The following is a 55,706-nucleotide window of genomic DNA, read 5'->3' on the forward strand; positions in this document are numbered from 1 at the left end:
CTGCACCTGCACCTGCACCTGCACCTGCACCTGCACCTGAACCTGCACCGGAAGCCGCTGCTGCGGCTGGCGCCGAGCCGCCTGCAGATGAGTCCGAACCTGAGCCCGAAGCCGCTCAGTCCGTCACGCCTGAGCCTGAGCCGGAAGCGGCGCAGGAGAAGCCCGACCCGGTCAGCCACCCGATCAGCTCGACCACGCCGATCAAGCCGCCGCAGGACGAGCCGCCCGCTGACTGGATGGACGGCCCGCCGCCGGATGACAGCGGTATGGGTGAGCGCGATGAAGATGAACTGGACGTCGCCCAATATATCGACGACTGGCAACTGCCGGATGCCGAAGAGCAGGCCGCTGCCGAGGAAGCACAAGACGCCATCAGCGACTTGCCACCGGCCAGTGGCCTGGCGGCCGAATGGCTGGCGCTGTTCGAACGCCTGGGGCTGACCGGCCTGACCCAGAGTATTGCCGCGCACTGTCAGCTGGTCGGCCGCGAGCAGGGCAACTGGACCTTGCATCTGGATCCGGGGCACAGCGCCCTGTACAACGAGAACCATCGCAAGCGTCTGGAGCAGGCCATTAGCACTGTGCAGGAGCAGCCGGTGCAGCTGCTGGTTGAGGTGGCCGCGCCCACCCAGGAAACACCGGCCGTGGCTGCGGCCAGACGCAAGGCGGCCCGGCAGCGCGCTGCCGAGCAAAGCATCGTCGCCGATACCCTGGTGCGACGCTTGCAAAGCGACTTTGCCGCCCATATCTGTGAAGGAAGTATCCGTCCATTGGATGCACCCGCCAACTGAACTACGAGGATAGCGTCATGATGAAAGGTGGCATGGCAGGCCTGATGAAGCAGGCCCAGCAAATGCAGGAAAAGATGGCCAAGATGCAGGAAGAACTGGCCAACATGGAAATCACCGGCCAGTCTGGCGCGGGTCTGGTCTCCGTGCTGATGACCGGTCGCCACGATGTGCGTCGTGTCAGCATTGATGACAGCCTGATGCAGGAAGACAAGGAAGTGCTCGAAGACCTGATTGCTGCCGCCATCAACGATGCGGTACGCAAGCTTGAGCAGACCAATCAGGAAAAGATGGCCGGCTTCACCGGGGGCATGAACCTCCCCGACGGCTTCAAGATGCCGTTTTGATCCATGGCCTTCAGTCCGCTTATCCGGCAGATGGTCGACGCCCTGCGCGGCCTGCCGGGGGTTGGCCCCAAGACCGCCCAGCGCATGGCGTTGCACTTGCTGGAGCGCGATCGCCCGGCGGCTGCCCACTTGGCGCAGGCGCTGCAGGCGGCCATTGACGGGGTGGGCTACTGCACGCGCTGTCGGACTCTGAGTGAGACCGAAATCTGCTCACTGTGCAGTGATCCGCGCCGCGACGACAGTCTGCTCTGCGTACTGCAGAGCCCGGCCGATGTGTGGGCGGTGGAGCAGGCTGGCGGCTATCAGGGCCGCTACTTTGTGCTCAAGGGTCACCTGTCGCCGCTCGATGGTATGGGCCCGGAAGAGATTGGTGTGCCAGCGCTGCTCGATTGCCTGGAAGGGCGCGCCGTGACTGAAGTCATTCTGGCGACCAACCCGACCGTAGAGGGCGAGGCTACCGCGCATTACATCGCCGGCTTGCTGCGCCCCCGTGGTATCAAGGTATCTCGCATTGCGCATGGCGTGCCGCTGGGCGGCGAACTCGAATATATCGACGGCGGTACACTGGCCCACGCGCTCGCGGGCCGTACTCAGATTCTCTGAGGTGCGCACTCAGTCGGTGAGCTGGCCTAGCTGGTAGTCGCGCACGGCCTGTCTTATCTCCGCTTCGGTATTCATGACGAACGGGCCGTATTGCACTACCGGCTCGCCGATTGGTCGCGCCGCCATCAGCAGCAGCCGCGTACCGGCTGCCTGCCCGGTCAAACTTACTTTCTCGCCATTGCTCAGCAGGCCAAGCTGGCCGCGGGTGAGCGTGGCTGGGCCTTTCTCGTTGTTAGCCTCGTCGCCAACCGAGACCGCCCCTTCGTACACGTACAGCAGGGCGGTGTGGCCGGTGGGCGTTGGCAGTTGCACCTGCTCATCAGCGCCCAGGTGCAGGTCGACGTACAGCGGTTGGGTACTGCCGCCGTGGATGGGCCCTTGTACTGTCTGATCCTCCAGTGCCAGGCTGCCGGCGATCAGCTTGAGCTGGCCGCCGCCTGACAACGACAGCGTTGGCATCGCCTCGGGTGGCAGGTCCTGGTAGTGGGCCGGCTGCATTTTTTCGGCCGCCGGCAAATTCAGCCAGAGCTGGAAGCCACGCATGGTGCCGTGGTCCTGCTGGGGCATTTCGGAATGGATGATCCCGCGTCCGGCGGTCATCCATTGCACGCCGCCGGGGCCTAGCAGGCCACGGTTGCCCAGGTGATCTTCGTGCAGCATGCGACCTTCCAGCATGTAGGTCACTGTTTCAAAGCCGCGGTGCGGGTGCGATGGAAAGCCGCCAATGTAGTCGGCTGCCTCGTCGGAGCCAAACTCATCAAGCATCAGAAAGGGGTCAAGCTGGCGGGCGTCTGCGCCGCCGAATACGCGGGTCAGGCGCACACCGTCACCGTCGGCGGCGGGTTGGCCGACACGGCTATCCAGCAGGGTACGATAGGTGGTCATGGCGCATCTCCTCAATCAGGTTATGCGCCATTCTATAAGCAGATAATTTGATTGAATAACGCAAAATATGCGTTATTCGTATCGAATTTATTGATTTTCTTGCGCAGCTTTTGCGGCGGCGTCTTCAGCGTTCAGCTCGTCGATGATGCGCTGATAGCCCTGGCAGGAGTCGTAACGGCCGTTGGCCGGGTCTTGCTCTTGCAGCGCCTTGAGGCGGGCGTTCAGTTCTTCGGCCTTGCCGGGCTGGTCCTTGGTTCGGTCATAGATCAACTGTGCAAGGTGCTCGCCCTTGGCGATGGCCTCTTCTGGGGTACAGGCCAGTGCCGAGATACTGCTCAGGCCAAGCAGGCCGCCCAGGGCCCAGGTTGCAAACGTTTTCATTATTACCTCACTCGACCGCACGGAAAGAGACTTATGTTAGCCCCTGCGGCGTCAGCCTCCAAGCACTGGCGGCATCGAGGGGTGGCTTCTGCGCTGATATGTCACAGTTCGGCATCGCGCAGCATGTCGGCTGGAATGCTGTGGCGGTGCGCCAGGCTGACGTCTCCGGTGTCCGGGTGGAAGACGATCAGCACCTCGCCTTTTTCCAGCATGCGGCGCACCTGAGCTACCCGGCGTTCAAGGCTGTCGTCAAAGCCGTTGTCGGTGCCGTCACGGGTTACAAAGTCCTCAAGCAGAGCGTCGAGGGTGGCAGGTTCCAGCATCTGGTAGGGGATCAACATACGTCTGATTCTCGGCTGACGTCGGGTGGTCAATGGTACACTCGGCGCCTTTGTCAGCCTATTGTTGTGCCATGATTACCGATCCGTTTTTCTATCTCTGCGCTATTCCTGCCGTGTTGTTGTATGGCATCGCCAAGGGCGGATTTGGCGGTAACATCGCGATTGTCTCGGTGCCGCTGATGGCGCTGGTGGTGGCGCCGCAGCAGGCTGCCGCCATCCTGCTGCCCATTCTGTGCCTGATGGACCTGGTTGCCTTGCGCACCTTTCGCGGTCGTTGGGATCGAACCAATCTGCGCATCATTTTGCCGGCGGCTATTGTCGGCGTACTGATCGGCGCGCTCACCTTTCGCTTGATGAATGAACAGCACATCCGGCTGTTGATCGGGGTGATTGCGGTCAGCTTTGTGATCAATGCCTGGTGGCGTCGCGATCAGCAGCAGGCGCGCCCGGCCAGTGCCTGGCGCGGGCGCTTCTGGGGTGTGCTGTCTGGCTTTACCAGCTTTGGCATCCACGCTGGCGGGCCGCCGATCAATGTGTACATGCTGCCCCAGCGGTTGGAGAAAACCTTGCTGATGGGGACGCTGGCGGTGTTCTTCACCCTGGTCAACTGGGTGAAAGTGCCGGCGTATCTCTACCTTGGCCAGTTTTCCAGCGAGAACCTGCTGTCCTCGCTGGTGTTGATGCCCCTGGCGCCGATCGGTGTGCGCTGTGGCTACTGGTTGTTGCAGCGCAGCAACGAGAAGCTCATTTACCAGCTGTGTTACATCTTCCTGCTACTGACTGGCGGCAAGTTGCTGGTCGAGGGTGTTATGGGCTTGTTGGCCTGATCAGGCGGCGCAGGCAGGCGAATAGCTGCTCGTTCTCGACGGGCTTGGCCAGGTAGTCATCCATGCCGGCGGCCATGCCCTCCAGCCTGTGGCTGTCGAGTACGTGGGCGGTGAGCGCGACAACCGGAATGCGCTCCAGATGCTCACGCTGCTCGTGAGCGCGAATGCGCCTTGTGGCCTCAAAGCCGTCTACCACCGGCATTTCACAGTCCATCAGAATCAGGCTGTAGCTTGCTGGTGCATCGCGGTAGCGCTGCAGCGCTTCTGCGCCGTTCTCGGCGATCTCTACGCTGTAGCCTGCCTTCTCCAGCAGGCTGCGAACCACTAGTTGATTGACCGGGTTGTCTTCGGCAACCAGAAGATGGCCTCTGGCAACCGGTTGCAGGTCGCCGCTGGCTAACTGCTTGTCGCCGGGCGGCGGCGGGGCAAGCAGCTGGCGTAATAGCTCGCGCAGCTGGGCTGGCAGCAACGGTGTTGTCTGCTCCAGCAGTGCACCCTTGCCCGGTAGCAGGGGGCGGTGATCGTCTGCTGCTCGCAGCAGCAAAATGGGTGCATGCCCGGCACTTATCAGTGGTTGCAGTTGATCAACGGCAATGCCCTGGCAGTCGATCAGTAGCAGCTCGTAGTTATCGGCTTCGCTGTCCGGCTGGCTGATGACCCGGTAGCCAAGGCGTTCAAGCTGCTGCCGATAGCTCAGCTGCGCGTCGTTCTGACGTGCAATCAGCGCGGCGACCGGTGGGTTATCAGCGCGCGGCGCTTGCGGTTCGGCTGCTCTGAGCGGCACCTGAACCCGAATGCTGGTGCCTTCATCCTGGGTGCTCTGCAAGGTGATGTCGCCTTGCATCAGGCGCACCAGCTCCTGGCTGATAGCGAGGCCCAGACCGGTGCCGCCGTAGCGGCGCGTGGTGCTGCTGTCGGCCTGGGTAAAGGAGTTGAACAGCTGGCTCTGGGCCTGTTCCGCAATGCCGATGCCGGTATCGCTCACCGTGCACTCCAGTAGCCAGAGGCCAGGCTCGCCGCCGGTGGGGCGGCCGTCCAGATGCAGGCTGACGTGCCCCTGCTCGGTAAACTTGAAGGCGTTGCTCAGCAGGTTCATGAGGATCTGCTTGAGGCGCGTCGGGTCGCCCTGTAGTTGTTGGGGCAGGTGAGGGGCAACGCTGCAATACAGTGCCAGGCGTTGTCCAGCGCCTGGGCGGTGAATAGCCCGGTTACATCGGAGGCGAGTTCTTCCGGGTCGAAGGGGAGCTGTTCCAGTTCCACTTTGCCTGACTCCAGGCGAGCAAAGTCGAGGATGTCGTTGATGACGGTCAGCAGCGTCTGGCCTGATTTACTGATGGTGTCCAGGTAAAAGCGCTGACGATTGTCCAGGCGGGTATCCCCGAGCAGTTGCAGCATGCCCAGCACGCCGTTCATCGGGGTGCGAATTTCGTGGCTCATGCGGGCCAGAAAACGGCCCTGGGCGCGGGTTTCCAGACGGGCCTGACGCGCTGACTCATCGGCGTGAAAACGCGCCTCCTTCAACGCATTGATGCGGTCGGCCAGGCCAAGCGAGAGCAGGATCATCTCCGCGCACGTGCCGATCTTGACCCACTGCGTCCCGTACGGAATGCCTGGCAGCTCGTAGCCCAGTGAGCCGGTCGTCGACAGCACCAGGGAGATCAGCAGCAGGCTCCAGGCGAGGGTGTAGTAGGAGCCGTAGCGAAACCCCCTGCGCCATACATACAGCCCACTCAGTAGCAGTACGATGGAGCTGACCAGTACAAACAGGCTGGCCATATTGTTGTACAGGTCAACGCTGATCAGCGGCAGGCTCAGCATGGCCAGCAGCACCAGCAGGATCTTGCTGCGCAGCAGCAGGTCCAGCTGCGGGAACTGCTCGCGGGTATGCAGGAAATAGCGGCTGAACTGGGTGGAAACTGCGCAGTGCAGGAACATCAGGGTGTAGATGGTCAGCGTTTGCACCGGCACGCTGGCATTGATCCACTTCCAAGCCAGGCCATCAAAGGCCGCCATGAACAGCACCATGTTCAGCAGGTAGAGCAGGTACCAGAAATAGGCTTTTTCCCGCAGCGAGCTGAGCAGAAAGAGGTTGTAGGCCAATAGTCCCAGCAGCACGCCATAGAACAGGCCGTGCAGCAGCATGCTGGTTTCCAGCTGGGCGCTGCTGGCGGGCCAGCTGGCGTAATGCAGCGGTATGAAAACGGTACTGCTGCTGTCGACGCGCAGCATGAAGCGATGGACGCCCGGGGTGAGTTGCAGGGTAAACCAGTGTTTGCTGACGCCCACCGGGCGTTCGTCGAACGGCTGATGGTCGCCTCCGACTTGCTCAAACAGGGTGCCGTCCGGGGTTTGCTGGTACAGGTTCAACGTATCAAGCAGCGCGTAATCGACTTGCAGAACACCTTGTACCGGCGCGTCACTGGTGTTGTGCAGGGCAAACTGCAGCCACCAGACCGACTGGTTTTTGCCTTCGTTGACAAAACGGGTGTGCACCTGGCGCCAGGGCAGATGCTGATCGCCTTGCAGCAAGCGGTTGGCGGTCAGGGTGCCGGCGGGGTCTTCCAGCAACAGGAGATGGCTGGTGAGGTTGATGCGTGGGCTGTCGCGGGTAATCTCAAGCGGCGCCAATGCCTGCGTGGCGGTCGGCTCGGGCGGCGCTGCGAAGAGGCTGCCGGACAGGGCCCAGAGCAGCAGAAGTAGACAGCATTGACGCATGAATGTGGTATCCGTACGGCTGCCGCTCTGTTGTGTTTTTGCTTTGCGGCAGTGCTGTTTCTGATGCTAGCACATGGCCCTTTCAGTCAGCAGCCTGGCGTTGGCGTTTCGGACGGTCGGTGGCGTTGCGGCGTATCAGTTGGCGGAGCAAAAATCGCGATGGGTGCACGGCCTCGGCCAGCTCACGCGGCAAGGGCAGCGGCTCGTTATTGATCCAGGCCGCCAGCAGTTCACCGCTTAGCGGGCCGCTGATCAGGCCACGAGAACCGTGGGCCACATTCACATAGAGGCCCGGGTGCCAAGGGGCAGGGCAGTCGGGTTGCAGGCTGGCATCGTTGCCTAGCGCAGTGTAGCTATCGGCGAAGGCGGTGGCATCAACTACCGGACCAATCAGCGGCAGATAGTCGGGGGCGGTGCAGCGCAGGCCGACCCGAGCACCGCTGGGGGCGGTGTGCTGCAGTGACTGGTGCAGTGCCGGCGACAGCGCCTGCAGCAGTTGCAGGTTGTGTGCGTTTTCCTCCTCGCTGGGCTGCAGGTCCAGCCGGTCAAAGCGAAAGCTCGCGCCAAGGTGATGACTGCCCTGACGGCTGGGCGAAATATAGCCGTCGGCGCAGAGCACGGTCCGCAGCTCTGCGCTTTGCGTATTGGCCGGCAAATGGGTGAGCTGGCCGCGAATAGCCTTGAGCGGCAAGTGGGCTGTTTGCTCGAAGGTGCTGGTTTCATGGGCGCAGCAAAGGATGACCCGGGGCGCCTCGGCCAGCAATTGGCCCTGCGCATCCAGCACCTGCCACTGTGTTGCAGTGCGCTGCAATGCGATGGCGTGGCGATAGGTCTGCACGCTTATCAAAGGATGCTGCAGCAGCGCTTCGCACAGACGCGGTGGGCTGACCCAGCCGCCACCGGCAAAGAAAACGCCGGGCTGCTCGATGGGCGCGCTGGCCAGTGCGCTGGCCTGCTCGGCAGTCATGGCCTGCAGAAAACTGTCCGGATAGCCTTGGGCGGCCAGTCCCTGCTGGCGTTTTTGCTCGCGTTCGTCGGCGGCGAGCTGAAGCACGCCACATTGCTGCCAGGTCTCCTCGTTTTGTGGCAGCGTCCGCGTCAGCAGGCGCAAGCTGTATTGATAGCTACTTTGAATAAAGCGCGACAGCGGCGGATGGTGCGGGGACAGCTTGCAGTACAGGATGCCCTGCGGGTTGCCCGATGCGCCCTGGGCGACCGCTGCTTCGCGCTCCAGCAGTGTTACCTGCCAGCCGCGCCTTGCCAGTGCGTGAGCGCTGCAGGCGCCGGCCAGCCCGCCGCCGATGACAACTGCACAGCGCTCGCCGGGGGCGTCAGGGCGAGCAAACCAGGGTGCCTGCCAGCCTGCCTCAGGCGGCTGTTCCAGTTGGCCGCAAAGCATCTCGCGCTTGTGCCCAAAGCCTTTGACCTTGCGCATGGCAAAGCCGGCGGCCTGCAGGCCTCGGCGTACGTCACCCACGCTGGTGAAGGTGGCAACGGTTGCGCCCGGGCGCGACAACTCGGCCATGCGCTGGTAGAGCGCGGGTTGCCACATGTCGGGGTTGCGGGCGGGGGCAAAGCCATCGAGAAACCAGGCATCCACCCCGGCGTCGAGTTGCGGCAGGGTGTCAAACAGGTCGCCGATAAGCAGGGTCAGGGTGACGCGCCCATTGGCCAGGGAGAAGTGCTGCCAGCCGGCGGTCAGGTCCCGATACTGGGCCAGCAGCTCGCTGGCGTAGGGCTCCAGCTCGGGCCAGATCGCCAGCGCGCGTTGCATGTCTGTCTGGCTGAGCGGGTATTTCTCGGTGCTGACAAAGTGCAGGCAGGCATCTTGCGGTGCACAGGTGTCCCACAGCTGCCAGGCAGCCAGAAAGTTGAGGCCGGTGCCAAAGCCGGTTTCGGCAATGCAAAAGTGCGAACCTGCCTCCAGCGCCGCCCAGCGCTCGGCCAGTTGGTTGTGCAGCAGAAAGACATGGCGCGTTTCGTCCAGGCCGCTGTCGCGCGAGAAATAGACATCGTCAAAGCGGGTGGAGAACGGCTGGTCGCCATCCATCCAGGTCAGGTCGGCAGATTCGACAGGGGTGTGGCTCACAATGGCTCCGGGCTGCTGGGCGTGGACGCCATTGTATCCGGGCGTCAGCCCATATTGGGCAAAATCAGCAACAGCCAGGTTGCGAGCACGACCAGGGCCACAGTGGACCACTTGGCCTTATAAAACGGTTTCATGGCATACGCCTTCTTGTTTTTATTGGGTGGGCGCCTTGTGGGCGCCTTGATGTGCGTGCTCCTGGTTGGAGTTGGCACCTTGGGTGGAGGTTGTGGCCTCCACCCAGTGTTCTTTATAGCACGCTGCAGCGAGCCGTCGATGTCAGGGATGTGACGGTGTTAGATAAATTGGCTACAAGAACAGAAACGAGTACAGCCCTACGCGATGAGCTGGCGCTGGTTACTGGTACAGACGTTCGGTCCGCGCCGCCATGATCAGGTCATTCAGGTGCACGCCGCCGGCATCGTGGCTCCACCACCTGACGGTGACCTTGCCCCATTCCAGCAGCAGGGCCGGGTGGTGGTTCTGCTCCTCGGCCAGTGCGCCAACCTGATTGACAAAGGCCAGGGCTTTGGCAAAGTCGGCGAAGCGGTAGGCCCGCTGGATGCGTGGCACGTCGCTCTGGGTTGTCAGCGACCAGTCGGGCAGGGCGGTCAGCTGTTGGTGGATCTCTGCCTCGTTGAGTACTGGCTGGCCCTGGACCAGTGTGCGGTCTGCGAGGTCGGTCATAGTGGCTCTCCTTTTGGCAAATGAGCTGCCAGCATAGCAGTCAGCGTCTTGAATGACAGGCCACTGGGGGCGGTCTCAGGTATCATGACCGCTGACAGTGATAGGGAGAGGGCGTGCGGGTGATTCGGGTGCGGTGGTTGCGCAGGGGGTTGCGCTTTCTAGGCTGGCGGCCGGACAGCACCAGTCACCGGGAAAAGCTGGTGTCCGCGCTCGGGACGACGCTCGCGCTGATTCTGCTCTATGGCGTTACCCATCTGGTCATGGCCGAGGCCGCGTTGTGGGTCACCGGTTCCATGGGCGCCAGTGCCGTGCTGGTGTTTGCCATGCCGCACGGTACGCTATCGCAGCCCTGGTCGGTGATTGGTGGGCACGTGTTGTCAGCCGCCTTTGGCGTGGCCTGCGTGCAGTGGCTGCCGCCCGGATTCTGGCTGGCCGCGCTGGCAGTAGGCGGCAGCGTTGTCATCATGATGTACGCCCGCTGCCTGCATCCGCCGGGCAGCGCGACCGCCATGATTGTGGTACTGGGTGGGCCGCAGATCACCGAGGCTGGTTTTGCCTTCGTGGTCTATCCGATCCTGCTCGACGTGCTGGTAATCGTGCTCTTTGCCGTGGCGTTCAATGCGCTGTTTGACGGGCGGCGCTACCCTCTGCCGCTGGTCCGCCACCAGGTCTCGCGTGCGCCGGGCATCGCTCCTGAAGACTTTGAACACGCCCTCAAACAGATGAACGCCTACATGGACATCGAGTTTGATGACCTGCTGCGTCTGGTCGAGTTGGCCAACAACAACGCTCAGAGCAAGGGTGTGGCTGCGGCAGACCTGGTCACCGGTGCCTACTACAGCAACGGCCTCCCCGGGCGTAACTGGTCCGTGCGTGAAGTACAGCAGGTGGTTAACCGGCCGGGCCGGGCCGGCCGGGTGCGCTACCGCATCGTCAAGGGCGCAGGCGAGGGAGGCAATGGTATCTGCCGGGTCAGCGAGTTTGTGCGCTGGGCACGTTACCGGGTCGAGCCCGATGAGCAGCGGCGGCTCTGGCACAGGGTAACCGGCGAGGAAGAGGCCAGCTGACCGGTACAGTTGCCGGTGCAAACTGTCTCTGTCGGCAACTGCTGCGCCTTTCTACAATGGTGTCTTCTTCCCCCTTCCTTGAGTTATCCCCATGCACGTGTCTTCCGGGCGCTGGCTTTACGGTTTTCTGTTGGCGCTGACCACCACCCTGTTGTGGGGCGTACTGCCGATCATGCTCAAGCAGGTGCTGCAGGTCATGGACCCCTACACCGTGACCTGGTATCGCCTGCTCAGTGCCGGCCTGGTACTGTTCTGCTGGCTGGCTGCCAAGCGTCGCCTGCCATCTGTAATGGCCCTGTCCGGGCGTAATCGCGGGTTGCTGGTGGTTGCCATTCTGGGGCTGGCCTTTAACTACGTGCTGTACCTGATGGCGCTGAATCGGCTGTCGGCCGGCACCATGCAGCTGATTATCCAGACCGCGCCGGTGATGCTTATGCTGGGCAGCATGCTGGTATTTCGCGAGCGCTTTGGCCTGGGGCAGGTGCTGGGGCTGTTGGTGCTGCTGCCGGGCTTTGTGCTGTTCTTCAATCAGCGCCTGGCCGAGCTGCTTTCACAGATGAGCAGCTACACGCTGGGCATTTTGATCGCGCTGGCGTCGGCTTTCAGCTGGGCGCTCTATGGCCTGGCGCAGAAGCAACTGCTGACGGTCTGGTCGTCGGTCACCGTGATGATGGTCATTTACCTGTCCTGTGCTCTGCTGATCTGGCCGCTGGCAAGCCCGGCCCAGGTCTTTGAACTGTCCAGCCTGCAGGCCTGGCTGTTGGTGGGCTGCTGCCTGAACACCCTGGTGGCCTACGGCGCCTTTGCCGAGGCGCTGGCACACTGGGAGGCGTCGCGGGTCAGCGCAACGGTGACCACTACGCCGCTGTTCACCTTTTCCATGGTGGCGCTGGGCGCGATGCTCTGGCCGGGTCTGATCGAGCCTGAAGTGCTCAACAACCTGGCTTACGTCGGCGCGCTGCTGGTGGTGTTGGGCTCGGCGCTGATCGCACTGGCCCCTAGTCTGATCCAGAATTTGCGCCAACGCCGTCTGCGCCGCCTGAGCGTGACGCCACCACCGGCCGGCTAGTGAGTTAGACTAGCGGGCCGCGAAACCGCCACAGGAGACAGCCATGTCCGCGACCCAGGAAGCCCTGCATCAAGCGCTGCAGGCGCTGCAGCCCAGTCATCTGGAACTGATCAACGAAAGCTACATGCACAGCGTACCGCCGGGTTCGGAATCGCACTTCAAGGCGGTCATCGTCAGCGAGGACTTTGCCGGGCTGAACGCCGTGAAACGACACCAGGCGGTCTATCGCGCCCTGGGCGAGCTGATGCAGCGTATTCATGCGCTGGCGCTGCATACCTACACGGCGGAAGAATGGCAGCAACGCCAGCAGGCGCCGGACTCGCCCAATTGTCTGGGTGGCAGCAAGCACGTTTGATTGACGCTCCGTTGATTTGCAGCAGCCTGTTTTTATCAAGCCAGCTTTTCGCCTTTACAGTGAGCTAAGGAGCTGCTGGCGTCACCCCTCAGGAGGATGCGGAGCGTGGGAATGATCAGCGATGGTCGAGCGTGCACGGAATCCAGTCCCGTTTACGCGGGCGAGTAGCGCAGGACTGACGGGAAAAAGAGTCATAGGATGTCTGAGGAGCGAAGCGACGAGTTTTATGACTACCTCGCCGGCCACCCCCGTCCAACCGAGCAACGCAGCGTACCTGAAGGGCCGCGTAGCCGGGTGCCCCGGGGGATCACTAAGGGGGGCTGGGCAAGCAGCCCCCCTTGGCTCGCCGTAAAGGCGAAAGGCTGACCAGGCGAATGGCACAATCGTCAGGTCTAGCTGAGCATGCTTGTGGGAACGTCCAGCCAGTGGGCTTCTTTCCTTGCCTCCACAACGCCCCCATTTCTCGAAACCCCCCATTTTTTGCTAGAATCGCCGCCCCCAACGGTACGCCCTTTACGCGGGCGCCCACTGAAGAAGAGGTATGCATGTCTGCAATTGTTGTTGTGGCACTCTACAAGTTCGTCCGTCTAGATGACTATCAAGCCCTGCGCCAGCCCCTGCTGGATGTAATGACCGCCAATGGTGTCAAAGGCACGCTGCTACTGGCCGAAGAAGGCATCAACGGCACTGTCGCCGGCCCCCAGGCGGGCATGGCTGCGGTACTGGATTGGCTGCGCAGTGACGCCCGTCTGGCCGATCTGGAATACAAGGAATCCTTTTGCGACGAGATTCCCTTCTACCGCACCAAGGTCAAATTGAAGAAAGAAATTGTCACCCTGGGTGTAGAGGGCGTTTCGCCCACGCGCAAGGTGGGCACCTATGTTGACCCAAAGGACTGGAACGCGTTGATCAGCGACCCCGAGGTACTGCTGATCGACACCCGCAACGACTACGAGGTATCGATTGGCACCTTTGAGGGCGCCATCGACCCGCAAACCAAGACCTTTCGTGAATTCCCCGAGTACGTGCGCGAGCACTTTGACCCAAAACGTCACAAAAAGGTGGCAATGTTTTGTACCGGTGGTATTCGTTGCGAGAAGGCGTCCAGCTACATGCTCGAGGAAGGCTTTGGTGAGGTGTTTCACCTCAAGGGCGGCATTCTGAAGTATTTCGAGGAGGTACCGGCCGAAGAGTCGATGTGGAATGGCGAGTGTTTTGTGTTCGATAACCGCGTGACCGTGCGTCACGACCTAGCACCGGGTTCCTTCGATCAGTGCCACGCCTGCCGCCACCCGGTATCGGCTGAGGATAAGGCGTCCAGCCAGTACGCCGAGGGCATCAGCTGTCCGCATTGCTACGACAGCCTGCCGGAGAAAACACGCCAGCGTGCCGAGGAGCGTCAGCGTCAGATTGAACTGGCCAAACGGCGCAACGAGCCGCATCCTATTGGCAAGCCTGCAACCCTCGCCTCACCTAACGCCAACAGGGGCAACTAACCCCTACAGGAGATTCACCGATGCAGCAGCGCCTTATCCATGTGATGGACCCCATGTGTTCCTGGTGTTGGGGGATGGCGCCGCTGCTTGATCGTATCCGCCAGCGCTGGCCGGATCTGCCCCTGCATCTGATGCCAGCCAGCCTGCGCGCGAATCATGGCGCGCCGTTGGATCAGCACTCGCGTCAGGCACTCGCTGCGCACTGGCAGGCGGTTGCCAGCTTAAGCGGCCAACCCTTTGGCGATCCGCAAGCGCTACCCACCACCCTGGTTTACGACACCCGCCCCGCCAGCCGTGCGCTGATTGTGGCGCGCGAGCTTGACCCGGCGCTCAGCTGGGCCTTTGCCCGGTCGTTGCAAGAGGCGTTTTATGTGGCAGGGCAGGATGTGACGCAAACGGCGGTGTTGGTGGCAGTAGCCGAGGCGGCCGGATACGACGCAGCGTTGTTTTCCGAGCGCTTTGATGCGCCGGCCAGCGCCGAGCAGCTGGAGCAGGATTTGCAGTGGGTGGAGGGCCTGGGGTTGGCAGAGTTGCCGATTCTGTTTGGCGAGCGTGACGGTCAGCTGGCGCTGCTGAGTACCGGGTATCGTCCGGAGACGGATGTTCTGGCGTTGCTGGAGCGCTGGCTGGCGGCCGGGGAGGGCCGCCAGTCGGTCGCCTGACTTGCTTAGCGGCGCTTGGTGATCAGCGCCGGCTTCTGCTTCTCTTCTGGCGCGTTGAACAGCAGGAACAGCTGGGTCAGCACCTGGGGAATGTGCTCAGCCATGTCCTCGACCATGTCTTCGTCTTCATGGATTTCGGCAAACTCGGGCTGATCGGCAAACAGGCCTGAGGCGACCATGATCGGTAGCAGCAACTCGCTGACCAGCTCTTCGTCATTGCTGAACCAGGCTTCCTCACGCAGGAACACGCCTTCCATAAAACCAATGCACCAGCTGCGCAGGTCGGAGTAATCCGGCTCATCACCCAGCGTCAGCTCGCAGGGCAGTTCCAGATCTTCGTCGCTGGCCAGTTCGCGGGCGATGCGCGCCTTGAGCTCCAGCAGGGTGCCTTCGATCAGTGCTTGCTGCTCGGCGTCCTGATAGTCCGGGGTCTCGGCAAACAGTTCTGCCAGCAGTTCGGCGTCCTCCACTACCTCCGGGCTTATCGCCAGAGCGGTCAGGTAGCCGCAGGCGGCCATGTAGTCCAGCGCTTCATCGTGCAGGTCGTCGGCGTCCAGAAATGCTTGCAGGTGCTGGAGCTGGTCGGAAAAGGACATGGGGACACCTCTCTATCAATGGTCCCGGCATTTTACGCATGCCCCGGGCAATTGCCAAAGGCGTTATACTCTGCGACCGCTGATTCATCCACGCGCTACCCGTGCACGAGCAAAGGAGACCCATGCGCGAGCAAGCTCTGCAACAACTGCGAGACGTGTTTGGCTACGGTGAATTCCGTGGTCAGCAGGCCGATATCATTGATCAGGTTGCCTGTGGTGGCGATGCCCTGGTGCTGATGCCCACCGGCGGCGGCAAATCGCTGTGCTATCAGGTGCCGGGGTTGCTGCGTCAGGGGTTGACCGTTGTGGTGTCACCGCTGATTGCGTTGATGGATGATCAGGTTGCCACGCTCAACGAACTGGGCCTGCGCGCCGCCGCGCTCAACTCCACACTCAGTGAAGACGCCCAGCGCGAGATCGCCCGGCAGATGCGCGCCGGTGAGCTGGAGTTTCTCTATCTCGCGCCCGAGCGCCTGCTCAAGCCGCGCACCATCGCCTTTCTACAATCGCTGGAAATCGCCCTGTTTGCCATTGATGAGGCGCATTGTGTCTCCCAGTGGGGGCATGATTTCCGCCCGGAATACCTGCAATTGGGCCAGTTGGCCGAGCAGTTTCCGGGCGTGCCGCGCATGGCGCTGACCGCCACCGCTGATGAGCGTACCCGTGGCGAAATGATGCAGCGCCTGAAGCTGGAACACGCGGCCTGCTTTGTCTCCGGCTTTGATCGCCCGAATATCTTCTATCGCATTGTGCCCAAGGACAAACCACGTCAGCAGTTGCAGGGCTTTTTGCGTGAGCACCGGGGCAACGCCGGTATCGTTTATTGTCTGTCGCGCCGCAAGGTGGAAGACACGGCCGCCTGGCTGTGCGACCAGGGCTGGCCGGCGCTGCCTTACCATGCCGGTCTGCCGGCGGAGCTGCGGGCAACGCACCAGAAGCGCTTTCTCAACGAGGAAGGGCTGATCATGGTCGCGACCATTGCCTTTGGCATGGGCATCGACAAGTCCAACGTGCGTTTTGTCGCCCACCTTGATCTGCCCAAGAGCGTCGAGGCCTATTACCAGGAGACCGGCCGGGCAGGGCGCGACGGTCTGCCCGCCGATGCCTGGATGGCCTACGGCCTGCAAGACGTGCTGATGCTCAATCAGATCATGGCCGGCTCTGAGGGCGATGAGCGCCACAAGCGTATCGAGCGGCACAAGCTCGATGCCATGCTGGCGCTGTGCGAGCTGACCAGCTGTCGCCGGCAGACGCTGCTGGGCTACTTTGGCGAGACGCTGGCTGAGCCCTGCGGTAACTGCGATAACTGTGTGGAGCCGGTCGATACCTGGGACGGCAGTGAGGCTGCGCGTATGGCGCTGTCTACCATCTACCGCAGCGGCCAGCGCTATGGTGTCGGCCACCTGATCGACATTCTGCTGGGGCGCGATAACGAGAAAATCCGTAACGCCGGGCACCAGCATTTGTCCACCTGGGGGATCGGCAAGAGTCTTGGCGAAAACGAGTGGCGCTCGGTGTTCCGTCAACTGATTGCCAGAGCGCTGGTAGAGATCGATCTGGATGGCTATGGCAGCCTGCGCCTGGCCGAAAGCTGCCGCGCCTTGCTGCGTGGCGAGCAAAGCCTGCAGCTGCGTCGTGATGTCAGCAAGCCAACCAGCAGCGGCACGCGCAGTAGTAACAAGCCGGTGATTGCCGACGCCGATCGCGAGCTATGGGAGGCGCTGCGGGCGCGGCGCAAGCAGCTGGCAGATGCCCATGGCGTGCCGCCCTATGTGATTTTCCCGGACAGCACCCTGGTCGACATGCTGCGTCAGCGGCCGACCACCCTGCAGGACATGTCGCTGGTCAGCGGTGTGGGCTCGCACAAACTGGAGCGGTACGGCGCAGACTTTCTGCAGGTCTTGGGGGCGGAGGGCGCCCAGGCCGACAACGAGGCGCGCGAATCTCACGAAGCGCTGGCGCTGGTACTCGCCGGCATGACCGCGGAGCAGGCAGCGGCCCAGCTCGGCCAGCCGCTGCGCAAGGTCTATGGCCAATTGGCGCAGGGCATCAGCACGGGCAATCTGTCACTGGAGCAGGCCATTGATATTGGCCCGGCGCAGCTTGAGCGCATCCAGGACCAGTTCCTTAATCACGATGGCGATGAATTGCCGGGCGTGCGCACGGTGGCCCGTGAGCTGGATGAGCCGGTCGAGGAGGGTGTACTGCACTGCATCCGCGCGGCGCTGGTGCAGGAGATCAGCGGCTAGCTGATCTCCCGGTCGCCGTCAGGCACCTCAGAAGGTTTGCCCCAGCTTCATATACAGGGCCTCATGGCCCTCTTCGTTGGCGCCCAGACCAAAGAACAGTGGGCCAACCAGCGTATCCATCCCCAGTAGCAGGCTGCCGCCCCCGAAGTAGCCGGTGTCAAAGTCGGTGTCGTCGCGGTTGTAAACGCGCCCGTATTCCAGGCTGGCACCCAGGTACAGCGGCAGGCTGACGGCGTTGAAGTAGCTCGGCGTCAGGCGGCGATAGTAGACCAGCCGGCCGAGCTGATAGTTCTGGCCAGCCAGAGCGTCCTGACGGAAGCCGGAGAACCAGCCGGGGCCACCCAGCACAAAGCTGCTCTGCGCCACGTTCACATCGCTGTCGGTCCGGCCGATGAAACCGCCAACCTGCCAGCTGTTCGGACCAAAACCGAAGGCCTTGTTGGCCTTGAATTCGATTTGCTGATAGCGCTCGTCGGCGCCCAGTGCCGGCTCGGACTGCCGCCAGCTGAACTTGGCTTCGTCTCCGGAGCGCGGGAAGTTGACGTTATCCAGGGTGTCGCGGTCGACCTCGATCGAGTAAAACGCCTCGTCAAAGTCGACATCCGGCAGGTCCGGATCGCCGATGCGCACGCGCGAGTTGCCGCGGTAGCGTGACAGCCCGAAGCGGACCTCACCGTTGTTGGCAATCTGGCGGCCGATATTGATCCCGGCGCCGTAGCGCTTCTGGCGATAAGCCACGATGGGGTCGTTGTCGTCGATCACTTCGAGGTTGCGCGCCTCGGCGTCAATGAAAGGGGCGACGAAGTAGCGCGAGCCGTAGTCCAGCGGCTGATAGAACTCGGTGTAGAGCTCCTGATCAGAGCCAACCTGCAAGCGGGTCAGCCATTCGGCGCCCAGCGGGTTGAGGCCATTGACGCGGAAGCTGGCACCCAGGTTGTACTGACTGTCGCCCTCAAAGTCATCGACCAGATTCAGCCCCAGGCGCAGGTAGTCGGTGCCGGTTCGGCGGCCGGCGGTGTGTACCAGCAGGGTATTGTGGCCCTGATCGTGTACCACCTCGTAGGTGACGCGGCTAAAGTAGTCGGTACCGTAAATGGTGCCCATGTCGGTTTGCAGGCGGACCAGATTGAGCGGTTCTCCGACCTCCTGACGAATCATGCTGAGCACCACTTCGTCGGCCACCTTGCCGCTGTTGTCCACCTCGACCGCATGGATGATGGCCTGGCGTTGTGGCCGGCTGCTGGCCAGGTTGCCGCCGGCATCACTGCCGGGCGGTGCAACAAAGGCCAGTACGCCCTGGGCCTCGCTCAGGCTCTGGGCGCCGGCGTCGATGGCTTGCTGGGTTTCGGCAAAGCTGCTGAAGCCCATATCACCCAGCGCGGGCTGCAGCAGCAGGTCGGCGTCGGTCAGGGTGGCCAGTTGGCGCTCGGTGTTGGTGCGGGTGAGCAGGGTGGTGGTCTGGTCCATGATGTCCAGGACCGAATTCAGCTCGCTGGCCGACTTCAGCGGCGTGCCGATATCCACCACGATGACCCGGTCCACGCCCATGGCGCGGGCAACGTCGATGGGTACGTTCTTGCTCAGTACGCCGTCCACCAGCAGCCGGCCATCCACCTCGACCGGGGCAAAGAAGCCGGGCAGGGCCAGGCTGGCGCGAATCGCCAGCGGCAGGTGCCCGTGGTCGAACACCACGGCCTCGCCGGTCGCAATGTCCGTCGCCACTGCGCGGAAGGGGATGGGCAGGCGATCAAAATCGTCGATCTCGTTGGTGTGCACCAGCAGGCTTTCCAGTACCACGCCCATGTTCTGACCCTGTAGCAGGCCGAGTGGGAAGCTCAGCGCGCCATCCTTGAAGGTCAGCCGCTGCTTGACCAGAAAGTCGCGGTCGTCCTGCTTGCGGCGGTAGGGGATGTCCTCGCGCAGCGGTGTGTCGCTGAGGGTCGCCTGCCAATCCAGATCTAGAGCAATCTGCTTCAGCTCGTCGGCGCTGTAGCCTGCGGCATAGAGCCCGCCAATCACCGCGCCCATGCTGGTGCCGGCGATGGCATCAATGGGGATGTTCATTTCTTCCAGCTGCTTGAGCACCCCGATGTGCGCAAGCCCCCGGGCACCCCCGCCCGACAGTACCAGGCCGGTACGCAGCGGCTCGGCCAGGGTCCAGGTGGAAAGAAAAAGCAACAGCAACGGCAGCAGGCGTTTCAGCATGACGCGGGTCCGGGCAGCGGGTGGCATGGTGGAAAAGCCGCCATTGTATATGAACCCGCGTGGGCCTGCGGGTCGATCCTGTTGTCATGTTCAGGTCATGTTTCCGACATATGTCAGTCACTGCGCGGCGATAAGGTGCTTTTAACTTCCCAAGGAGGACAGCCGCATGAATACCGCCGTGTCTTTACCCAAGGCGCAAAAGCAGCGCGTCAGAACCCTGTGGATCTCGGACCTGCACCTCGGCACCCGTGGCTGCCAGGCCGACAAGCTGGCAACCTTCCTCAAGTCCTACGACTGTGACCAGCTTTACCTGGTTGGTGACATCATCGACGGCTGGCGCCTGCGCAAGGGCATCTACTGGCCGCAGGCCCATACCAACGTGCTGCGCCGCGTGCTGACCATGAGCAAGCGTGGCACCCGGGTGGTGTACGTAACCGGTAACCACGACGAGTTTCTGCGCCGCTACTCGACCCTGCTGCTGGGCAATATCGAGCTGGTCGATGAGGCGGTGCACCAGTGTCAGGACGGGCGTCGACTGCTGGTCATTCACGGCGATCAGTTTGATGTGATTACCCGTTGCCACCGCTGGCTGGCGTTTCTGGGTGATCACGCCTACGAGTTCAGCCTAGTGCTCAACCGCTGGCTCAACCACTGGCGTACCCGCTTTGGCTTCGGCTACTGGTCGCTGTCAGCCTATCTCAAGCACCGGGTGAAAAAGGCGGTCAACTTCATCAGCGAGTTTGAGGAGGCGCTGGCCCACGAGTGTGTTCAGCGCGGCTACGAAGGCGTGGTGTGCGGTCACATTCACCACGCGGAGATTCGCCAGGTAAACGGCATTGACTATCTCAACTGTGGTGACTGGGTCGAGTCCTGCACGGCGCTGATCGAGCATCAGGACGGGCGTATCGAGCTGTACCGCTGGGATGAGAGCCAGGCTGCGGCGCTGGAGCCGGTAGCCGATGCGCTGGAGGGCAGCGCGGCCTGAGTGGGGTAGTCGCTGTTGCGATGGTTGCATCGTAACAGCGGCGTTGTCAGACGATCACCTTGTCTCGCAGTTTGCGCGCTGCCTGTTCCAGCGCCTTGATGATGTCTTCCTTGTCGTAGTTGCGCACGTGGTTGGTGTCCAGATACATCGAGAACCCGGACAGCTCGCGCTCAAGGAAGGTGGGTGCCGCGCCCAGTTCGCGCCGCAGGCCCACCACCTGATAGATCTGGACCGGTCGGGCAAAGCCCTTCACGCTGATCTGGCCCTTGTCGTAGCACATGATCAGATCCTTCACCATGGAGTAGGTCTCGTGGGAAATGAGGATCTCGCCAGCGTCGGCGGCGCTTTCCAGACGGCTGGCCAGGTTCACTTCGCGGCCGATGATGGTGTAGTCCATGCGTGTTGCCGCGCCAAAATTACCCACAGTGCAGTAGCCGGTACTCAGGCCCATACGAATTTCCAGCGGCTTGGTGATGCCGCGGCTGCGCCACTGCTGGCGTAGCACCTTCATGTGCTTGCGCATGGCGATGGCCATGGAAACGGCAGCTTCGGCATCCTGCTTGGCGCCCTGGGTTTTCGGGTCGCCAAAAAACACCATGACGCAATCGCCGACAAACTTGTCGATGGTGCCGCCGTATTGCAGGGCAATGCGCGACATTTCATCCAGATAGTTGTTCAGCAGGTCGGTCAGTGCCTCGGCTTCCAGTTCTTCGGCCAGCTCGGTAAAGCCGCGGATATCGGAGAAGAACACGGTCAGCTTCTTGCGTCGGGTTTCCAGCTGGACGCTGCGCTTGCCGGAAAAGATCGACTCCCAGACCTGGGGCGACAGGTACTTCGACAGGTTGGCTGCCAGTCTGGTGGTCTTTTCCTGTTCGCGTTGGACCTGCTGCTGGGCTTCTTCCAGGTGCCGCCCCTGCCGGTGGACGAAGGCGGCCATCACCAGAATAAAAAAGCCGCCGCTGATCAGGCTGACCAGAGTGACCAGAGTGCTGCTGTGCAGGCTGACCTCCGGTGTAAAGACCGCGGCCCCCAGCAACGTACCCGCCAGCGCGAGCAGCCAACCAGCGGCCAGGTAGGCAGGCCCGCCCGCAATCAGGCATGACAGGCCAAGCAACACCACAAACATGATGCTGGGCACATAGTTGAAGCCCAGCAGGGCAATAAAGACACCTGTGTGCAGCGCGTCCAGCGCCAGCAAGCTGAGGCGCTGGGGCAGGTGGGGCAGACGCGGCAGACGGGTCGGCAGGTACTGCGCCAGCTGGGGATACGCCAGGGAATACAAAATGGCAACGAGGTAGCACAGGCGGTGACCGTTTTCGATCAGCAGGGCACTGAAGGTCAGGGCTGCGCACAGATAGGCGATGATGCGAGAGTAGTAGCCGTCAAGCGGTGGTTTGACGGGCGCAATGCGGGTGTCGATCGTCATGTTCAGTCAATTCCGTGGCCGAGACGGCGGTAGCGGGCAGGCACCCGGCTACGTCGCATGACTGAGCATCATAGGGCCTGGGATCAGACGGGACAATTGCCTGTCCATCCAATGGCCAAATTCGCCGACGGATGTCATGGTCCAGCGCAGGCGCCGCTGATGGGGCAAAGCGCCTGTGCTGGCTGGTGCCGGAGTTACTCCATCTTGTAGATGCTGTTGCGCGGTTTCTCGAAGACGCGTCGCAGCATGGGCTCGAAAAACGCCAGCGACTCGCTTTCATAGTCCGGATCAAAGGCCGGTGCATCGTACTTGGCACAGAACTCGGCGGTGTACTGATACAGCGGGTGATCCTTGAACTGGTCACGCAGGTGACGATCCATGCCCAGGTGATGGAAGAAGTAGTAGCCCTGGAAAATACCGTGCTTCTCGACCATCCACAGGTTCTCGGCGCTGACGAAGGGCTTGAGAATCGCCGCAGCAATGTCCGGGTGGTTGTAGCTGCCCAGGGTGTCGCCAATGTCATGCAGCAGGGCGCAGATCACGTACTCCTCATCACGGCCATCGCGGTGCGCGCGGGTCGCGGTTTGCAGCGAGTGCTCAAGGCGGTCAATCGGAAAGCCGCCAAAATCGCCATCCAGCAGTTGCAGGTGCTTGATGATGCGGTCTGGCAGTTCCTTGGCGAAGGGGCGGAAGTGGCTGGAGATGATCCCCCAGTCTTCGGCGGTACCTTCCTGCATGGCGCGAAATTGTGCGCGTTGCTCACCCATGGTGGCGTCCTCTTGTTATGTTTGTGTTCAGGCTGCGGAGACTGCGCCAGGTTGCCCGCCGGGTTGCAAGGCAGGGGCTGGATCAGTGCTACCTCGAGGCATCATAGAGAAGGGGGTAGGGGCTGACTGTCACTCTGCTGACAGTCAGCCGATTTGCCGATGTCCGGTGCTCAGAAACGGATGCGTCCGGTCATGGCGTCGCGCAGCATGACCCAGTCGCCCATCAGGCTGTAGAGCGGATAGCGGAAGGTGGCGGGTTTGTTGTGCTCGAAAAAGAAATGGCCCACCCAGGCAAAGCCGTAGCCTGCCAGCGGCACGGCCAGCAGCCACAGCCAGTTCTGGCTGAACAGAACGTAGAGCAGCAGGAGGATAACCAGGCTGGTGCCGGCGTAATGCAGACGGCGACAGGCATCGTCCTGGTGCTCGCTCAGGTAATAGGGGTAAAACTCGGCGAAGGTGCTGAATGACGGTGACTCGGTGGTACGGGTCATGGCGAACTCCTCGGTGCGCGGGTTTTTGCTTCAAGCCTACTTTAGTCTATGATCGGGCGCCGGACACAATGGAAGCGCCTGCCCGTCACCCGTGAGTTGATCCGGGCTGTCGGGCTGGGCGGCCGATCCAATCGAATAACACAAAGGAACAGGGTGCAGAACAGCATGTTGCAAGCTCAACGGACCACCTCGTCAGGCTGGGCCTCGGCCATTGGGCATGCATTGGCTATTGAAGGGCTGGATATTGTCGAGCTGTTCGCCCATGCCGGTCTGGACCCGGAGCTGCTGACTGACCCGGACGCACGCATCGCGCAAGATGGCATGACCCGAGTCTGGCAACTGGCTGTCGAGCGCAGCGGCAACCCGGCAATCGGCTTGCACATGGCCCACGTGGTTCGCCCGGCGCACTTCAGCGTGGTGGGTTACTCGCTGATGAGCAGTCGTTCCTTGCTCGAAGGCTTCAACCGGGTGGTGCGCTATCAGCGCCTGATCGGCGAGTCCGCTGATCTGATGCTGCAGCTCGAGCCGGGCCAGTGCCGCATCCAGTTTGCCATTCATGGTGATCGCCTGCCGGCCGCCCAACAGAGTGTCGAAGCGGCGATGGCCTATGCCTTGGCGTTTTGCCGCTGGATGACAGCGGAGCCGGTAACGCCTTTGAGTGCTACCTTTGCGCGCCCGGCACCGAGCGATCCTGCGCCCTATGCCGCGCTGTTTCAGTGCCCGATTGCCTTTGATGCGCCTAGTCACAGCCTGACCTTTTCCCGGCAATTGATGGAGACGCCGCTGGCCACGGCCAACGAGCACCTGGCCAAACTGCACGACCGCTTTGCCGGCGAGTTTCTGGCCCGCTTTGAGTCCGACCCGGTGACCCACCAGACCCGTCAGGTGCTCTGCCGCCTGCTGCGCCAGGGCGAGCCCAAGCGTCAGGCGGTTGCTGCGGCAATGAATATGAGTACACGTACCCTGCAGCGTCGCCTGCAGGAAGAGGGCGTCAGCTTTCAACAACTGCTGGAGCGCACCCGGCGGGAACTGGCGCTGCAGTATCTGGGTCAACCGCAACTCACCTTGTTCGAGATCGCCTGCATGCTCGGATTTGCCGACCCGAGCAACTTCTTTCGGGCCTTCAAGCGCTGGTTTGGCTTGCCGCCCGGGCAGTATCGAGAGCAGGTGCTCAATGGCGATGACGTCGATATCAAGGAGTAATGCGTTCCGTGGATGCCCTGACCGCCCTGCATGAGCGGGTTTCTGTCCCCCGGTTGACCGGCCCGGCCCCAACGCCTGAACAGCAACAGGCCCTGTTTCGTGCGGCCCTGCGGGCGCCGGATCATGCCTATTTGCGGCCCTGGCGCTTTCTGGTGATTGAAGGCGAGGGGCTGGAGGCGCTGGGCGAGGTCTTTGGTCGAGCAGCGCTGACTGATACGCCGGATCTTTCAGCCGACACTCTGGCGCGCTATCAGGGGCTGCCGCTGCGTGCGCCGCTGATGATCGTGGCCATCAGCCGTCATCAGGACCACCCCAAGGTGCCAGCCATCGAGCAGGATCTGGCTTGTGGTGCGGCGGTTAACAACATGCTGCTGGCCGCTCACGCCATGGGGCTCGGCGCGGTTTGGCGCACCGGTGTGCTGGCCTATCACCCACAGGTGCATGCAGAGTTGGGTCTGGCCAGCAACGAGCAGATTCTGGCGTTTCTCTATGTGGGCCACCCGGCCGGCGAGCGCAAGAGCGTGCCGGCGCTGGCGGTGGAGTCTTACTTCTCTTCTTGGCCTGCGGCCTGAGATACCCCGCGCTGACGCTCGGTCACGCGCCGGTTTTCGAACCTGGCAATACCACCGTGGCACGCAGCCCACCGCTGTCGTTACGGGTGAAGGTCAGCTTGCCGCCATGGCGCGCAACGGCGCGCTGGGCGATGGTCAGCCCGAGCCCGTAACCGCTATCGGCAGATTGTCCGGGCACCCGCACAAAGGGTTCGCTGAGGCGGTTTAACCACTCATCCGGAACGCCCGGCCCCTGATCGTCGATGATGATCTGCGCGCCTTGGCCGGTTGCCGCCAAAGCAACCTGAATTACCCCGTTCGGTGGGCTGAAGCGCACCGCATTGCGTAACAGGTTGTCGAGCGCGGCCTGCAGCTGGTCGGGCCAGCCGGTCAGGTTGAGGTCACTCTGTCCTTGCAGTGCCAGCGTGAGGTCTGCTGCGGCAAAGCGGCTGTCGTCCACCACCTGGCGTACCAGCGGGTCCAGGGCAAAGCGCGTGGGCGGCTCGCGTTGGCTGTCCAGCCGGCTGAGGGTCAGGATGCCGTCGATCAGGCGGTCAAGGCGATCGCATTCGCGGTCCAGGCGCTGCCATAGCGGATCGTCCGCGCCGAGGTCGCGCTGGCTGCCCAGGGCCAGCCCCACGCGCAGGCGGGCGAGCGGCGAGCGCAGCTCGTGGGATACGTCGCGCAGCAGCTGTTGCTGGCTGTCCAGTAGCGATTGCACCTGCTCGGCCATGCTCTCAAAGCGCCGGGCCAGTTCGCCGATCTCATCGCGTCGCTCGCTGGTTTGTTGCAGGCTGCCAGCGCTGAAGCGGCCTTTGGCCAGCGCCTGGGCTGCGCTGCCCAACTGCCGCAGTGGACGCGTCAGATAGCGGCTGAGCACCAGACTCAGCAACGCCAGCACGGCCATCGCCAGGATAACGTTGAGGATCAGTGTCACCGGTGCGCGCTGGCCTTCCCAGAGCGCTGGCGCCGGCACGTAGAGGGTCACGAAATAGCTGGTCTGCTCGCTGTCCCAGGCCAGCTGGAACAGGCGTCCACGCCCGGGGCCGTCGCCGTGACGCGGTGGCTCTGGCGGCGGCCCCGGAGCAAAGCGCGGGTTTGGCGGCAAGGTGCCGGGCAGCAGCGGGCTGCCGGAATCGTCAAACAGGTGGGCGCGCAGGCGGTCTTCGCGGCGTTGGGTTTCCAGCCACTGCTGGGCGGCCTGCGGCCCCTGCTGTTCGTAGATGTCGACCAGCTGCGCGGCAAAGTCGCGCAGCTGAGGATTGAGCTGCAGCAGAAGCCAATCCTGCTGCAGGGTACGGCTAACCAGAAAGCCCGAACCGCCGACCAGCAAGGTTGCCAGCCAGAGTACTGCAAAGACCTTCCAGAATAGCCGCATGGGGTGTGTTTCCTGTCAGAGGGTTACTCGCAGTCGCCACGCGGTGCGCGATGCTCGCGGTGTTCGCGACGTTCTTCCATGCGCTCACGACGCTGTTCGTGCATTTCTTCCATCTTCTGACGCTGTTCTGCGGTCAGCACGGCGTCAAAACGTGCCTTGCTTTCTTCACGCAGGGTTTTGAACTTCTCGCTTTCTTCCTCGCGAATTTGCTGCAGCTGAGTCTTTTGCTCATCGGTCAGTTGCAGCTCTTCTGCCATACGCTCGAAGCCGCGCTCGCGTGGCGGTGCATCATTGCCGGGTGCGGCCATGAGGATACCGGACAGGCCGGTGGTCAGCAGCAGGGTAGTGGCAAGCAGTGTCTTTTTCATGGGTCATTCTCCGTTGGTGTCTGACCGGGGAATCCGCTCATTGCCTGCAGAGTCTAGAGATCGCTATGTCAGCGGTGGCATGGGGTTGGTAAAGGTTATGTAAATAACCCGAATGCCTTGCTTACGGTTCAATGACCAAGCAGATAGCCACGTCCGCGGATGGACTGAATGCGCGGCCGCCCCTCCGGGTGCGGGCCGAGTTTGCGCCGCAGGTTGCTGATATGCATGTCGAGGCTGCGATCATAGCTGCCAAGCGGTTTGCCGAGTGCCTCGCGTGACAGCGTCTGGCGGTCGACAACCTGCCCGGGTCGAGTCATCAGCGCACGCAGAATCAGCGCTTCACTTTGCGTCAATTGCAGGGGCTCATCATCCTGCCAGGCCATCAGGTTGCCGGTGTCCAGGCGCAGGTTACCGAGGCTCAGCTCTTCGCTGCCGGTATCTGCACTGGGTTGGCTGCGGCGCAGCAGGGCACGCAGGCGGGCGACCAATTCGCGCGGATCGCACGGCTTGGCCAGGTAGTCATCGGCGCCCAGCTCCAGGCCAAGAATGCGGTCGACCGGCTCGCCCCGGGCGCTGAGCATCAGCAGCGGGGTTTGGCAGCTCTGGCGCAATTCGCGCAGGATCTCCAGGCCGTTCATGCCGGGCAGCATGACGTCGAGAATGATGGCGGCATAGCTGTTGGCGCGTGCCGCAGCCAGCCCGCTGGGCCCGTCGTGGGCGGCGGTGAGCTCAAAGCGTTCGGTCGCCAGCCAGTCACGCAGCAGCTCGCAGAGCTCCTGGTCGTCGTCGATGATCAGAACCGGCGTCAGTTCAGCCATTCGCGGCGCTTCTGACGGCCCATGCGGGCAAGGACAAAGCCCATCAGGGTACTGGCGGCAACGCTCAGACCACCGATCAGAAACCAGCGCTGCTGCTGCTTGATCAGGCGCGCCTGGGCGTCCAGTCGCGCAGCCTGGTTGTCGTTACGCAGTTGCTGATTCTCGGTTTGCAGTTGCTCGACACGCTCACCCTGTGCGCCGCCATCGAGCTGGTCGGCAAGGCGTTGGCGCTCGGCTTCTACGCGGGCCAGTTCAGCCTGCAGTGTGCCGATGTCCTGGGCCTGGAAGCTGTCATCGGCTTGCGCCGTGTTGTCAGCGGGTTCCTGGGCGAGGGCGGGCAGGGTCAGCAAGATGCTGCTAAGCACAGCGCTACAGATAAGCGAACGAAACATGGTGCCTCCTTGCTCAGGCCGGGAATACACGCTTGAAGGGTTTGATGGTGACCTGCTCATATACGCCGGCTGCCACGTAGGGGTCGGCGTCGGCCCACTGGCGGGCATCGTCCAGCGACGCGAATTCGGCAACCACCAGGCTGCCGGTGAAGCCGGCACTGCCCGGGTCTGCGCTGTCGACTGCCGGGTGCGGGCCGGCCAACACAAGGCGCCCCTGATCCTGCAGCTGTTGCAGGCGGGCCAGGTGGTCGGGGCGGGCAGCGAGGCGGTCGTTCAGGCTGTCTGGCTTGTCGGTGGCCATGATGGCGTAGAGCATGGAGGTTCCTTGCGGCGTGACTGTCAAGTGACGCAGTGATTGGCGATCGCCGGGAGCAGAATCCCGGCATGGGCTTGAGGCGGTTCAGGCGGCATAATAGGCGAAAGTCCCGCCGCCGCGTCAAGGCGCGCGTTGCCTGCCTTGTTATTGCGGCATGTCGTTATCTGTTCCGGGAGAACACCCTTGATTGTTGACCTGCATATGCACAGTACCGCCTCCGATGGCAGCCTGGCACCCGCCGAGCTGATGCGACGTGTGGCCGAGGCAGGCGTGGGCATGGTCGCCCTGACTGATCATGACTGTATTGATGGCCTGCCCGAAGCAGCCGAGACCGCACGCAGCCTGGGCGTGCACTGGGTGAGTGGTGTCGAGATGTCGGCGCAGTGGTTTGGGCATACCCTGCATATCCTTGGTTACGGCTTTGACCCCGAGGCGACGGTGCTGACCGATGCGCTGGCGGCAGTACGCGATGGGCGTTGGCGGCGGGCCGAGCAGATTGGCGAGCGGCTGGCCGGCAAGCGGATGCCCGGTGCCTATGAGGGCGCTGTGGCAGCGCAGCAGGCTGCCGGCGGCGATGTGTCGCTGCCGCCGGGGCGTCCGCATTTTGCCGAGTGGATGGTACAGGCCGGCCATGTGCGCGATCATGGCGAAGCCTTTCGTAAGTGGCTGGGCGCGGGCAAGCTGGGCGATATACGCCAGCACTGGCCGACGCTGGAAGAGGTGGTTGGCCAACTGCGCGCTGCCGGCGGCATGGCAGTGGTAGCCCACCCCTGGCACTACGGCCTGACACGCAGCAAGTTGCGGGCCTTATTACGCCAGTTTGCGGCAGCGGGCGGGCGTGGCATCGAGGTGGCCAACGGCAAGCAGCCGGTTGATCAGGTCGCCTATCTCGGCAAGCTGGCGGTCGAGTTCGGCTTTCTCGCCAGTTGCGGCAGCGATTTTCACAACCCCGCTTCACCCTGGACGGCGCTGGGCAGCATGACGGCATTGCCACCCGACTGCACGCCGGTGTGGGAGAGCAGCCTGTTCAGTGCGTGACGCCTGACTATCCGCCGAGATTGCCCGCGTTTTCACGTATCCGAGTAGTCACTCCCTGCTAAACTTCAAGAAAACACGGATAGAGTTCGATGAGCCAGTTCTTCCAGATTCACCCGCAAAACCCGCAGGCACGTCTGATTCGTCAGGCCGCCGACATTATTCGCCAGGGCGGCGTGGTGGCGTACCCCACCGACTCTGCCTACGCGCTGGGCTGTCAGCTCGGCAACAAGAACGCGCTGGAGCGCATTCGTCGCCTGCGCCAACTCGATGACAAGCACAACTTCACGCTGGTGTGCCGTGACCTGTCCGAGCTGGGTGTCTATGCCAAGGTCGACAACACCACCTTTCGCCTGCTGAAGGCGACCACCCCCGGCCCCTACACCTTTATCCTCAATGCCACCACCGAGGTGCCGCGGCTGCTGCTGCACCCCAAGCGCCGCACCATTGGCTTGCGCGTGCCGGATCACCAGATCACCCTGGACCTGCTCGAAGCGCTGGGCGAGCCGCTGCTGAGCGTGACCTTGATGTTGCCTGGCGACAACCTGCCGCTGACCGACCCCGAGCAAATCCGCGACCGCCTGGGCAAGCAGATCGAGCTGATTATCGACGGCGGTGCCTGCATGGTGGAGCCCACCACGGTGATCAGCCTGCTCGATGGTGAGGTCGAAGTGCTGCGCGAAGGGCGCGGTGATCCAGAGCCCTTTGGCGTCAGCCGCAGCGAGTTGCATGACTGATCCGGCTTTATCGGTATAATCGCCGCAGTTCGCCTATTACAACTGATCTTTTCAGGAGTCCCCCTTGAGTTCTGTCGATTCGCAGCGCCGGGTTCTGTCAGGTATGCGCCCTACCGGCCGTCTGCACCTGGGTCACTATCACGGTGTGTTGAAAAACTGGGTCAAGCTGCAGCACGAGTACGAGTGCTTTTTCTTCGCCGCCGACTGGCACGCCCTGACCACCCATTACGAAGACCCGCAGAGTATTGAGCAGAACGTCTGGGACATGCTGATCGACTGGCTGGCCGCCGGTGTCAGCGGAACCTCGTCCACCATGTTCATTCAGTCTCAGGTGCCCGAGCACGCAGAGCTGCATCTGCTGATGTCGATGGTTACCCCGGTCAGCTGGCTGGAGCGCGTGCCGACCTACAAGGATCAGCAGGAAAAGCTCAAGGATCGCGACCTGGCGACCTACGGTTTTCTTGGCTACCCGCTGCTGCAGAGCGCCGACATCCTGATCTACCGCGCCGGCCAGGTGCCGGTGGGTGCTGACCAGGTAGCGCACGTTGAAATCACCCGCGAGGTCGCGCGTCGTTTCAACCACCTGTACGGCAAAGAGCCGGGTTTTGAGGACAAGGCCGAGGCTGCCATCAAGAAAATGGGCAAAAAGGCCGCCAAGCTGTATTCCAGCCTGCGCAAGGCCTACCAGGAGCAGGGCGACGCCGATGCTCTGGAAACCGCCCGCGCGCTGCTCAAGGAGCAACAGAACATCACCCTGGGTGACCAGGAGCGTCTGTTTGGCTACCTCGAGGGTGGCGGCAAGGTCATCCTGCCTGAGCCGCAGGCGCTGCTGACGCCGGACTCCAAGATGCCGGGGCTGGATGGGCAGAAGATGTCCAAGTCCTACGGCAACACCATTACCCTGCGCGACACCACCGACGAAGTCTCGGAAAAGGTGCGCCGCATGCCGACCGACCCGGCGCGGGTGCGCCGCACCGATCCGGGTAACCCGGACAAGTGCCCGGTATACCAGCTGCATCAGGTTTATACCGACAAACCGATCCACGACTGGGTGCAGGAAGGCTGCCGCAGCGCCGGCATCGGTTGCATCGACTGCAAGAAGCCGATCATCGATGCCATCAGCGCAGAACTCGCGCCCATGCAGCAGCGCGCTGCCGAGTATGAGGCCAACCCGGACGCGGTCCGCGTGATCCTCAACGAGGGCACCGAGCGCGCCCGCGAAGCGGCGCGTGACACGCTGATCGAAGTGCGCCAGGCCATGGGCCTGCAGTACCGGCAGTAACCGATGGCTGACCCGACAGACGATGCCGCGGTCAGCCCCGAGACCGACGCCGCGATAGACCGATCGCGCGGCGTCGGCCGGCAGCAGGAGCTGCCCCTTGCCGTTGTCTACGGCGAGGCCTATACCGAGGTCCCGCAGGACCTGTATATCCCCCCCGAAGCACTGGAAGTCTTTCTTGAGGCCTTTGAAGGCCCGCTCGACTTGCTGCTGTATCTGATCCGCAAACAGAACATCGACATCCTCGACATCCCGGTCGCAGAAATTACCCGTCAGTACATGACCTACGTCGAGCTGATGAAGGCGGTGCGTCTGGAGCTGGCGGCCGAGTATCTGGTGATGGCGGCCATGCTGGCGGAGATCAAGTCACGCTTGCTGCTGCCGCGCCCGGAAGAGCTGGACGATGACGAGGGTGACCCGCGCGCCGAGCTGATCCGCCGCCTGCAGGAGTACGAGCGCTTTAAAAAGGCCGCCGAAGACATCGACGCTCTGCCGCGCATGGGGCGCGAGACCTGGGCGGCACGGGTCGAGGTTGGCGAGTTACCAAGCCGCCGCGCGCACCCCGAGGTCAGCATGCAGGAGCTGCTGTTGTCGCTGTCGGAAGTGTTGCGCCGGGCCGAGATGTTCGAAAGCCACCAGGTAACCCGCGAGGCGCTCTCCACCCGCGAGCGTATGGCCGAGGTGCTGGACCGCCTCAAGGCCGGCCAGTTTGTACCCTTTGTCAGCCTGTTCAATGCCAGCGAGGGCAAGCTCGGGGTGGTGGTAACCTTTATGGCCGTGCTGGAGCTGGTCAAGGAACAACTGGTTGATCTGGTGCAGAGCGAAGCCTTTGCCCCCATTCACGTCAAGGCACGAGGTGAGCATGAGCCAGCCGCCGATTGAACACATTGTCGAGGCCGCGTTGCTGGCAGCGGGCCGGCCGCTGTCGGTGGAAAAGCTGCGTGAGCTGTTTGATGAAGATGTGCTGCCGGGCTTTGAGGATATTCGCAAGGCGCTGGAGAAGCTGGCAGCCAGTTATCAGGGGCGTGCTATCGAGCTGCGCGAGGTAGCCAGTGGCTGGCGACTGCAGGTGCGTGAGCAGTATGGCCCCTGGGTGGCGCGGTTGTGGGAAGAGCGGCCGCAGCGCTACTCCCGTGCCTTGCTGGAAACCCTGTCGCTGATTGCCTACCGCCAACCCATCACCCGTGGCGAAATTGAGGACATCCGTGGCGTTGCGGTCAGCACGCAGATCGTCAAGACCTTGCTGGACCGTGAGTGGGTCAGGGTGGTGGGCCATCGCGACGTACCGGGGCGCCCGGCCATGTACGCCACCACGCGGCAGTTTCTCGACTACTTCAACCTGCGTAGCCTTAACGAGCTGCCGCCGCTGGCGGCGGTGCGTGATCTGGATGAGCTGGATATGGCGCCGGAGCTGGCGCTGCAGTCGCCGGAGGAGGCCGATGCTCGGGCGCGCGACGGCGAAGCCGCAGGTGATGCGCCCTGGTTGCCGGTGGAGCCGCTCAAACCGCTGGATTCCGAAGAAGGGCAGAGCGGCTTTCGCAACCTGCTGGACGAGCTCAACGCCATGGAAGCCAACCTCAAGAGTGACTTTGATGACATGCCGGTCTCGGACGAACCTGCATCAGAAACCCCGTCCCTTGACGATCAGTCCGCCGTTGATGATTCCGATGAAGGGCAGCGCAGCTGATCTGGCTGACGCCTGTGGTCGGTGGTATCCTGCACGGCTTTTCTCTGCATCACACCGGGAGGTGCTCCAATGACTGACGATATCGACGTAAACGACAACCCCGCCGCGCCGGCGCCAGGCGAAAAACTGCAAAAGGTGCTGGCCCGCATGGGGCTGGGCTCTCGCCGCGAGGTTGAAGGCTGGATTGCCGCCGGCCGCGTCAGCGTCAACGGACAGCCCGCCGAGCTCGGCTGCCGGGTCGACAGCATGGATCAGATCAGCGTGGACGACCGTCCGATTCGCCGTGATCTGGGCTCCGAAGTCACCCGCCGCGTCATGCTGTACAACAAGCCCGAGGGCGAAGTCTGTACTCGCGATGACCCCGAAGGTCGCCCCACCGTTTTTGACCGCCTGCCGCGCCTCAAGCACGGCCGCTGGATCAACGTCGGTCGCCTGGATATCAACACCAGTGGCCTGCTGCTGTTTACCACTGATGGTGAGCTGGCCAACCGCCTGATGCACCCGTCCTATCAAATGGACCGCGAATATGCCGTGCGCGTCATGGGTGAGGTCACAGAGGAAATGGTCGAGCGCCTGAAAGAGGGCGTGATGCTCGAAGACGGCCCGGCCAAGTTCACCGATATCGTGGCCTCCGGTGGTGAGGGTATCAACCGCTGGTTCCACGTCTGCCTGATGGAAGGCCGTAACCGCGAAGTGCGCCGTCTTTGGGAGTCTCAGGGCATGCGTGTTAACCGCCTCAAGCGCGTACGCTTCGGGCCGGTATTCCTCGGGCCGGAACTGCCTGTTGGCCGCTGGCGCGAGCTCAAACAGAACGAGCTGGACGCGCTGAGCAAGGAAGTGGGCCTGGAGCCGATTGCCCTGCCGGCGATGAAAACCAGTGACAAGGAAAAACTGCAGCGCCTGGCGCGCAAGCCGTCCATGCATCAGGCTCGTCAGCCTCGGGGTGGTCGTCGACGCGACCGCTGATGGCGGGATAAAAAACGGCGCCCTTATGCGCCGTTTTTTTGTGCCTGAACTACTGTCCCATCACCCTGTTGCGGCCGCCGCGTTTGGCCTCGTACATGCGCAGGTCGGCGCGGTTCAGCAGGCTGGTAGCATCATCGTCTGCGCGCAGGGTGGCGTGCCCCAGGCTGGCTGTCATGGGAAGCGGCTGGCCATCGATATGGAACTGCAGTTGTTCAATCGATTGGCGAATGCGCTCGGCCACCAGGTGGCAGGCGTTTGCATCGGTGTTGATCAGCAAAACGACAAACTCTTCGCCACCCAGGCGGTACAGTCCATCGACGTTGCGCAGCGAGGCTGCCACGCAGTTCACTAACGCTTTCAGGGCCTCATCGCCATAGGCGTGGCCAAAGCGGTCGTTTATCTGCTTGAAGTGATCCACGTCCAATATTGTCAGCGACAGCGGCTGCCCGGTGCGCTTGGCCAGGCGAATATCGCGCTCAAGATTCTGGTTCAGGGCCAGGCGGTTACCGGCGCCGGTCAGGGTGTCGTTCAGTGCGCTGGCCAGTGCCTCGCGGTACATCAAGGCGTTGCGCAGCGGAAACAGCAGCGTGCCCAGCAGGGCCTCCAGGCTGGCCAGCTCGTTCTCGGCAAAACGTGTTTGCCGGCTGAGTTGCAGCTCGCCCAGGTAGCCGCCGGCATGGGACAGCCGATAGCTGCAGCGGTGCAGGGCGCGGTGGCCAAGGCTGAGAGGGGCGCCGGCAGCGCTGTGGCGGTATTCCATGCCATCGGCCTGCAGCAATGCTTGCAAGCCGGCAAAGAACATTTCCAGCACCCGGTCCAGCTCAAGGCTGGTTTGCAGGGTCAGGCTCAGATGACGCTGGATCGCTTCGAAACTGGTTACCGGCTTGCTGCGGCGCCGGCGCGCAGCGTCGCCCTGGGCAAGCTTCATGCGCGCCGAGTCGAAATCGATGGTGTTTCCCTGAAGAGGCATGATGGGTGTACCTGCGGAGTCTCTGGTACATCTCCCCAAGCAATCAATGTGCCATTATTTTTTATTGTTTAATATCAGTTGCTTACGCTTTTTTTATGGGGCGGGTTGCTGGCGGGGCGGCAAAAAAATGCCGCCTGCGGCCAAGTGGCCGTGACAGGCGGCGTGCCGTTGTCAAAAAAACGGCTATTGGGCGTCAAAGGCCTCGCCATTGCGCGCTTTGCTGTCAGGCCCCAGCAGGTAGAGGAACACGGGCATGATCTCTTCAGGCTTGGGATTGATCTCGGCTTGCTCGTTGGGGTACGCCTTGGCGCGCATGGGGGTGCGGGTGGCGCCCGGGTTGACGCTGTTGACGCGAATGTTGCTGGTGCCATCCTGCTCGTCGGCCAGCACCTGCATCATGCCCTCAACGGCAAACTTGCTGACCGCGTAGGGGCCCCAGTAGGCGCGGCCCTTGCGGCCGACACTGGAGGACAGCAGCTGGACAGAGGCATCGTCGGCAGCGCGCAGCAGCGGCATCATCGCGCGAGTCAGCAGGAAGGGCGCGTTGACGTTGACCTGCATCACGCGCATCCAGGCTTCCGGCTTGACGCTGTCAAGCAGGGTGCGGGGGCCTAGCTCGGCGGCGTTGTGGACCAGGCCGTCGAGCTTGCCGAAGGTATCGAACAACTGATCTGCCAGGTCTTCGTAGTCTTTCTCGGTGGCGGTTTCCAGGTTCAGCGGGCAGAGCGCCGGCTGCGGGTGTCCGGCCGCTTCAATGGCGTCGTACACTTCTTCCAGCTTGCTTTGGGTGCGGCCAACCAGTACTACGGTGGCGCCGTGGGCGGCGCAGCTAAGGGCACAAGCGCGGCCAATGCCGTCGCCGGCACCGGTGATCAGGATAACGCGGCCGGTCAGCAGGTCGGCCGGGGCGGTGTAATCAAACATGGGGTGTCTCCGGTTGATGCCGTTGTTGCAGCCAGGGCTGTAGCTCGCTGGCGTGCTGCACGCTGTGGGTGGCCTGCCAGGCCAGGTGGTCTTCATTCGCAGCCAGGTAGCCGTACAGCGCGGCGATGGTGGCCATGCCGGCGGCGCGGCCGGCCTGGATGTCGCGTACATGGTCGCCGATAAAAATGCAGCTGGCCGGGTCAATCTGCATGTCGCTGCAGGCCTTGAGCGCGGATTCTGGGTTCGGCTTGCCGCGTGCGACCTGATCCGGGCAGACCAGGGATGCGCAGCGGCTCGCCAGTCCGGTCTGCTCCAATAGCGGAATGCTGAAGCGGCTGAGCTTGTTGGTAACCACGCCCCAGGGCAGTTGCTCGGCATCCAGCCAGTCGAGGAGCTCGCTGATGCCGGGGAAGGGCCGGGTATGCACGGCCAGTCCTTGCTCGTAGCGGCTGAGAAAGTCCTCGCGCAGGGCGGCGAATGCCGGTGCCTCGGGCGACAGCTCAAAGGCGGTAGACAGCATGCCGATCGAGCCATCAGATACCTGGGCGCGAATCAGCTCGGCAGGGGCAGGCGCTCTGCCATGCTCCTGCTGCATGGCCTGGATGATGTGAACAAAATCCTCGGCGGTATCCAGCAGGGTGCCGTCCAGGTCAAAAAGGACTCCGCTGAGCATCAAGCCTGGGCCTCGCGCTGGCAGTGCACCATGTAGTTGACGTCTACGTCGGCGCCCAGCTTGTAGGTGCGGGTCAGCGGGTTGAAGGTCAGGCCGGTGATGTCCTGCAGGTCCAGGCTGGCGTCGCGCACCCAGCGGCCCAGCTCGGCCGGGCGGATGAACTTGGCAAACTCGTGGGTGCCGCGCGGCAGCATGCGCAAGACGTACTCGGCGCCAACGATGGCGAACATGAACGACTTGGGGTTGCGGTTAATGGTGGAGAAAAACACCTGACCGCCCGGCTTGACCAGTTTGGCGCAGGCGCGAATCACCGAGCTTGGGTCTGGCACGTGCTCGAGCATCTCCAGACAGGTCACCACGTCAAAGGTGCCGGCGTGCAGCTCGGCAAACTCCTCGGCTGTGCTTTGCTCGTAGTCGACGCTGACGCCGGACTCCAGCTGGTGCAGGCGGGCGACGGCCAGTGGCGCTTCGCCCATATCGATGCCGGTCACCTGGGCGCCGCGCTGGGCCATGGCTTCGGCCAGAATGCCGCCACCGCAGCCAACGTCCAGCACCTTCTTGCCGGCCAGGCTGGCGCGCTCGTCAATCCAGTTGGTGCGCAGCGGGTTGATCTCATGCAGCGGTTTGAACTCGCTGTTACGGTCCCACCAGCGGCTTGCCAGCGCCTCGAATTTGGCGATTTCAGCGCGATCAACGTTAAGACTCATGGGGTTCCCCTTGGGCAATGAGGGCAGCCAGCTCGCGAGCTCGCTGCAGGATATCGGGCGTGTTCAGGCCAACCAGCTGGCCGTCGCGCAGTTTCGCGCGCCCGGCGACCCAGACATCGCTGACCTGACTGGCGTTGCAGGTGTACAGCAGCTGGGAGGCCGGGTTGTAGAGTGGTTGCTGGGCAATGCCGGACAGGTCGACGGCGGTAATGTCGGCGGCCTTGCCGACTTCCAGCGAGCCGATTTCTTCGTCCAGACCCAGTGCGCGTGCGCCACCCAGGGTGGCCAGGTGCAGGGCGCTGTGGGCGTCCAGTGCGGTGGGCGCGCCGGCAACGATCTTCGCCAGCATGGCGGCGGTGCGCATCTCGCCAAGCATGTCCAGATCATTGTTGCTGGCCGCGCCGTCGGTGCCCAGGGCCACGTTCAGGCCGCTGTCAAGCAGACGCTGCAAGGGCATCATGCCGCTGGCCAGCTTGAGGTTGGATTCAGGGCAGTGCACCAGTTGCACACCGTATTCGACCAGCAAGGCCAAATCGGCATCGCTGATGTCGGTCATGTGCACCGCTTGCAGTCTGGGGCCGAGCAGGCCAAGGCGTTGCAGGCGCTGCAGTGGTCGCTCGCCGGTCTGGGTTACGGCATCGGCAACCTCGCCCGCTGTTTCATGCACATGCATGTGGATCGGCATGTCCAGCTCGTCGGCCAGGGTGCGGATACGCGTCAGGGTTTCATCGCCGACGGTGTAGGGCGCGTGGGGGCCAAAGGCGGTGGTGATCAGGCCGCTGTGGCGCGTGTCGTCGCGCAGCTTCAGGCCCTTGGCAATGGCTTCGGCTGCATCGCGGGCGCCGGGGATCGGGTTGTCGATAACCGGAAAGCACACCTGCGCGCGCATGCCTGCATCCAGCGCCGCAGCTGCTGCAACATCCGGGTAGAAGTACATGTCTGAAAAACAGGTGGTGCCGCCGCGCAGCATCTCGGCAATCGCCAGCTCGGTGCCCAGGCGGACAAAATCGGCGTTGACCCAGCGCCCTTCAGCGGGCCATATATGTTCCGTAAGCCAGGTCATCAACGGCAGATCGTCGGCCAGGCCGCGGAACAGCGTCATTGCCGCATGGCCGTGGGCGTTGATCAGGCCTGGAATCAGTACGTGGTTGGGCAGGTCGCGGCGCTCGCGCGGTTGCAGTGCATTGGCGCTGCTCACCGGCAGCAGGCCGACGATACGCCCCTGGTGGACCGCCAGGGCGTGCTGTTCCAGCACCAGGCCGCGGGGCGCAACAGGAATAATCCAGCGTGGCACGATCAACAGGTCGAGCTCGCCGGGCAGGGTGGTCATGTTCAATTCGCCTTGCATCATGGTCGGCAAGTATACCTGCTGGTTATGGGCAAATGCAGCGTGGGCTTGTGGCGCGCCGGTCAACCCGGCGCCAATGGAAGGAGATTCTGTCATGTTGCAGATTGAGGCGGTAGCAGATAAGGCGAGTTTGCAGGCAGTCAGCTGGTTGCCGGAGGGCGCAGTCAGGTTGCTGGATCAGCGCCGTCTGCCGGAACTGGTAAGCCACGATTGCCATGATGAGGTAGAGGTACTGGCTGCCATGCGCTGCGGCGTGGTGGTGGGGGCGGCGGCATTGGGCGTTGCCGCGGCCTTTGGTGTGGCGCTGGCGGCGCGACAACTGGTCACGCCGGTGCGGGACTGGTCGCAGGAGCTGGAGCCGGTGATTGCCGCTTTTGCCGCCCTTGGGCCGATGGCGGCCAACCTGCAGTGGGCGCTTGGCATCATGCGGCAAACCCTGGCTGGGATTGCCTCTGATGCCGACGTGCCTGGCCGCCTGTTGCAGGCCGCCGAGGCCATCGCCGGGGCGGATGCCGAGGCCAATCAAAGTATGGCGCGCTTTGGCTTGCAGCTGCTGCGCCGCCATCACTCGGCCGAGCAAAAGCTGATGCTGCTGGGTTACAGCGGCGAGCTGTCTGGCGGCGGCGGTGGTACTGCCATGGGCGTGGTGCAGGCGGCGCACCGGGCCGGCGTGCTGAAGGAGGTACTGGTCGGCGAGGCCAGTCCGTCGCGCAGTGGTGCGCGCCTGGCTGCCTGGGAGCTGCAGCGCACGGGCGTGCCGTGCAGCCTGATAGCCGATACGGCGGCCGCCAGCAGCATGAAATATGACCCGGTGTCCTGGGTGGTAGTCGGCGCCGAACGTATTGCTGCCAATGGCGATGTGATCACCACCCAGGGGACCTACGCACTGGCCATTCTGGCCATGCATCACGGTTTGCGCTTTATGGTGGTGGCCTCCACCGCCACTCTGGATATGAGCCTCAGTGACGGCGATGCGCTGGAGCCGGAGGTCTTGCAGGGGGCGGCGGGTGCCGGCCAGCCGCTGGATGTCACCCCGGTTGAGCTGATTGATGCCATCGTCACGGAAAAGGGCGTTATCGAGCGGCCGGACGAGGGCAAGATCGCCAAACTCATGAGTATTCGTCGACTGCACTGATGCTGGCCCTTCACCACCCGCGGCGGGCGCGCTATGTGCTCCCGTCGGCGGGTTCTCTGTGGTATCCTTTGGCGCTTTGATCGGGCGGAATGCGCCCCGCTGCAGAAGCGGTTCTGCAGGGTGGGTTGATCAGTGCTTTCGCTTTTCCAATGCGCGTGTCGCAGAGGTATTGATGTCCCGGCCAGTACGGGGCTTCAGGCCTTTGCATTGCTTTTGGCGTTATTTCAACGCCGACAATAAAAGGAATGCCGTTTCATGGGTGAACTGGCCAAAGAAATCCTTCCAGTCAATATCGAAGACGAACTGAAACAGTCCTACCTGGATTACGCCATGAGCGTAATCGTCGGGCGGGCTCTGCCGGATGTGCGTGACGGCCTCAAGCCGGTACACCGTCGTGTGCTCTACGCCATGAGCGAGCTGGGCAACGACTGGAACAAGCCGTACCTGAAGTCGGCGCGTGTGGTTGGTGACGTCATCGGTAAATACCACCCGCACGGCGACTCGGCGGTGTACGACACCATCGTGCGTATGGCGCAGAACTTCTCCATGCGCTACCCGCTGGTCGACGGTCAGGGCAACTTCGGTTCCATTGACGGCGACAACGCGGCAGCCATGCGTTACACCGAAGTCCGGATGGCCAAGCTGACCCATGAGCTGCTGGCTGACCTGGATAAGGAAACCGTCGACTGGGTACCCAACTACGACGGTAAAGAGCAGATCCCTGATGTTCTGCCCACCAAGATTCCGCACCTGCTGGTCAATGGCTCCAGCGGTATCGCCGTCGGCATGGCGACCAACATCCCGCCACACAACCTGACTGAAGTGATCAACGGCTGCCTGGCCGTGATCAGCAACCCCGACATCAGCATCGACGAGCTGATGGAATTTATTCCGGGGCCGGATTTCCCGACTGCCGGCATCATCAACGGCCGTGCCGGCATTGTTGAGGCCTATCGCACGGGTCGTGGCCGCATCTACGTGCGCGCACGCTGCGAAATTGAAGATATCGACAAGGTTGGCGGTCGCCAGCAGATCGTCATTTCCGAGCTGCCGTACCAGCTGAACAAAGCACGTCTGATCGAGAAGATCGCTGAGCTGGTTAAAGAGAAGAAGCTCGAAGGTATTACCGAGCTGCGCGACGAGTCCGACAAGGACGGTATTCGCGTGGTCATCGAGCTGCGTCGTGGCGAAGTGCCTGAGGTCGTACTCAATAACCTCTATTCCCAGACTCAAATGCAGAGCGTGTTCGGCATCAACGTGGTTGGTCTGCTCGACGGTCAGCCGAAGATTCTGAACCTCAAGGAACTGCTCGAAGCCTTCGTCCGTCACCGCCGTGAAGTGGTGACCCGTCGTACCGTTTACGAGCTGCGCAAGGCACGTGAGCGCGGGCACATCCTGGAAGGTCAGGCGGTTGCGCTGTCGAACATTGACCCGGTCATCGAGCTGATCAAAAAGTCGCCCAGCCCGGCTGAAGCCCGCGAAGCCCTGATCGCTACCGCCTGGGCGCCAGGCACCGTGATTGAAATGGTCGAGCGCGCCGGCGCCGAGTCCTGCCGCCCCGATGGGCTGGACGAGCAGTACGGTCTGCGTGAAGGCAAGTATTACCTGTCTCCTGAACAGGCTCAGGCCATTCTGGATCTGCGCCTGCATCGCCTGACCGGCCTTGAGCACGAAAAACTGCTGACCGAGTACCAGCAGATTCTTGAGCAGATCGGCGAGCTGCTGCGCATCCTGAACAGCCAGGAGCGTCTGATGGAAGTCATCGTCGAGGAGCTGGAAAAGGTACGTGATGATTTTGGCGACGAGCGTCGTACCGAAATCGTTGCCTCGCGCATGGACCTGTCTCTGGCCGACTTGATCGCCGAAGAAGAGCGCGTGGTGACCATTTCCCACGGCGGTTACGCCAAGAGCCAGCCGCTGACCGACTACCAGGCCCAGCGCCGTGGTGGTCGTGGCAAGGCGGCGACCGGCGTGAAGGATGAAGACTACGTCGAACACCTGCTGGTCGCCCACAGCCACGCTACGCTGCTGCTGTTCTCCAGTCGCGGCAAGGTGTACTGGCTCAAGACCTACGAAATTCCCGAGGCCTCGCGCGCGGCGCGTGGACGCCCGCTGGTCAACCTGCTGCCGCTGGAAGAAGGTGAGTGGATCACCGCCATGCTGCAAGTCGACCTGGAAGCGCTGCAGCAGCAGAGCGCCGAAGAGGGCGAGGAGCTGGAAGACGAGGCAGGCGTGATCGAAGGTGAAGCTGTTGAAGTCGAGGCTGATGCCGAAGGCGATGCTGACAGCGACGATGACGACAACGACGAGCCTACCGGTTCCTACATCTTTATGGCTACCGCGCGCGGTACCGTGAAGAAGACGCCGCTGGTGCAGTTCAGCCGTCCGCGCAGCAATGGCTTGATCGCCCTGCGCCTGGAAGAGGGTGACACCCTGATTGCCGCCGCCATTACCGACGGTTCGCGCGACATCATGCTGTTCTCCGACGGTGGCAAGGTTATCCGTTTCAAGGAGCGCCATGTGCGCACCATGGGCCGTACCGCCCGCGGTGTGCGCGGCATGCGTCTGCCGGCCGAGCAGCGCCTGATCTCCATGCTGATCCCCGAGCCTGAGGCGCAGATCCTGACCGCCTCCGAACGTGGTTACGGCAAGCGCACCGTGCTGGACGAGTTCCCGCGTCGTGGTCGTGGTGGTCAGGGCGTGATCGCCATGGTCTCCAACGAGCGCAACGGCGCACTGGTGGGCGCTGTGCAGGTGGTCGATGGCGAGGAGATCATGCTGATTTCGGACCAGGGCACCTTGGTGCGCACCCGCGTCAGCGAGGTGTCCAGCCTGTCGCGTAACACCCAGGGCGTCATGCTCATTCGTCTGGCCCCGGAAGAAAAGCTGGTCGGGCTGGAGCGTGTGCAGGAGCCCTCCGAGGAAGAGATTGAAATGGCCGTTGAAGCCGCCGAAGAAGGCGAGGCGCAGCAGCCCGAAGGTGATGAGCAGCAACCCGTGGATGATCAGGAGTAATCGTGAGTAAGCGTCTGTTCAATTTCTGTGCTGGACCGGCAGCGTTGCCGGAAGCGGTGTTGCAGCGGGCCCAGGCCGAGCTGCTGGACTGGCAGGGCAAGGGTCTGTCGGTCATGGAAATGAGTCACCGCAGCGACGAGTTTGTTGCCATCGCCCAGCAGGCCGAGCAGGACCTGCGCGAGTTGCTGGTTATCCCGGACAACTACAAGGTGCTGTTCCTGCAGGGTGGCGCCAGCCAGCAGTTTGCCCAGATCCCGTTGAACCTGATGCCAGAAGGCGGCAGCGCCGACTACATCGATACCGGTATCTGGTCGCGCAAGGCAATCGACGAAGCATCTCGCTTTGGCAACGTCAACGTGGCAGGCAGTGCCAAGGCCTACGATTACTTTGCCATCCCCGGTCAGAACGAGTGGCAGCTGTCGGCAGACGCTGCCTACGTTCATTACTGCCCGAACGAAACCATCGGCGGCCTGGAATTCAACTGGGTGCCGCAGACCGGTGACGTACCGCTGGTGGCGGACATGTCCTCGACCATCCTGTCGCGGCCGATTGATGTCTCGCGCTGTGGCATGATTTACGCGGGTGCCCAGAAAAACATCGGCCCGAGCGGGCTGGTGGTGGTGATTGTGCGCGAAGACCTGCTTGGCCGCGCCCGTGCCAGCTGCCCGACCATGCTTGATTACGCGGTAGCGGCGCAGAACGACTCCATGTACAACACGCCGCCGACCTTCGCCTGGTACCTGTCCGGCCTGATCTTCCAGTGGCTCAAGGAGCAGGGCGGTCTGGACGCGGTCAAGCGCATCAACGATGCCAAGCAAAAGGCGCTGTACTCGGCCATCGACGGTAGCGAGCTGTACAACAACCCGATTAACGTCGCTGACCGGTCCTGGATGAATATCCCGTTCCGCCTGGCTGACGACCGGCTGGACAAGCCGTTCCTGGCCGGTGCCGAAGAGCGCGGACTGCTCAACCTGAAAGGCCATCGCTCGGTTGGCGGCATGCGTGCCTCCATCTATAACGCAGTGCCGCAAGCCGCGGTCGACGCACTCGTGGCCTACATGGCCGAGTTTGAACAGCAGCACGGTTGATACCCATGTCTGATGAAGATCAGTTGAAGGCGCTGCGCAAGCGCATCGACACCATTGATGAAAAGATTCTTGACCTGATCAGTGAGCGGGCTGCCTGTGCGCAGACCGTCGCGCACGTCAAGCAGAAGGCGCTGGAGCCCGGCGTCAAGCCGCTGTTCTATCGCCCTGAGCGTGAAGCCTGGGTGCTCAAGCACATCATGGAGCTGAACAAGGGGCCGCTCGACAACGAGGAAATGGCCCGTCTGTTCCGTGAAATCATGTCCGCCTGCCTGGCGCTAGAAGAGCCGCTGCGCGTGGCCTATCTGGGGCCGGAAGGTACTTTTACCCAGGCTGCCGCACTCAAGCACTTTGGGCACTCGGTGGTCAGCGTGCCGATGGCCGCGATTGACGAGATCTTCCGTGAAGTGGCGGCCGGCGCAGTGCAGTTTGGCGTGGTGCCGGTAGAAAACTCCACCGAGGGCGCCATCAACCACACGCTCGACAGCTTCCTTGAGCATGACCTGGTGATCTGTGGCGAAGTAGAGCTGCGTATCCACCATCACTTGCTGGTCGGTGAAAACACCAAGACCGACAAAATCTCCCGCGTGTATTCCCACGCCCAGTCGCTGGCCCAGTGCCGCAAGTGGCTGGATGCCCATTACCCGAACGTTGAGCGTGTGGCCGTTGCCAGCAACGCCGATGCGGCCCGTCGGGTAAAAGGCGAGTGGAACTCGGCGGCGATTGCCGGCGACATGGCGGCCGACCTGTACGAGCTGACGCGTCTGGCCGAGAAAATCGAAGATCGCCCGGATAACTCCACGCGTTTTCTGATTATCGGTAACCAGCAGGTCCCGCCGACCGGCGACGACAAGACCTCGGTCATCGTCTCCATGCGCAACAAGCCGGGTGCGCTGCATCACCTGCTCGAACCGTTCCACTCCAACGGAATCGACCTGAGCCGCATCGAAACCCGCCCCTCGCGCAGTGGCAAGTGGACCTACGTGTTCTTTATCGACTTCTTCGGTCACCAGCACGACCCGCTGATCAAGGACGTGCTGGAGAAAATCAGCGATGACTCGGTGGCGCTCAAGGTGCTGGGGTCGTATCCGAAGGCGGTGCTCTAAATCATCAGCGACAAGCTGCAAGGCGCAAGCTGCAAGCAACTGCGGCCTGGTGTGACTTGAAGCTTGCTGCTTGTAGCTTGAGGCTTGGTTTCTATGAGTTGTGATTTCCTCAGCCTGGCGCGGCCAGGTGTGCAGAAGCTGTCTCCCTATGTGCCGGGCAAACCGGTAGAGGAGTTGGCGCGAGAGTTTGGCTTGCGGCCGCAGGATATCGTCAAGCTGGCCAGTAACGAAAACCCGCTGGGCCCGAGTCCGGCGGTGCGCGAAGCTATTGCTGGAGCTTTTGCAGAGTTGACCCGTTACCCTGACGGCAATGGCTTTGCGCTGAAGCAGGCGCTGGCGGCGAAGCTGGGTGTGGATACCGCAGGCATCACCCTGGGTAACGGCTCCAATGACATTCTCGAGCTGGTTACGCGCGCCTTTGTCGGCCCTGAGCATGAAGTGGTGTTCAGCGATCACGCCTTTGCTGTTTACCCCATTGTCACCCAAGCGGTGGGTGCCAAGGCGGTGTCGGTGCCGGCCAAGGATTGGGGGCATGACCTGGATGCCATGGCGGCGGCCATCACTCCGGCGACCCGGGTGGTCTTTATTGCCAACCCAAACAACCCTACCGGCACCTGGATTGAGCGCCCCGCACTTGAAGCCTTCCTTGACCGCGTGCCGGAGAACGTCATCGTGGTGCTGGACGAGGCGTACACCGAGTACGTCGAGACCGACGACGTGCCTAACGGCGTTGATTACCTGCCGCGTTATCCCAATCTGCTGGTCTCGCGTACCTTCTCCAAGGCCTACGGCCTGGCTGCGCTGCGTGTTGGCTATGGCTTGTCCAGCCCGGTGATTGCCGATGCCCTGAATCGCGTGCGTCAGCCGTTCAACGTCAACAGCCTTGCCCTGGCGGCAGCGCTGGCGGCCCTGCAGGACGAGGCCTATCTGATCGAAAGCCGGCGCATCAACCGCCAAGGCATGCAGCAGTTGGAAGACGGCTGCGCAGCCCTTGGTCTGAGCTGGATCCCCTCACGCGGCAACTTCCTTGCAATCGATCTGGGTCGTGAAGCGGCACCGGTCTTTCAGGCCCTGCTGCGCGAAGGCGTCATTGTGCGTCCGGTGGCCAACTACGGCATGCCGAACCACCTGCGCGTAACCATTGGTTTGCCAGAAGAAAATCAGCGGTTTCTGGATGCCCTCAAGCAGGTGCTGAGTCGTGGCTGATGTAACCGGCCTGTCACCAGCAACGCCGACAATTGGTCGCCTGGCGGTAATCGGGCTCGGCCTGATCGGCGGCTCCTTTGCCAAGGGCATGCGCCAGAGCGGTCTGTGCCGCGAGGTGATCGGCTGTGATCTGGACCCGGTCTCACGCCGTCAGGCGGTACCGCTGGGCGTGGTCGACAAGGTCACGGCCAATCTGGTTGAGGCAGTGCAGGGCGCCGATCTGATCATGCTGGCCGTGCCGGTGCTGGGTATGCGCGCGGTACTGGCGCAATTGGCAGCGCTGGAGTTGGGCGATGCCGTGATTACCGATGTCGGCAGCACCAAGGGTGCGGTTGCGCTGGCGGTGGAAGAGGTGTTTGGCGCGGTGCCGGCCAACTTTGTGCCGGGCCATCCGATTGCCGGTTCGGAAAAAAGCGGCGTCGAGGCGGCTCGGGCGGATCTGTTCCGTCACCATAAGGTGATTCTCACGCCGCTTGAGCAGACGGCGGCGGAGGCGGTCGGCCTGGTGCAGCGTTGCTGGCAGGTGCTGGGGGCAGACGTAGAGAGCATGTCCCTGGCCGACCATGACGAAGTCCTGGCGGCTACCAGCCACTTGCCGCATCTGCTGGCGTTTTCGCTGGTTGATACCCTGGCCTCGCGTAACGAGAATCTGGAGATTTTCCGCTACGCAGCCGGTGGCTTCCGGGACTTTACCCGCATTGCCGCGAGTGATCCGGTGATGTGGCGCGATGTTTTTCTGGCCAATCGGGATGCGGTCTTGCGCAGCCTTGATGCCTTTACCCAGGACCTGGGTCGACTGCGTGAGGCGGTGGATACCCGCGACGCCAACACGCTGCTCGGTGTGTTTACCCGAGCCAAGTCGGCACGAGAGCATTTCAGCACTATTCTGGCCCGCAGGGCCTACATGGAACCTATGCAAACTCAAGAATTCAACTTCATCGCCAGCCCCGGCGGCAAGGTCAACGGCAGTATCCGCGTGCCCGGTGACAAGTCCATTTCCCATCGCTCGATCATGCTTGGCTCTCTGGCCGAGGGCGTGACCGAGGTCGAAGGCTTCCTGGAAGGCGAAGACAGCTTGGCAACCCTGCAGGCATTCCGTGACATGGGTGTGGTGATTGAAGGCCCGCATCATGGTCGCGTGACTATCAATGGCGTTGGTCTGCACGGTTTGCAGGCGCCGCCCGGCTCGCTGTACCTGGGCAACTCCGGTACGTCCATGCGCCTGCTGTCGGGCCTGCTGGCCGGGCAGGACTTTGACACCGTACTGACCGGCGATGCGTCGCTGTCCAAGCGCCCGATGGGTCGCGTGGCCAAACCGCTGCGCGAAATGGGCGCGCAGATCGACACCGGCGAAGAGGGTCGTCCGCCGCTGCGCATCAAGGGCGGCAGCCGCATGATGGGCATGGATTATCAAATGCCGATGGCCAGCGCTCAGGTCAAATCCTGCATTCTGCTGGCGGGCCTGTACGCCTCCGGTACCACCTCGGTGACCGAGCCTGCGCCCACCCGCGACCACACCGAGCGCATGCTCAAGGGCTTCGGTTATCCGGTCAAGGTCGATGGCGCCACTGCCACCATCGAATCCGGTCACACCCTGAAAGCCTGTCGCATTGACGTGCCGGCTGACATCTCGTCTGCCGCGTTCTTCATGGTCGCTGCCAGCATCTGCGAGGGCGCTGACCTGACGCTGGAGCACGTGGGTATCAACCCCACGCGCATCGGCATCATCAATATCCTGCGGGCCATGGGCGGCAACCTGGAACTGCTCAACGAGCGCGAAGTAGGCGGCGAGCCGGTGGCCGATATTCGCGTGCGTTACGCGCCGCTCAAAGGTATCGATATTCCGGTGGATCAGGTGCCGCTGGCGATCGATGAGTTTCCGGTACTGTTCGTGGCTGCGGCCTGCGCTGAAGGCCGGACCATCCTGCGCGATGCTGAAGAGCTGCGTGTAAAAGAGTCCGACCGTATTCAGGTCATGGCTGATGGCCTGCAGGCGCTGGGCGTCAAGGCAGAGCCGACGCCTGACGGCATCATTATCGACGGCGGCGCCATTGGCGGCGGCAGCGTCGAAAGCCATGGTGACCACCGTATCGCCATGTCGTTCTCGGTCGCTGCGCTACGCGCAACCGGCGACATTCATATCAAGGACTGCGCCAACGTGGCGACATCATTCCCGGGCTTCATCGACCTTGCGCAATCGGTCGGTATGCAAGTCCGTCTGGAGGACAACGCGTGATTGATCAACAGGCCCCCGTCATCACCATCGACGGCCCTGGTGGGTCGGGCAAGGGCACCATCGCCGGTCTGCTGGCCTCTCGTCTGGGCTGGAACCTGCTGGACTCCGGCGCCCTGTATCGACTGCTTGCCCTGTCGGCGCGCAATCATGGCGTGGATCTGACCAACGAAACCTCGCTGGAAACCCTCGCCGCGCATCTGGATGTGCAGTTTATTGCCGGTGAAGCCGGTGGCGAGCAGCAGATCATCCTTGAGGGTGAAGATGTGACCCGCGCCATCCGTACCGAAGACGTGGGCGCCGGCGCCTCTCAGGTCGCCGCGCTGCCAGCCGTGCGCGATGCGCTGTTGCAGCGTCAGCGCGTGTTTCGCGAAGCGCCGGGTCTGGTCGCCGATGGTCGCGACATGGGGACCGTGGTGTTTGCCGACGCGCAGTTGAAGGTGTACCTGACCGCCAGCGCCGAGGAGCGTGCCTCTCGCCGTCACCGGCAGTTGCTCGGAAAGGGTGAAACTGCTAATCTGGCGAGTCTTCTCGATGAGATTGTCGCGCGGGACGAGCGGGATATGAATCGCAGTGTTGCGCCGCTGAAGCCGGCGGATGATGCAATCCTGATCGATTCTACGCAGATGAGCATTGAGGAAGTACTTGAATCAGTCCAGACGATGGCGCGCGAGCGCAACCTGCTGGGCTGATCAGGCTGTCTGTTCCGGGTAACCAGCACCACCGGAAAGGGCATTTATACCATCAACCCACGCAAGCTGGTGGCGTGGCGGGACAGTAGCTGCACAGCGCGCTTTAAAACGGCTCTGCGGTAGCTGCCCTAAATACTTACTTACAGGATTCCAAATGAGCGAAAGCTTTGCCGAACTTTTTGAAGAAAGCCTAAAAACCCTTGATATGGAGCCGGGCTCCATCATCACTGGTATCGTTGTGGACATAGACTCCGACTGGGTCACCGTTCACGCCGGTCTGAAATCAGAGGGTGTCATCCCGCGCGATCAGTTCCTGGACGAGCAGGGCGAACTGACCATCGAAGTGGGTGATGAGGTTCACGTTGCACTGGACGCCGTTGAAGACGGTTTCGGTGAAACTAAACTGTCCCGCGAAAAGGCCAAGCGCGCCGAATCGTGGAAAGTCCTCGAAGCTGCTTTCGCTGCAGAAGAAGTCGTCAAGGGCGTTATCAACGGCAAGGTCAAAGGTGGCTTTACCGTCGACGTCAACACCATCCGTGCGTTCCTGCCGGGCTCGCTGGTTGACGTACGTCCCGTACGTGACACCACCCACCTGGAAAACAAGGAACTGGAATTCAAGGTCATCAAACTGGACCAGAAGCGCAACAACGTTGTCGTTTCCCGTCGTGCAGTTCTGGAAGCCGAGAACTCCGCCGAGCGCGAAGCCCTGCTGGAAACTCTGCAGGAAGGTCAAGTCGTCAAGGGTATCGTCAAGAACCTCACCGATTACGGTGCGTTCGTCGACCTGGGCGGCGTAGATGGCCTGCTGCACATCACCGACATGGCTTGGAAGCGTATCAAGCATCCGTCTGAGATCGTCAACGTTGGTGACGAGATCGACGTTAAGGTCCTGAAGTTTGACCGTGAGCGTAACCGCGTTTCCCTGGGTCTGAAGCAACTGGGCGAAGATCCGTGGGTTGCTATCACCGGTCGCTATCCGGAAGGCACTCGCGTCACTGCCAAGGTCACTAACCTGACCGACTACGGCTGCTTCGCTGAGCTGGAAGAAGGCGTTGAAGGTCTGGTTCACGTATCCGAAATGGATTGGACCAACAAGAACATCCATCCGTCCAAGGTTGTCAACGTTGGCGACGAAGTGGAAGTTATGGTTCTGGACATCGACGAAGACCGTCGTCGCATCTCCCTGGGCATCAAGCAGTGCAAGATGAACCCGTGGGAAGAGTTCTCCAGCAAGTTCAACAAGGGCGACAAGATCTCCGGTTCCATCAAGTCCATCACCGACTTCGGTATCTTTATCGGTCTGGACGGCGGCATCGACGGTCTGGTTCACCTGTCGGACATCTCCTGGAACGAAGCCGGTGAAGAAGCAGTACGTCGCTTCAAGAAAGGCGACGAGATCGAAACCGTTATCCTGTCTGTTGACCCTGAGCGCGAGCGCATCTCCCTGGGCGTCAAGCAGCTGGAAGACGATCCGTTCTCCAACTTCGTTTCTCTGAACGAGAAAGGCAGCATCATCACCGGTTCCGTCAAGGAAGTTGACGCCAAAGGCGCCATCATCACTCTGGCAGACGACATCGAAGGCACTCTGAAAGCCTCCGAAATCAGCCGTGATCGCGTTGAAGATGCTCGCAACGTCCTGAACGTTGGCGATGAAGTCGAAGCCAAGATCATTGGTGTCGACCGTAAGAGCCGCGTTATCAGCCTGTCCATCAAGGCGAAAGACGTTGAAGACGAGAAAGAAGCCATGCAAGATCTGCGTAAGCAGGAAATGCTGGCCGCTGGTCCGACCACCATTGGTGATCTGATCAAGCAGCAGATGGAAGGCAAAGGCAACTAAGCCTATCCAGCTGTAAAAAGGGCGACTTCGGTCGCCCTTTTTTGTGCCCGCCCGTTAGGGCAGCCACAAGCCACAAGCCACAAGCCACAAGCAAAACCCTGGCTTGCCAGTTGTGTGGGTTCTCTGAGGGTGATGAATACGTGGCAAGGTGCATATAAAAGACTTGACGGCCCAGCAGGGCAACGCATCCAGCTTCCAGCGCGCGAGCATGCTCGCGCTTAACAGGCTGTTCAAACCTAGTCAAGCATGGTAAAACCGTATAAAACGACAAACGAGTCTACTCGCTTGATAAGAAAGGGAAAACCATGACCAAGTCGGAGTTGATCGAGCGCATTGTCGAACAACAGGGGCAGTTGTCGGCGAAGGACGTTGAGCTTGCGATCAAGACCATGCTGGAACATATGTCCCAGGCATTGGCTACCGGGGAGCGAATCGAGATTCGTGGATTCGGCAGTTTCTCTCTGCATTACCGCGCGCCGCGGGTAGGGCGTAACCCCAAGACCGGTGATGCGGTAGAGCTGGAGGGCAAGTACGTACCGCACTTCAAACCTGGCAAGGAGTTGCGTGATCGGGTTAACGAGTCGCTCGAAAACGCCTGATCAAATGCCGCAGCCCGGCCTTGCTGGGTTATACTTCGCACACACTCAATGGATGCGGAGTTGTATCACATGCTGTGGTTGAAGCGCGTGTTGCTGATCCTAGTTTTGCTGCTGGTAGCCTTGGCGACCATGGATTTCATGCTGGAAAACCAGCAAGCCACCTCCCTGCAATTTCTCGAAATGCAGTCTCCTGCATTGCCTCTCTCCATCTACGTTGTACTTGCCTTTATTCTTGGTAGTGCGCTGGGCGTTTTTGTCGGCTGGCTGATTACTACCCGTCTGCGACTGAAACTCATGGTGCAAAGCAACGAGCTCAATCGCTACCGTAAGGAAATCGACAAACTGCGCACCCAAGCTGTCAAAGGCTGATAGTCATGCAGGAACTGATGTTCCTTGGGCTGTTTGTGCTGGCTCTGGCGATAGGCTGGTTTCTGGGGCGCCGTGAGGCAATCAAGGTCGGTTTTATGCTGCAGCCGCACGGCAGTGCCGTCGACAAGCAGTATTTTATTGGCCTCAACTATCTGCTGAACGAGCAGCCTGACGAGGCCATCGAAACCTTTATTCGCGCGCTTGAGGTTAACCCGGAGACGGTCGAGACCCACATCGCTATCGGTAAGCTGTTTTGCCAGCGAGGGGATGTCGAGCGGGCCATCAAGGTACACCAGAATCTGCTGGCTCGTCCCAGTCTGACCCGCGAGCAGGCCGATCGCGTGCAACTGGAGCTGGCCCGTGATTACCTCGCGGTAGGTATGCACCAGCGTGCCGAGCGCCTACTGGAGGAGTTGGCCGGGTCTGGATCGAGTTTGCGCGCCGAAGCGCTTGTCGATCTGGTTGCTGTTTACGAGCATCAGCATGAATGGGGCGAGGCTATCGCCATTGGTGAGCGCTTGCTGCGCGAGCGCCCTGAGTTTTCGGCCACCCTGGCGCAGTATCATTGCGAGCTTGCTGCCCAGTCTCTGCAGCGGCGCGAGGCCGCCGACGCGCAAAGACACCTGGGCGCCGCGCTGAAGGTCGAGCCGCTGTGTGTCAGAGCCTTGATCATGCTGGCTGAGCTGCACGTGCAGGCGGTCGAGTACAAAGCTGCTGCGGACTTGTTGCAGCGTCTTGCTCAGCAAGCCCCTGACTTTGTGCCGGAAGTGCTGGCGTTGGCGGAGCGCTGTGCGGATAATGGCGCGCTCGACTTGGCGGACTATCTGGACCAGGCGCTGGAGCGCTCCAGCAAGCCGGTAGTTGCCATTGTCTTGGCGCGCGCGCGGCTGGTTCAGCGTACAGAAGGGGCCGCCAGTGCCGAGCGCTTTTTGCTACAGCGTCTGCAGCAGCAGCCCTCGCTGTCAGGCGTGCAGGAATTACTGCGCTTGCGCGGACCGGCGGGGCATGCTGCCGACCCGGTGCCTGGATTGCTGGAAGCCCTTAGTCGCACGCGTCCACGCTATCGCTGTTACAGCTGCGGTTTTGCAGGTAACAAGCTCTACTGGCAGTGCCCGAGCTGCCAAAGCTGGAGCACGGTAAAACCGCTGAAGGGCCATGAGCTGGTCTGACATCGCCTAATCCAATCTTGAACAGGATATACGTTATATGCCAAACATCAGCCCGATTATCGTCGCCCTGGACTTCCCTGAGTCGGGTGCGGCTCTGCAGTTGGCGGATGTGCTGGACCCACAGAAGTGCCGAGTCAAGGTTGGCAAGGAGCTGTTCACCAGCGCAGGCCCGGCGGTGGTCGAAGCCTTGCAGGCCAAGGGCTTTGAAGTATTCCTGGATCTCAAGTTTCACGATATCCCCAACACTACCGCCAGCGCCGTGCGCGCCGCCGCTGAACTGGGCGTGTGGATGGTGAATGTGCACGCTGGCGGTGGTCGTCGCATGATGGAAGCCTGTCGCGAGATTCTGGAGCGTCGCCCCGGCGGTCGCCCGTTGCTGACCGCGGTGACTATCCTGACCAGCCTGGAGCAGGAGGACCTGCAAGAAGTGGGCATCGATATCGAGCCGATGGTGCAGGTACAGCGCCTGGCGCGTCTGACACAGGACTGTGGGCTGGATGGCGTGGTCTGCTCGGCGCGTGAAGCCAAGGCGCTGCGCGGTGCTCTGGGCGACGACTTTCTGCTGGTGACGCCTGGCATTCGTCCGGCTGACAGCTCGGCAGACGACCAGAAGCGCATTGTTACCCCGGCTCAAGCGCTGGAAAACGGCAGCAGTCATCTGGTGATCGGGCGCCCGATTACCCGTGCGCATGACCCGGCGCAGGCGTTGGACGAGATCATCGCCAGTCTGGGATAGCATCCATAAAAAACGCCGCAAAAAGCGGCGTTTTTTATGGGCTCAAGCAGCGGATCACTCGATCTGCGACTGCTGGTAGTTTTCAGCGCCCACTGCGTCATACAGGCTGAGTTGGGTCTCCAGCCAGTCGACGTGCTCTTCTTCCGCTTCGAGGATGTCCTCGCAGACTTCGCGGCTGCCGTAGTCACCCACGCTCTCGCAGAAGGCGATGGCCTCTTTCAGGTCGGGCAGCGCCTGCATTTGCAGCTTCAGATCGCACTCCAGAATTTCACGGGTATTTTCGCCAATCTTCAGGCGTCCCAGGTCTTGGAGGTTGGGCAGGCCTTCGAGAAAGAGAATCCGCTTGATCAGGCGATCGGCGTGCTTCATTGCTGCGATGGATTCCTTGTACTCGCTCTTGCCGAGCTTTTCGAGGCCCCAGTCTTCAAGCATGCGTGCGTGCAGGAAGTACTGATTGATGGCAATCAGTTCCAGGCCGAGAACGTTGTTGAGATGTTGGATGACTTGCTTGTCGCCTTTCATAGCGATGCCCCCTCAGGACTGTTCAGTCGCCAAGTGTGGGCTTGCAGGGGGAGGTTGTCAAATCTAAGTGTTTGAAAAGAAAGGAGTTAAAAATGATTCTTAAGCGGTAATGAGAGCCGCAATCAGGCCGCTACGTATTGCGCCGTCAGCATGCCGGTGGCGGCAGGGCTGGCAGTCAGCGATTCACTCAGCAGCGATTTGCAGTCACGGGCGCATTTGCCACATTGCGTACCCACTTCCAGATCGTTGCGCAGGTCGCGCATGGAGCAGGCACCACCAGCGATGGCATCCTTGATCTGGTTATCGGTTACACCTTTGCAGAGACAAACGTACATGCAGATTCTCCTGAACAGCCTGAGCTGACAATGAGTGCATGCTAATTCGAATGAGAATGATTGTCAAAGAAAATAGCGTCGATTTATCAGACTGATTGACGCCGTCTGTCGGCTTGCGCGAGTACGCCGAGCGCAAACAAAAAAGCCAGCGGGTTGAAGCCCGCTGGCGCTTCTGTGTATCAATAAATCACGTCATAAATGATGGATTCGATAATGCCAGTGGTGATCTCGGCGAGCACGACGTCGCCATCGATCTGACGCCATTCATAGCCGTCGTAGTGGGGCAGGCGGTTAACCAGGCGCGGGTCAAGCTGCTTGGCAATGCCCGGCGGTAGTGGCTTGCCGCGTGCCAGATTCTTGCGAATGCCCGGTGGCAGGCTGTCGCCGCGTTGCACCAAGTCACGATTGTCGCGAAAGATGCTGCGTATCAGGTCTTCCTGAAGGCGATCGTACGGACGGTCGTAGCGATCACGATCACGCTCGTCATATCGGTTTGCAGCTTGGCCTCGGTCATTGCCTTGCTGTGCATGATGGCTATTGCCGTTGCCGTTGCCGTTGCCGTTGCCATTCCCACGGTCGTCTTGCTTGGCGTGAGCCGGTGCGGCTAGGGCTGCGGCCAGCAGGCCGGCAATCAGGAGGGTGCTTGAATATGTACGCATGGTCTGGCCTCTGCAAATGTGTCTGTTGCGCTTTGACTACAGGAAGCGCTAATTAATTCCATAAGCGCTCTGGCGTTCTGGCTGGGCCGCACCCGGCTGGGCCGCACTCTGCGCCATGATTTCTCGACAGGTCCCAACATGCCTTCGAAACCACGCCTTGATTGTAGTATTCGCCGGAAGCGGCCCAGCTTGAGCATTCGCAGAGAGTGTGTGGAGTTAATCAGTGCTTCCTGAAGCGCTTTGCCGAAGGTTCCCTGTTACCTGTTTGCGTGTCCGGTTCGCCAGGTCCAGATCAGTGCCCAAGCCAGTGCTCCGGCCCCTAGCCAGAGCGTTTCCGGCAGGGTGCCGCCGTGGTTGAGCCATTCGCGTGCGAGCCAGGGCCCAAGCAGCTGCGTCACGCTGTACAGGGCGATGAGGGCTGCCGACAGGCGCGGCCCCTGATGTGGTTGCAGACTGCGGCCCAAACGTTGGGTCAGCAGTACCGCGCCGAGAAAGCTGCTGCCCACCAGCAACGAGCACAGCATAATGCCCATGCTGGCGGGCAGGGCTAGGGCTGCCAGCACGCTGGCCAGTTGGGTTGCGTAATTGAGCAGCAGGGCGGTCCGGTCTCCCAGGCGTATGCCGAGGT

The 55,706-nt window shown here is 61.9% G+C and carries 56 protein-coding genes and 1 pseudogene (1 of these 57 cut by a window edge); 31 read left to right on the forward strand and 26 right to left on the reverse strand.

What is annotated here, in order from left to right:
* The 3 genes from BM116_RS19205 to recR all read left to right on the forward strand — a co-directional run.
* A partial coding sequence (locus BM116_RS19205) for a DNA polymerase III subunit gamma/tau C-terminal domain-containing protein (protein ID WP_328586209.1) occupies positions 1-791 on the forward strand: 791 nt, incomplete at its 5' end.
* A gap of 17 nt (positions 792-808) precedes the next feature.
* On the forward strand, positions 809-1,135 hold the full coding sequence (locus BM116_RS13705) for a YbaB/EbfC family nucleoid-associated protein (RefSeq protein WP_083726622.1): 327 nt from the start codon (positions 809-811) through the stop codon (positions 1,133-1,135).
* Between the two features lie 3 nt (positions 1,136-1,138).
* On the forward strand, positions 1,139-1,738 hold the full coding sequence (recR, locus tag BM116_RS13710) for a recombination mediator RecR (protein WP_083726624.1): 600 nt from the start codon (positions 1,139-1,141) through the stop codon (positions 1,736-1,738).
* 9 nt (positions 1,739-1,747) lie between these two features.
* On the opposite strand, the gene BM116_RS13715 is transcribed toward recR, so the two are convergent.
* The 3 genes from BM116_RS13715 to BM116_RS13725 form a co-directional block, all read right to left on the reverse strand.
* The gene (locus BM116_RS13715) at positions 1,748-2,623 is read right to left on the reverse strand and encodes a pirin family protein (RefSeq protein WP_083726626.1); all 876 of its coding nucleotides are present in this window, start codon (positions 2,621-2,623) and stop codon (positions 1,748-1,750) included.
* Positions 2,624-2,710: 87 nt separating this feature from the next.
* Complete coding sequence (locus tag BM116_RS13720; protein ID WP_083726628.1) at positions 2,711-3,004, reverse strand: hypothetical protein; 294 nt, start codon at positions 3,002-3,004, stop codon at positions 2,711-2,713.
* Between the two features lie 101 nt (positions 3,005-3,105).
* A complete protein-coding gene (locus BM116_RS13725) occupies positions 3,106-3,345 on the reverse strand; it encodes a YheU family protein (RefSeq protein WP_083726630.1) in 240 nt (79 codons plus the stop codon).
* Positions 3,346-3,416: 71 nt separating this feature from the next.
* Between BM116_RS13725 and BM116_RS13730 the strand changes: the two genes are divergently transcribed.
* Positions 3,417-4,172, forward strand: a complete 756-nt coding sequence (locus BM116_RS13730; RefSeq protein ID WP_083726632.1) for a sulfite exporter TauE/SafE family protein — start codon at positions 3,417-3,419, stop codon at positions 4,170-4,172.
* On the opposite strand, the gene BM116_RS13735 is transcribed toward BM116_RS13730, so the two are convergent.
* From BM116_RS13735 to BM116_RS13750, 4 genes are all read right to left on the reverse strand, one after another.
* Positions 4,153-5,268, reverse strand: coding sequence for a response regulator (locus BM116_RS13735; RefSeq protein ID WP_083726634.1), 1,116 nt, complete (start codon positions 5,266-5,268; stop codon positions 4,153-4,155). The two genes, BM116_RS13730 and BM116_RS13735, sit on opposite strands and share 20 nt — an antisense overlap.
* Positions 5,265-6,887, reverse strand: coding sequence for a 7TMR-DISM family protein (locus tag BM116_RS13740; protein WP_083726636.1), 1,623 nt, complete (start codon positions 6,885-6,887; stop codon positions 5,265-5,267). Before BM116_RS13740 ends, BM116_RS13735 begins: the two co-directional genes overlap by 4 nt.
* Positions 6,888-6,969: 82 nt before the next feature.
* Complete coding sequence (gene mnmC, locus BM116_RS13745) at positions 6,970-8,976, reverse strand: bifunctional tRNA (5-methylaminomethyl-2-thiouridine)(34)-methyltransferase MnmC2/FAD-dependent 5-carboxymethylaminomethyl-2-thiouridine(34) oxidoreductase MnmC1 (RefSeq protein WP_083726638.1); 2,007 nt, start codon at positions 8,974-8,976, stop codon at positions 6,970-6,972.
* A gap of 354 nt (positions 8,977-9,330) precedes the next feature.
* Positions 9,331-9,660, reverse strand: a complete 330-nt coding sequence (locus BM116_RS13750) for a 4a-hydroxytetrahydrobiopterin dehydratase (RefSeq protein WP_083726640.1) — start codon at positions 9,658-9,660, stop codon at positions 9,331-9,333.
* A gap of 128 nt (positions 9,661-9,788) precedes the next feature.
* On the opposite strand from BM116_RS13750, the gene BM116_RS13755 reads away from it, so the two are divergent.
* From BM116_RS13755 to BM116_RS13775, 5 genes are all read left to right on the forward strand, one after another.
* The gene (locus tag BM116_RS13755) at positions 9,789-10,727 is read left to right on the forward strand and encodes an HPP family protein (RefSeq protein ID WP_456237248.1); all 939 of its coding nucleotides are present in this window, start codon (positions 9,789-9,791) and stop codon (positions 10,725-10,727) included.
* A 91-nt stretch (positions 10,728-10,818) separates the two neighbouring features.
* Positions 10,819-11,796, forward strand: coding sequence for a DMT family transporter (locus tag BM116_RS13760; RefSeq protein WP_083726644.1), 978 nt, complete (start codon positions 10,819-10,821; stop codon positions 11,794-11,796).
* 43 nt (positions 11,797-11,839) lie between these two features.
* Positions 11,840-12,151, forward strand: coding sequence for a BolA family protein (locus tag BM116_RS13765; protein ID WP_083726646.1), 312 nt, complete (start codon positions 11,840-11,842; stop codon positions 12,149-12,151).
* Between the two features lie 545 nt (positions 12,152-12,696).
* Complete coding sequence (trhO, locus tag BM116_RS13770) at positions 12,697-13,647, forward strand: oxygen-dependent tRNA uridine(34) hydroxylase TrhO (RefSeq protein WP_083726648.1); 951 nt, start codon at positions 12,697-12,699, stop codon at positions 13,645-13,647.
* A gap of 20 nt (positions 13,648-13,667) precedes the next feature.
* Complete coding sequence (locus tag BM116_RS13775; RefSeq protein WP_083726650.1) at positions 13,668-14,309, forward strand: DsbA family protein; 642 nt, start codon at positions 13,668-13,670, stop codon at positions 14,307-14,309.
* Positions 14,310-14,314: 5 nt separating this feature from the next.
* Here BM116_RS13775 and BM116_RS13780 read toward each other — a convergent pair whose 3' ends face one another.
* Positions 14,315-14,905, reverse strand: a complete 591-nt coding sequence (locus tag BM116_RS13780) for a UPF0149 family protein (protein WP_083726652.1) — start codon at positions 14,903-14,905, stop codon at positions 14,315-14,317.
* 122 nt (positions 14,906-15,027) lie between these two features.
* Here BM116_RS13780 and recQ point away from each other — a divergent pair, with 122 nt between their 5' ends.
* The gene (gene recQ, locus BM116_RS13785) at positions 15,028-17,154 is read left to right on the forward strand and encodes a DNA helicase RecQ (protein ID WP_083726654.1); all 2,127 of its coding nucleotides are present in this window, start codon (positions 15,028-15,030) and stop codon (positions 17,152-17,154) included.
* Positions 17,155-17,181: 27 nt separating this feature from the next.
* Here the strand turns inward: recQ and BM116_RS13790 are convergent, their stop codons facing one another.
* Entirely contained in the window at positions 17,182-19,356 is a 2,175-nt protein-coding gene (locus BM116_RS13790; RefSeq protein ID WP_083726738.1) for a patatin-like phospholipase family protein, read from the reverse strand.
* A 169-nt stretch (positions 19,357-19,525) separates the two neighbouring features.
* Between BM116_RS13790 and BM116_RS13795 the strand changes: the two genes are divergently transcribed.
* Positions 19,526-20,344: a UDP-2,3-diacylglucosamine diphosphatase gene (locus BM116_RS13795; protein WP_083726656.1), complete on the forward strand. Its 819-nt coding sequence runs from the start codon at positions 19,526-19,528 to the stop codon at positions 20,342-20,344.
* 46 nt (positions 20,345-20,390) lie between these two features.
* On the opposite strand, the gene BM116_RS13800 is transcribed toward BM116_RS13795, so the two are convergent.
* From BM116_RS13800 to BM116_RS13810, 3 genes are all read right to left on the reverse strand, one after another.
* Positions 20,391-21,770: an adenylate/guanylate cyclase domain-containing protein gene (locus BM116_RS13800; protein ID WP_083726658.1), complete on the reverse strand. Its 1,380-nt coding sequence runs from the start codon at positions 21,768-21,770 to the stop codon at positions 20,391-20,393.
* Between the two features lie 194 nt (positions 21,771-21,964).
* Complete coding sequence (locus tag BM116_RS13805) at positions 21,965-22,537, reverse strand: HD domain-containing protein (RefSeq protein WP_083726660.1); 573 nt, start codon at positions 22,535-22,537, stop codon at positions 21,965-21,967.
* Between the two features lie 170 nt (positions 22,538-22,707).
* Positions 22,708-23,028 carry an Mpo1-like protein gene (locus BM116_RS13810; protein WP_083726662.1) on the reverse strand — a complete coding sequence of 107 codons (321 nt, stop codon included), beginning with the start codon at positions 23,026-23,028 and terminating at the stop codon, positions 22,708-22,710.
* A gap of 165 nt (positions 23,029-23,193) precedes the next feature.
* Between BM116_RS13810 and BM116_RS13815 the strand changes: the two genes are divergently transcribed.
* Positions 23,194-24,231 carry an AraC family transcriptional regulator gene (locus tag BM116_RS13815; protein WP_083726740.1) on the forward strand — a complete coding sequence of 346 codons (1,038 nt, stop codon included), beginning with the start codon at positions 23,194-23,196 and terminating at the stop codon, positions 24,229-24,231.
* An 8-nt stretch (positions 24,232-24,239) separates the two neighbouring features.
* Positions 24,240-24,803, forward strand: coding sequence for a nitroreductase family protein (locus BM116_RS13820; RefSeq protein WP_083726742.1), 564 nt, complete (start codon positions 24,240-24,242; stop codon positions 24,801-24,803).
* Between the two features lie 22 nt (positions 24,804-24,825).
* Here BM116_RS13820 and BM116_RS13825 read toward each other — a convergent pair whose 3' ends face one another.
* The 5 genes from BM116_RS13825 to BM116_RS13845 all read right to left on the reverse strand — a co-directional run bounded on the left by BM116_RS13825 (position 24,826) and on the right by BM116_RS13845 (position 28,054).
* On the reverse strand, positions 24,826-26,160 hold the full coding sequence (locus tag BM116_RS13825) for a HAMP domain-containing sensor histidine kinase (protein ID WP_083726664.1): 1,335 nt from the start codon (positions 26,158-26,160) through the stop codon (positions 24,826-24,828).
* A 23-nt stretch (positions 26,161-26,183) separates the two neighbouring features.
* The gene (locus BM116_RS13830; RefSeq protein WP_083726666.1) at positions 26,184-26,528 is read right to left on the reverse strand and encodes a DUF4890 domain-containing protein; all 345 of its coding nucleotides are present in this window, start codon (positions 26,526-26,528) and stop codon (positions 26,184-26,186) included.
* Between the two features lie 128 nt (positions 26,529-26,656).
* The gene (locus tag BM116_RS13835) at positions 26,657-27,337 is read right to left on the reverse strand and encodes a response regulator transcription factor (protein ID WP_083726744.1); all 681 of its coding nucleotides are present in this window, start codon (positions 27,335-27,337) and stop codon (positions 26,657-26,659) included.
* The gene (locus tag BM116_RS13840) at positions 27,334-27,738 is read right to left on the reverse strand and encodes an SH3 domain-containing protein (RefSeq protein ID WP_083726668.1); all 405 of its coding nucleotides are present in this window, start codon (positions 27,736-27,738) and stop codon (positions 27,334-27,336) included. The genes BM116_RS13835 and BM116_RS13840 overlap by 4 nt, the downstream gene beginning before the upstream one ends.
* A 13-nt stretch (positions 27,739-27,751) precedes the next feature.
* On the reverse strand, positions 27,752-28,054 hold the full coding sequence (locus BM116_RS13845; protein WP_083726670.1) for a YciI family protein: 303 nt from the start codon (positions 28,052-28,054) through the stop codon (positions 27,752-27,754).
* Between the two features lie 183 nt (positions 28,055-28,237).
* On the opposite strand from BM116_RS13845, the gene BM116_RS13850 reads away from it, so the two are divergent.
* From BM116_RS13850 to rluB, 6 genes are all read left to right on the forward strand, one after another.
* Positions 28,238-29,092 carry a PHP domain-containing protein gene (locus BM116_RS13850; protein ID WP_083726672.1) on the forward strand — a complete coding sequence of 285 codons (855 nt, stop codon included), beginning with the start codon at positions 28,238-28,240 and terminating at the stop codon, positions 29,090-29,092.
* Positions 29,093-29,181: 89 nt separating this feature from the next.
* Positions 29,182-29,826 carry an L-threonylcarbamoyladenylate synthase gene (locus BM116_RS13855; protein ID WP_083726674.1) on the forward strand — a complete coding sequence of 215 codons (645 nt, stop codon included), beginning with the start codon at positions 29,182-29,184 and terminating at the stop codon, positions 29,824-29,826.
* A gap of 64 nt (positions 29,827-29,890) precedes the next feature.
* Positions 29,891-31,108, forward strand: coding sequence for a tryptophan--tRNA ligase (locus tag BM116_RS13860; protein ID WP_083726676.1), 1,218 nt, complete (start codon positions 29,891-29,893; stop codon positions 31,106-31,108).
* Between the two features lie 3 nt (positions 31,109-31,111).
* The gene (locus tag BM116_RS13865; RefSeq protein ID WP_083726678.1) at positions 31,112-31,987 is read left to right on the forward strand and encodes a segregation and condensation protein A; all 876 of its coding nucleotides are present in this window, start codon (positions 31,112-31,114) and stop codon (positions 31,985-31,987) included.
* Positions 31,962-32,792, forward strand: a complete 831-nt coding sequence (gene scpB / locus BM116_RS13870) for an SMC-Scp complex subunit ScpB (RefSeq protein WP_083726680.1) — start codon at positions 31,962-31,964, stop codon at positions 32,790-32,792. Before BM116_RS13865 ends, scpB begins: the two co-directional genes overlap by 26 nt.
* A gap of 69 nt (positions 32,793-32,861) precedes the next feature.
* The gene (gene rluB / locus BM116_RS13875; RefSeq protein WP_083726682.1) at positions 32,862-33,758 is read left to right on the forward strand and encodes a 23S rRNA pseudouridine(2605) synthase RluB; all 897 of its coding nucleotides are present in this window, start codon (positions 32,862-32,864) and stop codon (positions 33,756-33,758) included.
* Positions 33,759-33,807: 49 nt separating this feature from the next.
* On the opposite strand, the gene BM116_RS13880 is transcribed toward rluB, so the two are convergent.
* The 5 genes from BM116_RS13880 to BM116_RS13900 all read right to left on the reverse strand — a co-directional run bounded on the left by BM116_RS13880 (position 33,808) and on the right by BM116_RS13900 (position 38,362).
* Positions 33,808-34,728 (reverse strand): GGDEF domain-containing protein, encoded by a 921-nt coding sequence (locus BM116_RS13880; RefSeq protein WP_083726684.1) that lies wholly within the window; start codon positions 34,726-34,728, stop codon positions 33,808-33,810.
* 183 nt (positions 34,729-34,911) lie between these two features.
* Positions 34,912-35,652 (reverse strand): YciK family oxidoreductase, encoded by a 741-nt coding sequence (locus BM116_RS13885; protein WP_083726686.1) that lies wholly within the window; start codon positions 35,650-35,652, stop codon positions 34,912-34,914.
* Positions 35,645-36,325, reverse strand: a complete 681-nt coding sequence (locus BM116_RS13890) for an HAD family hydrolase (protein ID WP_090475219.1) — start codon at positions 36,323-36,325, stop codon at positions 35,645-35,647. The genes BM116_RS13885 and BM116_RS13890 overlap by 8 nt, the downstream gene beginning before the upstream one ends.
* The gene (gene ubiG, locus BM116_RS13895; RefSeq protein ID WP_083726690.1) at positions 36,325-37,032 is read right to left on the reverse strand and encodes a bifunctional 2-polyprenyl-6-hydroxyphenol methylase/3-demethylubiquinol 3-O-methyltransferase UbiG; all 708 of its coding nucleotides are present in this window, start codon (positions 37,030-37,032) and stop codon (positions 36,325-36,327) included. Before ubiG ends, BM116_RS13890 begins: the two co-directional genes overlap by 1 nt.
* The gene (locus BM116_RS13900; protein WP_083726692.1) at positions 37,022-38,362 is read right to left on the reverse strand and encodes a TRZ/ATZ family hydrolase; all 1,341 of its coding nucleotides are present in this window, start codon (positions 38,360-38,362) and stop codon (positions 37,022-37,024) included. Before BM116_RS13900 ends, ubiG begins: the two co-directional genes overlap by 11 nt.
* Before the next feature lie 112 nt (positions 38,363-38,474).
* Here BM116_RS13900 and BM116_RS13905 point away from each other — a divergent pair, with 112 nt between their 5' ends.
* The 12 genes and pseudogenes from BM116_RS13905 to pyrF all read left to right on the forward strand — a co-directional run bounded on the left by BM116_RS13905 (position 38,475) and on the right by pyrF (position 53,562).
* On the forward strand, positions 38,475-39,515 hold the full coding sequence (locus BM116_RS13905; protein ID WP_169847259.1) for a s-methyl-5-thioribose-1-phosphate isomerase: 1,041 nt from the start codon (positions 38,475-38,477) through the stop codon (positions 39,513-39,515).
* 255 nt (positions 39,516-39,770) lie between these two features.
* Positions 39,771-42,530 (forward strand): DNA gyrase subunit A, encoded by a 2,760-nt coding sequence (gene gyrA, locus BM116_RS13910; protein ID WP_083726696.1) that lies wholly within the window; start codon positions 39,771-39,773, stop codon positions 42,528-42,530.
* A 2-nt stretch (positions 42,531-42,532) separates the two neighbouring features.
* Positions 42,533-43,618 (forward strand): 3-phosphoserine/phosphohydroxythreonine transaminase, encoded by a 1,086-nt coding sequence (serC, locus tag BM116_RS13915; RefSeq protein WP_083726698.1) that lies wholly within the window; start codon positions 42,533-42,535, stop codon positions 43,616-43,618.
* Between the two features lie 5 nt (positions 43,619-43,623).
* The gene (gene pheA, locus BM116_RS13920; RefSeq protein ID WP_083726700.1) at positions 43,624-44,721 is read left to right on the forward strand and encodes a prephenate dehydratase; all 1,098 of its coding nucleotides are present in this window, start codon (positions 43,624-43,626) and stop codon (positions 44,719-44,721) included.
* 93 nt (positions 44,722-44,814) lie between these two features.
* Positions 44,815-45,927, forward strand: a complete 1,113-nt coding sequence (gene hisC / locus BM116_RS13925) for a histidinol-phosphate transaminase (RefSeq protein ID WP_083726702.1) — start codon at positions 44,815-44,817, stop codon at positions 45,925-45,927.
* Complete coding sequence (locus BM116_RS13930) at positions 45,920-48,163, forward strand: bifunctional prephenate dehydrogenase/3-phosphoshikimate 1-carboxyvinyltransferase (RefSeq protein ID WP_083726704.1); 2,244 nt, start codon at positions 45,920-45,922, stop codon at positions 48,161-48,163. Before hisC ends, BM116_RS13930 begins: the two co-directional genes overlap by 8 nt.
* A complete protein-coding gene (gene cmk, locus BM116_RS13935; RefSeq protein ID WP_083726746.1) occupies positions 48,163-48,852 on the forward strand; it encodes a (d)CMP kinase in 690 nt (229 codons plus the stop codon). Before BM116_RS13930 ends, cmk begins: the two co-directional genes overlap by 1 nt.
* A gap of 154 nt (positions 48,853-49,006) precedes the next feature.
* Positions 49,007-50,689, forward strand: coding sequence for a 30S ribosomal protein S1 (rpsA, locus tag BM116_RS13940; RefSeq protein WP_083726706.1), 1,683 nt, complete (start codon positions 49,007-49,009; stop codon positions 50,687-50,689).
* Positions 50,690-50,985: 296 nt separating this feature from the next.
* Positions 50,986-51,288, forward strand: a pseudogene (gene ihfB / locus BM116_RS13945) (integration host factor subunit beta); the annotation flags it as partial.
* Positions 51,289-51,357: 69 nt separating this feature from the next.
* Complete coding sequence (locus BM116_RS13950) at positions 51,358-51,657, forward strand: lipopolysaccharide assembly protein LapA domain-containing protein (RefSeq protein WP_235846767.1); 300 nt, start codon at positions 51,358-51,360, stop codon at positions 51,655-51,657.
* Positions 51,658-51,662: 5 nt separating this feature from the next.
* Positions 51,663-52,826, forward strand: coding sequence for a lipopolysaccharide assembly protein LapB (gene lapB / locus BM116_RS13955; RefSeq protein WP_083726712.1), 1,164 nt, complete (start codon positions 51,663-51,665; stop codon positions 52,824-52,826).
* A 37-nt stretch (positions 52,827-52,863) separates the two neighbouring features.
* Positions 52,864-53,562 (forward strand): orotidine-5'-phosphate decarboxylase, encoded by a 699-nt coding sequence (pyrF, locus tag BM116_RS13960; protein ID WP_083726714.1) that lies wholly within the window; start codon positions 52,864-52,866, stop codon positions 53,560-53,562.
* 54 nt (positions 53,563-53,616) lie between these two features.
* Here the strand turns inward: pyrF and bfr are convergent, their stop codons facing one another.
* From bfr to BM116_RS13980, 4 genes are all read right to left on the reverse strand, one after another.
* Entirely contained in the window at positions 53,617-54,084 is a 468-nt protein-coding gene (gene bfr, locus BM116_RS13965; protein WP_083726716.1) for a bacterioferritin, read from the reverse strand.
* A gap of 122 nt (positions 54,085-54,206) precedes the next feature.
* Positions 54,207-54,419, reverse strand: a complete 213-nt coding sequence (locus BM116_RS13970; protein ID WP_083726718.1) for a bacterioferritin-associated ferredoxin — start codon at positions 54,417-54,419, stop codon at positions 54,207-54,209.
* 179 nt (positions 54,420-54,598) lie between these two features.
* Positions 54,599-55,078, reverse strand: coding sequence for an anti-virulence regulator CigR family protein (locus BM116_RS13975; protein WP_083726720.1), 480 nt, complete (start codon positions 55,076-55,078; stop codon positions 54,599-54,601).
* A gap of 257 nt (positions 55,079-55,335) precedes the next feature.
* On the reverse strand, positions 55,336-55,706 hold the 3' portion of the coding sequence (locus tag BM116_RS13980; protein ID WP_083726722.1) for a YbfB/YjiJ family MFS transporter. 808 nt of this gene lie beyond the right edge of the window; the window shows 371 of its 1,179 coding nt (coding positions 809-1,179); the start codon falls outside the window, past its right edge — the gene reads right to left on this strand; it ends in the stop codon at positions 55,336-55,338.

Source organism: Halopseudomonas pachastrellae, assembly GCF_900114765.1.
GTDB classification, from domain to species: Bacteria; Pseudomonadota; Gammaproteobacteria; order Pseudomonadales; family Pseudomonadaceae; genus Halopseudomonas; species Halopseudomonas pachastrellae.

Excerpts from the sequence above, each read along its gene's own strand:
- BM116_RS13880 (WP_083726684.1), bottom strand. The coding sequence starts at position 34,728 with ATGCCTCTTCAGGGAAACACCATCGATTTCGACTCGGCGCGCATGAAG.
- BM116_RS13795 (WP_083726656.1), top strand. The coding sequence starts at position 19,526 with ATGAATACCGCCGTGTCTTTACCCAAGGCGCAAAAGCAGCGCGTCAGA.
- BM116_RS13905 (WP_169847259.1), top strand. The coding sequence starts at position 38,475 with ATGTTGCAGATTGAGGCGGTAGCAGATAAGGCGAGTTTGCAGGCAGTC.
- BM116_RS13705 (WP_083726622.1), top strand. The coding sequence starts at position 809 with ATGATGAAAGGTGGCATGGCAGGCCTGATGAAGCAGGCCCAGCAAATG.
- BM116_RS13775 (WP_083726650.1), top strand. The coding sequence starts at position 13,668 with ATGCAGCAGCGCCTTATCCATGTGATGGACCCCATGTGTTCCTGGTGT.
- gyrA (WP_083726696.1), top strand. The coding sequence starts at position 39,771 with ATGGGTGAACTGGCCAAAGAAATCCTTCCAGTCAATATCGAAGACGAA.
- BM116_RS13805 (WP_083726660.1), bottom strand. The coding sequence starts at position 22,537 with ATGGGTGAGCAACGCGCACAATTTCGCGCCATGCAGGAAGGTACCGCC.
- BM116_RS13725 (WP_083726630.1), bottom strand. The coding sequence starts at position 3,345 with ATGTTGATCCCCTACCAGATGCTGGAACCTGCCACCCTCGACGCTCTG.
- rpsA (WP_083726706.1), top strand. The coding sequence starts at position 49,007 with ATGAGCGAAAGCTTTGCCGAACTTTTTGAAGAAAGCCTAAAAACCCTT.
- bfr (WP_083726716.1), bottom strand. The coding sequence starts at position 54,084 with ATGAAAGGCGACAAGCAAGTCATCCAACATCTCAACAACGTTCTCGGC.
- BM116_RS13810 (WP_083726662.1), bottom strand. The coding sequence starts at position 23,028 with ATGACCCGTACCACCGAGTCACCGTCATTCAGCACCTTCGCCGAGTTT.
- BM116_RS13750 (WP_083726640.1), bottom strand. The coding sequence starts at position 9,660 with ATGACCGACCTCGCAGACCGCACACTGGTCCAGGGCCAGCCAGTACTC.
- BM116_RS13825 (WP_083726664.1), bottom strand. The coding sequence starts at position 26,160 with ATGCGGCTATTCTGGAAGGTCTTTGCAGTACTCTGGCTGGCAACCTTG.
- recQ (WP_083726654.1), top strand. The coding sequence starts at position 15,028 with ATGCGCGAGCAAGCTCTGCAACAACTGCGAGACGTGTTTGGCTACGGT.
- trhO (WP_083726648.1), top strand. The coding sequence starts at position 12,697 with ATGTCTGCAATTGTTGTTGTGGCACTCTACAAGTTCGTCCGTCTAGAT.
- pyrF (WP_083726714.1), top strand. The coding sequence starts at position 52,864 with ATGCCAAACATCAGCCCGATTATCGTCGCCCTGGACTTCCCTGAGTCG.
- BM116_RS13815 (WP_083726740.1), top strand. The coding sequence starts at position 23,194 with ATGTTGCAAGCTCAACGGACCACCTCGTCAGGCTGGGCCTCGGCCATT.
- BM116_RS13890 (WP_090475219.1), bottom strand. The coding sequence starts at position 36,325 with ATGCTCAGCGGAGTCCTTTTTGACCTGGACGGCACCCTGCTGGATACC.
- ubiG (WP_083726690.1), bottom strand. The coding sequence starts at position 37,032 with ATGAGTCTTAACGTTGATCGCGCTGAAATCGCCAAATTCGAGGCGCTG.
- BM116_RS13800 (WP_083726658.1), bottom strand. The coding sequence starts at position 21,770 with ATGACGATCGACACCCGCATTGCGCCCGTCAAACCACCGCTTGACGGC.
- BM116_RS13885 (WP_083726686.1), bottom strand. The coding sequence starts at position 35,652 with ATGTTTGATTACACCGCCCCGGCCGACCTGCTGACCGGCCGCGTTATC.
- BM116_RS13855 (WP_083726674.1), top strand. The coding sequence starts at position 29,182 with ATGAGCCAGTTCTTCCAGATTCACCCGCAAAACCCGCAGGCACGTCTG.
- BM116_RS13845 (WP_083726670.1), bottom strand. The coding sequence starts at position 28,054 with ATGCTCTACGCCATCATGGCCACCGACAAGCCAGACAGCCTGAACGAC.
- BM116_RS13900 (WP_083726692.1), bottom strand. The coding sequence starts at position 38,362 with ATGACCACCCTGCCCGGCGAGCTCGACCTGTTGATCGTGCCACGCTGG.
- BM116_RS13840 (WP_083726668.1), bottom strand. The coding sequence starts at position 27,738 with ATGTTTCGTTCGCTTATCTGTAGCGCTGTGCTTAGCAGCATCTTGCTG.
- BM116_RS13765 (WP_083726646.1), top strand. The coding sequence starts at position 11,840 with ATGTCCGCGACCCAGGAAGCCCTGCATCAAGCGCTGCAGGCGCTGCAG.
- rluB (WP_083726682.1), top strand. The coding sequence starts at position 32,862 with ATGACTGACGATATCGACGTAAACGACAACCCCGCCGCGCCGGCGCCA.
- BM116_RS13740 (WP_083726636.1), bottom strand. The coding sequence starts at position 6,887 with ATGCGTCAATGCTGTCTACTTCTGCTGCTCTGGGCCCTGTCCGGCAGC.
- hisC (WP_083726702.1), top strand. The coding sequence starts at position 44,815 with ATGAGTTGTGATTTCCTCAGCCTGGCGCGGCCAGGTGTGCAGAAGCTG.
- BM116_RS13715 (WP_083726626.1), bottom strand. The coding sequence starts at position 2,623 with ATGACCACCTATCGTACCCTGCTGGATAGCCGTGTCGGCCAACCCGCC.
- BM116_RS13970 (WP_083726718.1), bottom strand. The coding sequence starts at position 54,419 with ATGTACGTTTGTCTCTGCAAAGGTGTAACCGATAACCAGATCAAGGAT.
- BM116_RS13735 (WP_083726634.1), bottom strand. The coding sequence starts at position 5,268 with ATGAACCTGCTGAGCAACGCCTTCAAGTTTACCGAGCAGGGGCACGTC.
- BM116_RS13760 (WP_083726644.1), top strand. The coding sequence starts at position 10,819 with ATGCACGTGTCTTCCGGGCGCTGGCTTTACGGTTTTCTGTTGGCGCTG.
- BM116_RS13730 (WP_083726632.1), top strand. The coding sequence starts at position 3,417 with ATGATTACCGATCCGTTTTTCTATCTCTGCGCTATTCCTGCCGTGTTG.
- BM116_RS13865 (WP_083726678.1), top strand. The coding sequence starts at position 31,112 with ATGGCTGACCCGACAGACGATGCCGCGGTCAGCCCCGAGACCGACGCC.
- BM116_RS13975 (WP_083726720.1), bottom strand. The coding sequence starts at position 55,078 with ATGCGTACATATTCAAGCACCCTCCTGATTGCCGGCCTGCTGGCCGCA.
- lapB (WP_083726712.1), top strand. The coding sequence starts at position 51,663 with ATGCAGGAACTGATGTTCCTTGGGCTGTTTGTGCTGGCTCTGGCGATA.
- BM116_RS13780 (WP_083726652.1), bottom strand. The coding sequence starts at position 14,905 with ATGTCCTTTTCCGACCAGCTCCAGCACCTGCAAGCATTTCTGGACGCC.
- pheA (WP_083726700.1), top strand. The coding sequence starts at position 43,624 with ATGTCTGATGAAGATCAGTTGAAGGCGCTGCGCAAGCGCATCGACACC.
- recR (WP_083726624.1), top strand. The coding sequence starts at position 1,139 with ATGGCCTTCAGTCCGCTTATCCGGCAGATGGTCGACGCCCTGCGCGGC.
- BM116_RS13950 (WP_235846767.1), top strand. The coding sequence starts at position 51,358 with ATGCTGTGGTTGAAGCGCGTGTTGCTGATCCTAGTTTTGCTGCTGGTA.
- BM116_RS13830 (WP_083726666.1), bottom strand. The coding sequence starts at position 26,528 with ATGAAAAAGACACTGCTTGCCACTACCCTGCTGCTGACCACCGGCCTG.
- BM116_RS13720 (WP_083726628.1), bottom strand. The coding sequence starts at position 3,004 with ATGAAAACGTTTGCAACCTGGGCCCTGGGCGGCCTGCTTGGCCTGAGC.